Here is a 57671-nt window from a genome sequence, read left to right as displayed (position 1 = left end):
TCTGGAAGAAGCCATCCTGCTGAGCGACCGCATCTATCTGATGCCGGCAGCCGGCAGCGGCCAGGCTTTGCTGGAGCTGCGCGTGGAGCTTCCGCGGCCGAGAGCGAACAGCATGAAATACGAGCCTGAATTCATTCGATTCAGGCAGGAATTGGAGCGGCTGCTGGATGCGCAACAAACGCACGACGTTCATTAACCTGCTGATCGGGCAGTACGGTCTGTTCCTGCTGCTGCTGATCGCCCTGCTCAGCGCCTGGGAATGCAGCGTCCGGCTCGGCTGGATACCGTTCTTCATCCTGCCCGCCCCGACGTCCATCGTCCATGCGCTCGGCGAAGACGCGGATCTGCTCTTCGGACGGCATCTCGCCGCCACGGCACTGGAATCCGCGCTCGGATTCCTGCTCTCCGTCTGCGTCGGTTCTCTGCTCGCCGTCGGCATGCACATGTACCGCACGCTGAACAAGGCCTTATATCCGTTCGTTATCGTCAGCCAGACCATACCGCTCATCGCGCTGTCGCCGGTCTTCATCATGTGGTTCGGATACACGATCTGGAGCAAGATCGCCGTCGTCTTCCTGACCGCGTTCTTCCCGATCGTCGTCAGCACGTACGACGGGCTTGGCAAAGGCGATGCCGGCTACAAGGAGCTGCTGCTCACGATGGGCGCAAGAAGATGGGCGATTTTCCGCAAGATCCACGTCCCGCTCGCGCTGCCTTCGTTCTTCTCCGGCCTTAAGCTGTCCGTCGTCTACAGCGTCGTCGGCGCGACGATCGGCGAATGGCTCGGCGGCAGCGAAGGACTCGGCTATTTCAGCCGGCGCATGTCCAGCAGCCTGAAGACGGACGCGATGTTCGCGTCGGTGTTTCTGCTATCGGCGCTCGGCATTGTTTTCTTCCTGCTTATTGCTTTCGTCGAACACCTTATGCTTCGTAAGAGAAGGATGGATCATACATGACAAAACCAATCGTAACGGCGCTTCTTGCCGCATCGCTGTTCTTGCTGAGCGGCTGCGGATCATCGAATTCTTCGGATGCGACGAATACATCGGACGCCGGAAACGGCAATGCCGGCAAACCGCTTCAGAAAATCTCGCTCATGCTGGACTGGTATCCCAACGCCGTGCATTCTTTTCTCTACGCCGCGCAGGATGAGGGCTATTTCGCCAAAGCGGGCCTGGATGTCGACATCCAAATGCCTGCCGACACGAACGATGCGCTCAAGCTCGTCGCCGCCGGCAAAATCGACCTGGCGCTCACCTACCAGCCGCAGGTGCTGATGGCACGCGGAGAGAACATTCCCGTGAAATCCATTGCCGCGATCGTGCGCCATCCGCTCAACCATCTGATGGTAGCGGCTGACAGCGGCATTCAATCGCCGAAGGACTTGGCCGGCAAGACGGTCGGATTCTCCTCCATCCCGTTGTACGAGGCGATGGCCCGCACCATGATCAAGCAGGACGGCGGCGACCCCGACAAGGCGAAAATGGTCGACGTCGGCTACGACTTGATCCCTTCCATCGCGACGGGCAAAGTGGACGCCATCATCGGCGGCTTCATTAACCATGAACAGCTGCTGCTGGCCAAGGAGGGCCATCCTGTTACTTCGCTTGATCCCGCCGCATACGGCGTGCCGGATTATTACGAGCTTGTGCTGGCCGCGAGCGATGACGGCCTGAAGGACAAGAAGGATCTGCTGACCAAATTCGTAACTGCCGCCGCCGAAGGACAGCAGTACGTCGCGGATCATCCGGACGAAGCGCTCGCGACGCTGATGAAGCACGAGGACAAGAACTCCCCGCTCGATGCCGACATCGAGAAACAGAGCTTGCAAATTCTGCTGCCTCTCATGACGGATCAAGGCCAGCCTTTCGGCTCGCAGGATCCCGCTTCCTGGGACAGCGTGCAGACGTGGCTCAAGGATAATAGCCTGCTTACGACAGGCGTAACCGCTAGCGATGCCTATGTGAATCTAACAAAGTAAGTGAATCTAACCATCTAAATCACTAAGGGGGAATTATCAATGTCTTATCTCGATCTGGTCCGCTCCCGCAATCCGCTCGTTCACAATATTACCAACTGGGTGGTAACAGGTTTTACCGCCAACGGCTTGCTTGCCATGGGCGCCTCGCCGATCATGGCCTATGCGCATGAGGAAGTCGCTGATGTCGCTAAGATTTCCAGCGCCGTGCTGCTGAACATGGGGACGCTGGACGCGTCCGTCGTGCAGTCCATCCTGCTGGCCGGCAAGTCGGCTAACGCTCATGGCGTTCCTGTCGTCTTCGATCCCGTGGGCGCAGGCGCGACGCCTTACCGGACGGAAGCCGCACGGCAAATCGTGCGCGAAGTGAAGCTGACCGCGCTGCGCGGCAACGTGGCCGAAGTGGCCAACGTCGTCGGCGAGAGCTGGTCGATCAAAGGCGTCGACGCCGGCGCCGGCGAAGGCGACGTTACCGCGCTGGCCGTTCGAGCGGCGCGGAAGCTCGGCTGCCTGGTCGTCATCACGGGCAAGGACGATGTCGTTACCGACGGCGAGACAACGTTCGTCGTCAGCAACGGGCATCCCATTCTAACGCAAGTGACGGGCACGGGTTGCCTGCTTGGCTCCGTGATCGGCGCCTTCCTGGCCGCGGCCGGGGAGCCCTCGGCACAGCTTGAAGCAGCTGCCGAAGCGCTCGCCTTCTACGGCGTCGCGGCGGAGCTCGCCTATGCGGCGACGGAAGGCCGGGGGCCCGGCAGCTTCCAGATCGAATTCCTGAACCAGCTCGCGCTGGTGACATCCGATATACTGAAAGAGAAAGCCGCTATCGCCAAGCTGGCCTAGTGCTGCGCCGCAGCGGCGGCAAAGGAGGAATAACACATCATGACTACCATCTATAGAGCACTCACGATCGCAGGCTCCGACAGCGGCGGCGGCGCAGGCATTCAAGCCGACTTGAAGACGTTCCAGGAGCTCGGCGTTTACGGCATGTCAGCCCTGACCGCCGTTACTGCGCAGAATACGCTCGGCGTCCACGGCGTATACCCGCTTGAGCCCGCTGCTGTCGCCGCGCAGCTGGACGCGATCGGGACGGATCTGCAGCCGGACGCGGTGAAGACCGGCATGCTGTTCAGCTCCGAGATTATCCGCACCGTAGCGGAGAAAGTCGAGCACTACGGATGGCGGCAGCTCGTCATCGATCCCGTTATGGTCGCCAAAGGCGGCTCGCAGCTGCTGCTGCGGGAGGCGGTCGAGGCGCTCATTAAGCATCTGCTTCCGCTCGCGCTCGTCACGACGCCGAACATTCCCGAGGCCGAAATGCTGACGGGCATGTCGATTACGAGCATGCAGGAACGGGAAACAGCCGCGAAGGCGCTCGTAGAAATGGGCTCGCGCTACGCGCTGATTAAAGGCGGCCACGGCGCTCCGGACGAGCCGATGGTCGATTTGCTTTACGACGGCCAATCGTTCTCGTATCTCGAGAGTAAGCGGATCGACACGCGGCATACGCATGGAACGGGCTGCACGTATTCTGCCGCGATCACCGCGGAGCTTGCGCAGGGCCGAACCGTTGCCGAGGCGATGCGCACGGCCAAAGACTTCATTCAAGCCGCGATCGAAGACGGGCTTGGGATCGGGGCCGGACACGGGCCGACGAACCATTTTGCCTATCAGCGCAGACGGAGGGGTGAATCGCATGTCCGATAGACATGGGGACGGCGTCCGCCGCGTATCCGATAGACAAGAAGACGGGGTCCGCCGCGCCATGGGCGTGTACTTGATCATGGGGAGCACGAACGTTCCCGCCGGCATCGATCCTGAGGATCTGCTGAGGGAAGCGATCGAAGGCGGCATTACGTGCTTCCAGTTCCGCGAGAAAGGTTCCGGTTCGCTGGCCGGCGAAGCGAAGCTGGAACTGGCGAAACGGCTGCAGGCCGTCTGCCGGGAACACGGCATCCCGTTCATCGTCAATGACGACATCAGCCTGGCGGTCGTGCTCAAAGCGGACGGCGTCCACGTCGGCCAGGACGACGAGCCTGCAGCCGAGATCCGCGCACGGATCGGAGCCGAAGCGATCATCGGCGTATCCGCGCATACCGTGGCGGAAGCGCGGAAGGCACTGGCCGACGGCGCCGATTACTTGGGCATCGGCCCCATCTACCCCACCGGCTCCAAACCCGACGCCAAAGTGCCGCAGGGCACGCGGCTGCTGGAAGAGCTGCGCGATGCCGGCATCACGGTACCGCTCGTCGGCATCGGCGGCATTACGCCGGACAACGCATCGGCGGTGATTGCAGCCGGAGCGGACGGCGTATCCGTCATCTCGGCCATTACGCTCGCGCCTTCCGTGCGGGATGCCGCTCGGCAGCTGGCCGATGCGGCTGGCATCGTGAAGTAAGCGCATTTGCGCGGTCTGGCGGTGCACGGCTTGGCGCTGCGCTGCAAGGTGCAGGGCTTTCAAATGAGGAGCAGAACATGGGGCGTATCCTACGGATCCCACCCATGTTCTGCTCCTCATTCACTTCTTCGAGCATCCCATTGAATCCCCGCTCATCACCTGCATCCCTATCCTGAATCCCGTTCAAATCGCGGCTTTTGCCAATAGCAAAATTAAGTCCGTGCAACTGCTGCCACTGCAGGAATTCCAGCTCATTCTGGCCCATTTCGTACAAAAACCCGTCGACAGCTACTCGCACGTCATTTTCTACGATTTCTAGTACAAAACACGGCGACACCTGACCGCGGCAGATAAGCCGCAGCAATCCACCGGGAACGGCGTCCTCCGCCGAACGACCGATTACCGTTTTCCGGTATAATTGCCATTTCAATAGCGCACAGTAATTGCTGGACAATCTTGAGAAAGGTGGCAGCAATCCTTATGGAAAACGACATAAAAGACGATATGACGCTAACGAACCGCCAGGGTCATCCGATTTCGGACAATCAAAATATCCGCACGATCGGCAGCCGCGGCCCTTCGACGCTGGAAAATTACCATTTTATCGAGAAGATCTCCCACTTTGACCGGGAACGCATCCCGGAACGCGTCGTGCATGCACGCGGCGCCGGCGCTCACGGGTATTTCGAGGCCTATGGCAAAGTCGGCGATGAGGCAGTATCGAAGTATACGCGGGCGAAGCTTTTTCAAGAAGAAGGCAAGCAGACGCCCGTATTCGTCCGCTTCTCGACCGTCGTGCACGGCGGCCATTCGCCGGAGACGCTCCGCGATCCGCGCGGCTTCGCCGTGAAGTTCTACACCGAGGACGGCAACTGGGACCTCGTCGGCAACAACCTGAAGATTTTCTTCATTCGCGATCCGCTTAAATTCCCCGACATGGTGCATTCGTTCAAGCCTGATCCCGTCACGAATCTGTCCGATCCGGAGCGGATGTTCGACTTCCTCTCCGGCACCCCGGAAGCGACGCATATGGTCACGTTCCTGTTCTCGCCTTGGGGGATTCCGGCCAACTACCGGCAAATGCAAGGCTCCGGCGTCAATACATACAAATGGGTGAACAAAGACGGCGAAGCAATGCTGGTCAAGTACCACTGGGAGCCGCTGAAGCACGGCATCAAGAACTTGCGGCAGAACGAAGCCGATGCCATTCAAGGGATGAACACGAGCCATGCGACGCAGGATTTGTATGAGGCGATCGAACGCGGCGACTATCCGGAGTGGGAGCTGAGCGTTCAGCTGATGACCGACGACGAGCATACCGAGCTGGATTACGATCCGCTCGACCCGACGAAGCTGTGGGATCAAGCGCAGTTCCCCTTCCTCCCCGTCGGCAAAATGGTGCTCGACCGCAATCCGGAGAACTATTTCGCCGAAGTGGAGCAAGCGGCGTTCGGAACCGGCGTGCTCGTGGACGGACTCGACTTCTCCGACGACAAGCTGCTGCAGGGCCGGACGTTCTCCTACTCCGATACGCAGCGATACCGGGTCGGCACGAACTACTTGCAATTGCCGATCAACGCGCCGAATGCGCCGGTGGCCACGAACCAGCGCGACGGGCAGATGACCCTCATGGTCGATAGCGCGCACGGGCAAAGTCCGCATGTCAACTACGAGCCTTCCACGCTTGGCGGGCTGAAAGAAGCGCCGCCGGAAGGCAAAGAGCATCAGCCGGCCTACGACGCGAAGCTCGTTCGCCAGAAGCTGGAACGGCCGAACGACTTCAAGCAGGCCGGCGAAACGTTCCGGCAGTTCGAGGATTGGGAGCGCGACGAGCTGATCCACAATTTGGTCGATGCCCTGAAAGTGTGCGCGCCGCAAATTCAGGAGACGATGGTCGGCTATTTCACGCAAGCCGACGCGGACTATGGCAAGCGGGTAGCCGACGGTCTGGCGAAAGCCAGCGTGGATACGTCCCACATCGCATCGGTATCGCTGCGCGAAGGCGCGGAGATGGCCGAGCACTCCGGACAGAAGACCGACGGTTACTAAGTACTAGACCTGGGCCGTACAACTGTGTTGATAATAAAACATTGGACTGGACCCAAAAAAAGAACCAGCAGCAGCCATGGACGGGAAAATACATTGTCCCATTCTTCACTCTGGCCAAAGTAAGCAGGCTGCCGATCAGTCTCTCGGCAGTCTGTTATCGTTGAACTATCGTCTCAAAACCATTCTTTACTGATCGTTCCCAATATGATAATATGAATTTGCGGACAAGAGCTAAGGTAGCACAAGGATGTGAGCATGATCATGGCGAGAAGCAAAGAGTTTGAACTCAACGTGGTATTAGACAAGGCAATGGACATATTCTGGCGGCAAGGCTACGAAAAAACCTCCATACAGGAGCTTGTCGACGGCATGGGTATTCACAGAAGAAGCTTGTATGATACGTTCGGAGACAAGCATCAGTTATTTATGGATGTCTTGAACCGATATAATTCGATTTCGAATTCAAATATTACTAATCGCATTTATCGATCAAATTCTGCCAAAGAGGCCATCAGGCAGTTGTTTGAAATGCTAATCGGTTTTGAAGAGAATCAACCCAAGGGCTGTTTAATAGTAAACACGGCCGTTGAGCTGTCGCTGCTCGATCCGGAAGTGGCAGTTAAAATTCAGGAACAATTCTATGCTTCAGAGCAATTGTTTTATGACTTGCTGGCGGGCGGTCAGCACAAGGGAGAAATTCCCGAACATTATGATGCCATGGACCTTTCCCTCTATCTGCATAATGCTTGGGTCGGACTGCGTGTAATGGTTAAAACGACAGAAGACAAAGAGAAACTGAACAGCATTATAAATACTACTTTAGCATTCCTGGGATAATTTTTTTTTGACATAATTAGAACGATCGTTCTCGAAACAATTCAAAGCAGTATCCATTAAAGGATGTGATGCCAATCCTAATCATCATCAAGGCTAGGTCAAAGGAATGGAAAAATCAATTTTAAAGGAGAATTTAAAAATGATTACAACCGCGTACAATATGAATGGCAAGGTTGCTTTTATAACCGGAGGAAATCGTGGGATTGGATTGGAAACGGCACGGCAATTAGGTGAGCTTGGCGCCACAGTCGTTATTGGGTCACGCGATCTGGAGAAAGGTAAGGTTGCCGCGGATACGCTCCGTTCAGAGGGAATCCAAGCGGAATGTATCAAATTGGACGTGAAGCTGGCCGAGGACCTTCAAGCTGCTTACACTTTCTTTGAACAGCGGTACGGCAAGCTTGATATGTTGATTAATAATGCTGGGATACAGATAGAGATTGAAGATCTTGCGCCCATTAATGAAACAAGTACCGTTTCGCCGGCCGTTATGCGCGAAACCTTCGATGCCAATTTCTTCAGCATGGTTGAATTAACTCAACTACTGCTGCCGTTGATTCGCAAATCGTCTGCAGGAAGAATTGTAAATGTATCCAGTGCGCTTGGTTCGAATACCCTTCATGCCAATCCCGATGCTCAAATTTACGATGTCAAGCTTCTTGCTTACGATTCCTCGAAGGCGGCAATGAACACCTTTACGACTCATCTTGCACATGAGCTTAAGGATACACCAATTAAAGTGAATTCTGCTTATCCGGGCTGGGTGAAGACTCCAATGGGCGGTAAATACGCTGATATGGATCTTGAAGATGGCGGTAAGACAAGTGTGATGCTTGCCACGTTGCCTTCGGACGGACCGACGGGCAAGTTTTATCATATGGACACAGAGCTCCCTTGGTAAGAGAGAAAACAAATAAACGTGTTAATGCGGCGAGCGCTTTTCCCAATAACGGGAGCGCGCTCGCCTGATGTTATTGGATGTCTAATCCTTTCTTTTCACAGAACAACAACCGCAGCCACGACAACAAAGCCTGCAAACACCCGGCAAGAACGGGATCAATCCCGTCCTCCGGAGCGCATGCAGGCTTTTTCGTGTTTTTCCGCGTGTTCTTTTGCCGCTTATTTTGCCAAGTAATCCTCAGTTCAACACGCCGCTCATCTTCACTTGTTCAATCATATGTCCGATATTGCCTTCGCCCGCGAATAAGGCCATGTCGAAGAAGTCCTGATTCAAATCGGACCAGTACAGCTCGTTCTCGTCTCCTGCAACCTCAACATCGCCATTCAATTTTCCCGCATACACCTCGACGTAACAGTCCTGATAATAGTATTTGAAATCCATCAGGTGGCGCAGCGTTATTTGGTCCCGCGAAATGTTCGTTTCCTCATATAGCTCCCGGTAAGCGGCGTCCATCCCCGACTCGCCCGGCTCGATTTTGCCGCCGACCAAGTTCCGCAGCCCTTTGTAGGGCTCCTTCAATCGCATGCACATTAATAGCCGATCCATATCCGAATTGTAAATCATGAGTACGTTGTATCCTTGCATACTCCCGCAACCGCCTCTCTAATTGAACGTACAATGGATAGAACAGAAAGGATGAACGCATATTCCTACCCGATCGGCTGTATCCCGACTATTGAAAACGCCCAGCTTTATTTTCTTCTCCATCGTGCTCCTCGTGTCCATCTTGACCGGCGTCCTATCGAAGCCCTACTTCACGGACCGCGTATTCTACCTACACGAGGACGTATACAAATTCGCCGGCGCACAAGAGCAAGACCAGCTCATTACCTACCATAGCAGCATGGCCGAACCGATCCAAGTCCGAATCGACGACGAGCTGCACCGGACGGTCGTCATCGGCAAGCAATCCTATTCCATTGCGGACAAAACCGCTAATTTCTCGACCAGCTACCGCGTGACCTACCCGAACGGACATACCTACAAGGTCGAGGACAACGCCGGCTTGTTGCTGAGCTATGACGACAAAGGCAATTTCCTCATCTACAACGAAGTATACATCGGCGGCGAACGGGTCCCGCAGCCGGGCGAAGAGGACTTCCCGCCGTCGGCGCTCGTAACCGCGGCTTACCCGGATTACCATATTAAACGCGGCATGCCCGGATTCCTGTTTCTTGCGCTCGGCATGCTGATCTACGGCTGGTGCGGGTTTCAATACCGCAAATTCCAAGACTGGACGTTCCGTCTCTCGCCCCAGCGGCTCAACTATGTCGATCCCGAACCGAGCGACTTTTATTATTTCATGTGCAAGGTCGGCGGTCTTGCCGTGATGGCCGGCGCCGTCTTCATCGCCTTCAAAGCGTTCTAACCGCACGCGGGCGTACTCGAGCCCTGCTGCATGCGTCAACCGGCATGCAGCATGCGACAGCTAGAGCTAGCAGCTAGCGGCCACCAGCAACCAACCGCCCGGCAATCCGGGCGGTTTTTCGTTTGCAACGCAGCGCTCACGGCACGGCCGTTCCCGGACTCTGCGCTATGCAAGCGTCCATTTCTTCCGGAAAGCTAACGGCGTGACCCCCTCCCGCGCTTTGAACAGGTTAATGAAATGGCTGACGTTGTCGACGCCGACCTCCTCTGCGATCGCAGCCACGGGCAGTGCCGAATATTTCAAGAGCTCCTTCGCCCTCACGATCCGAAGGTAGATCAAGTACTCGTTCGGCGACATGCCGATATGCCTCTTGAACTCCCGGATGAGATGGTATTTGCTGACCGCGAACGACTTGGCCAGCTCGTCCAGACGGATCGTCTCCGTGCAGCGGCGTTCCAGCTCCCGAATCATATCCGCCAAGTAAGCGGGCGGAGCCGCCTTGGCATCGGACGCTTGGACATGTGCCGACATCACGAGCTCCGTGGCCAAGTCGGTGAGCAGCTGGGCGCCAAGCAGCTCGGTGTGGACGGTCTTCTGCTCCTGGAGTTGAACGAGCTGCCGCAGATAGCCGAGTACGGGCGAATCTGTCTGCAGCTGCAGCAGCGGGTCGCCTTTCTTCGAATAGGCGTCGTAATAGTGCCGGCTGGCCCCGCCGTAGAAATGAACCCAAGCGAACTCCCACGGCTCGCTTCCCGTCGCCCGATAATGCTGATGCGCCATGCAGTCGATGAAGAACAGCGACTGCGCGCCGAGCGCGTGCGCATGACCGCCGTATTCGAGCCTTCCCTCGCCGGAAACGGTGAAGACGATCAGATAAGAGGGCAAACGATGCCGCTCCGTAAAATAAGGCGGGTTCGTCCAGAAGTAACCGGCTTCCTGAACGTACATCAGCGACGATTTGGCTTCCATGCTGGGCGAGGAGATAAGACGAACGGAATTGTTGCTCCAGCTATGCGAGGCCTTCTCCATATAACGTTCCGGCATGCATGCACGTCCCTTCTTCCCTTTTCCCCATTATCGGCTACGTCAGGAACGAATAGCAAGATACTGTTATTTTGAAGCAATATTTCGCGATGTAGTACTGAACGGAAGCGGTTACAATTGGGGTATGAATCTAGTATTTTCACATCGGAGGTGCTTGTTATGACGCTGCTTACCCCCATTAAGCCCAGCAAAAAAGCAAGAATCGGCCTATACTCCATCGGCCTTGAAGCCTACTGGCCCCAATTCCCCGGACTCCGGGAGCGGCTCATCGAATATGGCAGCCACTTAGAACGGCAAATGTCGCAGCATGGCGAAGTCTTTAATTTCGGGCTCGTCGATTCCGAAGGCAAGGGGCGGGAAGCCGGCGAGTGGTTCAACGAGAAGAACGTGGATCTGGTCTTCTGCCATTCGGCGACCTATTCCACCAGCTCCACCGTGCTGCCCGTTCACCAGATTTGCTCCAAGCCCGTCATCGTGCTTAATCTGCAGCCGACCGCCAGGATCAACTACCAGGATTCGACGACCGGGGAATGGCTTGCGCACTGCGGCGCATGTCCGGTGCCGGAAATCGCCAACGCCTTCAATCGGGCCGGCATACGCTTTCGCGTCATCAACGGCCTGCTCGGACTCGACTATACGCCGCCGCATTCCTTGACGGACGAAGTGACGAACAACCGGGTCGAGGCCGTTCGGGCGATGCGCGAGGTACGGGAATGGATTCAGGCGGCGGGCGTCGTTCGCTCGCTGCGTTACGCGCGGTTCGGGTTCCTTGGCAATACGTACAGCGGGATGCTCGATATGTACAGCGATTTTACGATGATGCAAGCCCAGCTCGGCCTGCACGTGGAAATGCTCGAGATGTGCGATCTGGACCGATTCCTGAAGGAAGTAACGCCGGAGGAGGTCAAAGCGAAGCTGGACGAGGTCTATGAAATGTTCGAGATCAGCGGCGACTCCCCTTCCGACCCGATCGCGAGGAAGCCCACGCAGGAGCAGCTGGAATGGTCCGCGGCGGTCGCGGTCGCGCAGGAAAAGCTCGTTCGCGCGTATGACCTGGATGCGCTGACGTACTACTACCACGGACAGGACGGCAATCCGTACGAGCAGCTGCAATCCGGCTTCATCGTCGGCCATTCCCTGCTGACCGCGCGCGGTATCCCTTGCTCGGGCGAGGGGGATTTGAAGACCGCCGTCGGGATGAAAATCTGCGATATTCTCGGCGCGGGCGGCAGTTACTCGGAGATCGTCGTCGTCGATTACATCGATGAAACGATTTTGCTCGGCCATGACGGGCCGTTCCACATCGCGATTGCCGAAGGAAAGCCGATTCTGCGCGGCATGGGACTGTATCACGGGAAAAAGGGAACCGGCGTTTCGGTAGAAGCGAAGGTGCGGCGCGGCGCAGTCACGACCGTTAATATCACGCAAACCGGCGATGGCCGATTAGGCATGATTATTAGCGAAGGGGAAGCGACGGACGGGCCGATCATGCAAATCGGGAACACCCAGACGCATGTGAAGTTTTCTGTTCACCCCGATGAATACATGGAGAAGTGGTTCGCGCAAGCACCGACGCATCACTGCGCCATCGCGGTCGGCAATCAGGCGTCCCAGCTGAAGAAAGTGGCGGAGCTGCTTCAAATGCGAAGTGTAATTCTATAAAAGGGAGTGTAGACGATGCAGCGTATTTCCTTTGTTCTGCAAATTGACGAGCGTAACCGTGAAGCGTACATCCAGCGGCATAAGCAGGTTGATCCGGAGCTGCTTCAAGCGTTTCAGGAGGTTGGCATTCGCACGTACAGCATCTTCCTGGACGGCGGGAAGCTATTCGCCTACATGGAAGTCGAGAACTACGAGCAGGCGATGGCGAAGCTGAGCGTCCACCCGGCCAATATCCGCTGGCAGCAATTCATGTCGGATTTGCTGTTGAAGCATACCGATGGGGAGATCGTACGGGATATTCCGGAAGTGTTTTATTTCGGGGCGAAGGAAGAATAGCGTCTCTCTCTTGAAAAGCTGCCGGCTTCGGCAGCTTTTTGTCATTCTCGGCGGCGCTACTGGCCCGCTCGATCCAACGGGCGCCGGCGGCACCTTATTTGACCAGCTGCTTCACCAGCTCGCGGTTGCGCTCCTTGAACTTATCGTTATGCGACGACACCATCGCGAACTTCTCGGCATCCGGCTGGATGAATTGCTTCGCCCTGTTCACGGCATTCGCCGCATCCTGGAACGCGCCGGCTATGAGATGCAGCTTGCCGTCATGCATGAGGATGTCGCCCGCCGCGTACAGCCCCGGCACGGAAGATTCGCTGCCTACGCTCCCGGACACATAGAAGTCTTCCAGCATCTCGATGTTCAGATCGCTCGATTGCAGCAGCGTCGAATCGCGGTCGTAGCCGTGATTAATGACGATTTCTTCCGCTTCCACGGTCGTCACTTCGCCCGTTTGGTGGTTCGTCAACTCCACGCGCTCGATCGTCTCGTGATTGCCGCTTGCGATCAGCTTCGTGATCGAGGAATGGAAGACGACCTGCGCAGAGCTGTTCAAGAGCTGCTGCACCTGTGCTTCATGTCCGTTCAGCCCGCCCTTGCGGTAAACGACGATGACCTGCTTGGCGACCGGCTCCAGCTCGTTCGCCCAATCGACGGCGGAGTTGCCGCCCCCGGACACGAGAACCGTCTTATCCTTGAAGGTGCGCAGCGATTTGACCGTATAATGCAAATTGCCGACCTCGAACCGCTCCGCGCCCTCGATATCGAGCTTCGTCGGATTGAGGATGCCGCTGCCGACCGCGACGATGACGGTCTTCGAGTAATGAATCGCGCCGGAAGTCGTCCGCAATTCGAAAATCCCTTCCGCGTTGCGGGCGATCGCTTCCACCTTCTCGTTCAACACGACTTCAGGACCGAAGGTCAGCCCCTGTTCCACCAGCTGTTCGATCAGCTTGGCTCCCGGGATGGGCGTGAGCCCGCCGATATCCCAAATCATTTTCTCCGGATAAACATGCACCTTGCCGCCGAGCTGCGGCTGGAACTCGATAATCTTCGTTCTCATTTCTCTCAATCCGCTATAAAAAGCCGAGTATAGGCCCGCCGGCCCGCCCCCGATAATGGTGACATCGAATAGATCCGATCCGTTCATGATGGCCGATCCCTCCCGCAGGTAATGATAATCATTCTCAATAAGTTCAAATATACATGACCTCGGATCTTTTTACAAGTTGATATTGACAATCATTATCAATGAATATATCTTTGTTAACGACAACACTGAGAATCATTATCAATCTATTTATCATCATAATCCATTTTAAAGGAGCTCTCCTATTATGAGAAAAGCATTATTTCCGGCTCTCGTAGCCCTCATCCTCATCCTAAGCGCATGCGGCAATTCCGCCAACACTGCCAACAACGCCGGCAACGCCGCCGCAGGCAGCAACGATTCTGCCGCTAACAGCACTGCGAACAACGCTCCAACCGGCACCAACACTTCCCCTGCTGACAATACTGCTGCCGACGATGCGTCCGGTTCCGGCACCATTACATACCAAGCCGAGAGCGGTCCCGTCGAAGTGCCTGCCAACTCGCAGCGCGTCGTCGTTCTGGCTTCCTTCACCGGCGATCTCATCCAACTCGGCGTCAACGTCGTCGGCGCGGATGCCTGGTCCATGAAGAACCCGCGTTTCGCCGATAAGCTGAAAGATGCCAAAGAAGTGACCGACGAGGATCTGGAGAAGATCATCGAGCTCGATCCCGATCTGATCATCGGCCTGGACGGCGTCAAAAACCTTGATAAGCTCAAGGAAATCGCGCCGACCATCCTCTACACCTACGGCAAAGTCGACTACCTGACGCAGTTTCTCGAAATCGGCAAAGCCCTTAACAAAGAGAAAGAAGCGCAAACCTGGATCGACGGTTTCAAGACGCGCGCGGCGGATGCCGGCAAGGAAATCAAAGCGAAGATCGGCGAGAACGCGACCGTATCCGTTATCGAGAACTTTAACAAGCAGCTGTACGTATACGGCGACAACTGGGGCCGCGGCACCGAAATCCTGTATCAGGCCATGGGCTTGAAGATGCCTCAGAAGGTCATAGACACTGCGCTCAAAGACGGCTACTTCGCGCTTTCCACGGAAGTCATGCCGCAGTTCGCGGGCGACTATCTCATTATGAGCAAATTCAGCGATACCGACAATTCGTTCCAAAACACCGATACGTATAAGAATATTCCTGCCGTGAAGAACGGCCATGTCTTTGAAGTGAACGCCAACGAGTTCTATTTCAACGACCCGAACACGCTGGACTTCCAGCTTGATTTCTTCAAGAAAAGCTTCCTGGGGAAATAAGGCGATGGCTGATGCAACCGCTCGCTCCATCCCATTCGCCTACAAACTGATAGCGGGAATCGTATTCTTCATCGCAATGTTCTTCGCCGCCATGGTATTCGGCGCCGCCCACACGACGGTGAAGGACGTGTGGCTCGCGCTTACGACCCACCGGACGGGCGAGAACCTCTCCATCCTCCGCGATATCAGGCTGCCGCGCGAAGTCGCGGCGATCTTCGTCGGAGCGGCGCTTGCCGTATCCGGATCCGTGATGCAGGGCATGACGCGCAATCCGCTTGCCGATCCCGGACTGCTGGGCCTTACAGCCGGTGCTAACGCAGCACTGGCATTTACCATCGCGCTCGTGCCGTCGGCGGGCTACTTCTGGATTACGGTCGCCTGCTTCGTCGGAGCCGCCGTCGGTTCCCTGCTCGTGCTCGGCGTCGGCGCCGCGAAGAAGGGCGGCTTCTCGCCCCTGCGCATCGTACTGGCCGGTTCGGCTATTTCGGCGTTTCTGTACGCTGCCGCCGACGGTATCGGCCTCGGGTTCAAAGTAGCCAAAGACGTCTCCATGTGGACGGCCGGCGGCCTGATCGGCGCATCATGGGACCAATTGCAGGTCATCATCCCGTTCATCTCGGTCGGTATCCTCGTGGCGCTCGCCATGTCGCGGCAATTGACGATTCTGAGCCTGAGCGAAGACATTGCCGTCGGACTCGGCCAGAAGACCGCCGCCATCAAAGCGGTGCTGTTCCTCGTCACCGTCATGCTTGCCGGCGCCTCCGTGGCGCTGGTCGGCAACTTGACGTTTCTCGGGCTCATGATTCCGCATATCGTGCGTTCCATCGTCGGTACGGACTACCGCTTCGTGGTGCCGATGTCGGCGGTATCGGGCGCTGCCTTCATGCTCATGGCCGACACGCTCGCCCGGACGCTCAATGCGCCGTACGAAACGCCGGTCGCCGCGATCGTCGCCGTGATCGGACTGCCCTTCTTCCTCTTCATCATGCGGAAGGGAGGCCATGCGTTCAAATGATTCGTTCCGAAGTTATCCGCAAACAGCGGCTTATTATCTTGCTTCTGATGGCGCTTATCACGCTGACTCTATTCGCCAGCATGGGGCTGGGCTACTCCAAGCTTTCCTACGACCGGCTGCTGCCGACGTTATTCGGGCACGGTACGTTCAAGGAGCATTTCGTCCTGTTCGACGTCCGCCTCCCGCGCATCTTCATCACGCTCTTGGCGGGCATGGCGCTGGCGCTGTCCGGCTCCATTCTGCAGAGCGTGACGCGCAACGACTTGGCCGATCCCGGCATCATCGGCATCAATTCCGGCGCCGGCGTCGGCGTCGCGCTGTTCTTCCTGTTCATGCCGATCGATTCGGAGTCGTTCGCTTACTTGCTGCCGATGATCGCTTTTGGCGGAGCGCTGGTAACGGCGGTGCTCATCTATCTGTTCTCGTTCAAAAGGCATGTCGGCCTGCAGCCCGTACGGCTCGTCCTGACCGGCGTCGGCTTCTCCATGGCGCTCTCGAGCGTCATGATCATGCTGATCTCGTCCGCCGACCGGGAGAAAGTCGATTTCATCTCCAAATGGCTGGCCGGCAACGTCTGGGGAACGGACTGGCCGTTCGTCTGGGCGCTCGTTCCTTGGGTGTTCATTCTCGGTCCGTTCGTGATGTACAAGGCGAATAAGCTGAACCTGCTGGCGCTGGACGATTCCATCGCCGTCGGCGTCGGCGTCTCCCTGTCGAAGGAGCGTCTCGCGCTGCTTCTCGCCGCAGTCGCGCTGGCGGCATCCGCCGTATCGGTGACGGGCGGCATCGCCTTCATCGGGCTCATGGCGCCGCATATCGCGAAGGCGCTGATCGGGCCGCGCAATCAGCTGTTCGTCCCTATTGCCGTCCTGATCGGCGGCTGGCTGCTCGTGCTTGCCGACACGATCGGACGCAACGTCGGCACGGCCTCCGGCATTCCCGCGGGTATCGTGGTCGCGCTGATCGGCGCGCCGTATTTCGTTTACCTGCTGCTGAAGAAGATATAGGCGCTTCGCGCAGGCGAGCTTGCTTCCTTGCACACAAGCCCATAAACCTATAAAGCCATAAACGCACAAACAAGCGCTTCGTCCCAAGGGGATCGAAGCGCTTGTTTGTTTACTATGAGATGTTTAGCTCCGCACTGTCTCGCCCGATCGACACAAATGTCATACCCATCGCTTCCTTCGAGGGTTACAATAGCAACTAACAGCAGGAAGCCGGCATAACAGAAACCAACGATCTTTTTAAGGAGCTGAGCACATGGAACTGAAGAATAAAGCGGCGATCGTAACCGGCGGCGGAACGGGGATCGGCAGAGCGGTCAGCCTGCTGCTAGCCGGCAAAGGAGCGCGCGTCTGCGTCAACTACTCCCGCTCGCGGGAGGACGCGGAAGACACCGTGCGGCTGATCCTTGAACAAGGCGGAGATGCCATCGCCGTTCAAGCCGACGTCGCCCGGGACGACGAGGTTCGCGCCATGGTCGAGCGGACGGCCGCGGCTTTCGGCGGCGTGCAGCTGCTCGTGAACAACGCCAGCATCACGCACCATATCGCGATGAACGATCTCGATTCGGTCACGGACGACGTATGGGATTCCTTGTTCGACGTGAACGTGAAAGGCATGTTCCGCTGCGCCCGGGCAGCCGCGCCTTGGATGAAGCAGGCCGGTCAAGGCGCCATCGTGAACGTCGGCAGCATTTCGGGCCAGACCGGGCTTGGCTCTTCGCTGCCGTATGCCGTCTCGAAGGCAGCCGTCCACGGGCTGACGAAATCGCTCGCCCGCGCTCTATCGCCGGATATCCGGGTAAATTCCGTCGTGCCGGGCGCCGTTGCGACCAGATGGTGGACCGGACGGGAAGAGCAGATGAAACGGCTCGCGCCTAACCTGCTGCTGCAGCGCATTTCCACGCCGGAAGACGTCGCGCAGCTGATCTGCGCCGCGCTGGAACAGGAAGCGATGACAGGCCAATTGATCACGGTCGACAGCGGGCAGACGCTGTAGATCTCCATCAACGCAGAAGAGGAGGGCACCTATACAGGTACCCTCCTCTTCGTGCATTTATCGCCGAAGCAGCTCCTAACAATAGCACCAACGACCCGTTAGGCGCGCACCTTCTCGTCTTTCGGCAGAAATACGGCCAGAATGCCAAGGAGCGGTAAGTAGGCGCACAGCTTCATCATGTATTCGATGCTCGTCGCGTCGGCGATCCAGCCGAGAACGGCCGAACCGAGTCCGCCGACGCCGAACGCCAGGCCGAAGAACAAGCCCGAGACAAGCCCTACTTTACCGGGCATCAGTTCCTGCGCGAACACGACGATGATGGAGAACGCCGACGACAGCACGAAGCCTGCGCAGATGCACATGACGCTCGTCCAGAACAAGTTGCCGTAAGGCAGCAGAATCGAGAACGGCGCCGTCCCCAATATCGAGAACCAGATGATGTTTCTGCGCCCGTAACGGTCCGCCAGCGGTCCGCCGAAGAACGTTCCCGCCGCCGATGCGGCTAGGAACGAGAATAAGAATAACTGTGCATGCTGTACCGAAACACCATAGTAATCGATCAAATAAAAGCTATAATAGCTGGACAAGCTCGACATGTACACATGCTTCGTAAAGACGAGGAAAACAAGGATGGAAATCGCCCAGATCACTTGATTGCGCGTCAAGCCGAAACCTGAAGCGCGGTCCTTCTTCTCGCCGGAAGACGTCTTGGACTTCGGCTTCGCCGGGCGGGACTGCAGCGCGTTCTGGCTATACCAGCGCGCGACGTAGCTTTGAATAATGATCGCGGCAACCGCGGCGATCAGGAACCAGAGGACGCTGATCTGCCCGAGCGGCACGAAGATCGCGGCGCTCATGATCGGTCCGAGCGCGCCTCCGATATTGCCCCCGACCTGGAAAATCGACTGCGCCAATCCCCTCTTCCCGCCTGCGGCCATATAAGCGACGCGCGAGGACTCGGGATGGAAGATCGCCGACCCGATGCCCATCATCATCACGGCAATGACGATGTAAGCATACTCGGGAGCCAGCGCAAGCGCGGCAACCCCGACCAGCGTAAAACATACCCCCACAGGAAGTATATAAGGACGGGGACGGCGATCGGCGTACATGCCGACCATCGGCTGAATCACCGCCGCCGTAATGTTCATCGCGAAGGCGATAAACCCGATTTGCTTGTAGCTGAGATGCATCGAATCACGCAAGACCGGAAACAGCGCCGAAACGGTGGATTGCATCGAGTCGTTCAATAAATGCACGATGCTGATCGCGAATAAAATCGGGAAAACGGTCGCACTGACAGGTACCGCTTTCGTTAATGCTTTTGCCAAGTTGACATCCCCTTCTAAGAATCAAAAATTTCCTTATCATGCCCACCATTCTATTACACCCCTTCGCGCCGCACAATAATAACTTTTCTCCATCCGTATCCTTATTTGGATATCAAACGGCAAAAATCCCCTTCGGGCAAACCGCCGGCGCTTTGTCCGGTGCCTGTTTGCCCAAAGGGGATGCGATCCTGCGCCCGATCAGAAGCGCTGGGGAAACTGTTTCACGATGCCCGAGGATAACGCGTCGGCCAGCATGATAATGTGATTGATGCCTTTGTCGAACGCCGCTACGTCGCCGGCCCAGTCTTGTTTCAGCCGGGTCGCTGCTGCCTCGGCAACGAGCTGCAGATGGACGTACAGCAGATCTTTCAGCTCTTTCTCCGTCCAGTTCGGGTTCGCCTTGCTGAGAAACTTCGCCATCTCGTCCGCATTCCGGTACCACAGCTTGTTCTGTTTCTCCGCTTCGGCCGTATTGCCGGCCTTGAGCGCCTCCACGATCTTGCCTGCGAGCAGAATATGCTCTCGCAGCAGTTCGGCCAGCTTATTGCCGGCCGCCTCGCCGTAATACGGCTTGATCGCATTGCCGATATCCTGCTGATTTTGCAGCAGGCGCGCCAGGATGACTTGCTGGTCGGCCGTACCCGCGACGGCGCTGACGATATAGTTACGGGTCCAGGTTACGTGCTCGGTCCACAGCTTGCGCATGTCCTCTTGCAGCTTGACCGCGGCCGGGCTCAAACAGACTTTATGCGCGGCGGAATGGTCTGCCCTCGTCGCCGCCCGGGCTTGGGCGCCGTTCCCCGCGGCCCACGCCGTGAGCGGCGCCGCGCTTAGCGCGAGCGATAAACCGAGCAGACTTGCTTGCAGCAATCGGTTCTTCATCGGAAATGCAAAACTCCTTTATCGATGGGTTGGGCGGAAGATGATCCGTCGTTAGTGTAAACCATTCCTCCCCAACCCATTCCTTGGGAGCTTATCCCCTGAAGGAACGCAACACTACGCTTGAAGCTTCTGCAGCAGCGCCTCCAGGCTCACATCCGCAAGCGATTGCAGCTGCATATCCACCTCGCCGAACGTCAGGTAACGGGTGACATCGTTGGGAACCGTGACGCAGCGCATGCCGGCCGCCTTGGCCGCCTTCGCCCCGTTCGGCGAATCCTCGAACGCGACCGCTTCGTGCGGCTCGATGCCGAATTCGCGGATGACCTGCACATACAGCTCGGGATCCGGCTTCACCAGCCGCACGTCCTCGCGCGTCCGAACGCATTCGAAATACGGCAGCACGTTCAGCTTGGCGTTATGCCCGGTTATCCATGCCCTGCTCGCGCTCGAAGCCAATCCGATGCGCAGCCCGAGCTTTTGAGCCGACTTCAAGTAATCCTCCACGCCCGGCCGGATCGTTTCCTGCTCCAGCAGCCGCTCCAATTTGGTTTGGTATCTGCCGCGAAGCACCTCCCGGTCGACCGGCTTGCCCAGACAAGCCTCCAGATGGTCGTACGGGTTAAAGCCGCTGTTATTGGTGCCCACGCATTGCCCCCAGAGACTCAGTTCCAGTTCCTGCCCATGCTCAGCGAAAATTTCACAATGCGCCTTATATTCCGGCACCTCGGTATCGTAGATCATGCCGTCGAAATCGAATACGATCGCTTTTATCACCAGAAACGTCCTCCTCGGGGATGATGTCGTTCATTCCCTAGTAGTTCTCCGGGCAGCTACGTATTTCCTTTCCGGACCAAGAACGACCGGCCTGACCCTGGCCCATTATTGACCGCTGCCGCTCTGCGCCGTAACGATGATACCGTCAGCGTTATCGCCGGAAACCGTGTACGCGCCCTCGATGGGCACGCTGATCGCCGTCTCCCCGGAAGCCGCCGCCGGATAATACGTCACCGTATAGTTCACGCCGTCGAAGGCTTCCGTCATCGTCTTCTGCTCCTTAAGCGCGGACAGATATTCCTCCAGCGTCCAGTTATGCTCGTGCATCAACGCGCTATGCGGCAGCCCGACGTAGCGAAAATGCCACGGTTCGTACTGAATGCCGGTAATGTCCGTCTTATTCTTCGGATAGCGCAGAATGAAGCCGTATTTCCATGCATTCTTGCTCAGCCATTTGCCCTCGGGCGCCTTGCCCATCTCCTCCTCGGTCGAGCCGATATCCATGGAGAGTCCCAGGTTGTGCTCGCTGTACCCCGGCGGCAGCGCATAGTCCGAACCTTTCTCCTCGTAGAGCTCCTTCTGCGCCTCTTCGTCCCGGTATCCGCTGTTGATGACAAAATGACGGATGCCGTCCGCCCCGGCCGCGTCCACCAGCACCTGCCACTTCTCGGCAACGCGCTTGGAGAGCGCAATTGTCGTATCCATCAAACCGTAACCGCGCTTCAGCTCCGGATGTTCGAACACGTTGACGATATCCGTCAGCCTGCCGGCCTCGTGCACGGGATGCTCCTGATCCACAAGCAGCAAATTTCCTCGGTACAGCTGGTTATGCCCCGCTTGCACCGAATGCAGCTTCGTCTCCGGCATCGGTTCGACTTTCTCGCGGCCCCTATCCGCATGTTGCACGACCTGTATAACGATCAACACCAGCAAGACAAGACCTGCCAAATGTATTTTCTTCATGTACGCCTGCCCCTTCCGCCACTAAACTCTCGTCAGTGTAAGGCAATCATCTAAAGAAGAAACGGCGGAAGGATAAACTTTTTCTTAAATTCCGGCTGGCGCTAGTCGCCCTCTTCGCTTATACGGTCAGTTATAGTTCTTCGCGATCGTTTCCAAATACTCCTCGATCGGAACCGAATTTCGCAGCGCCAGCAAGTTCTTGCCCGCTTCGCCGACGATGGTGCGGAATTGATAGCTTTCCCCGGTCGCTTGCGCCGCGATGGCATCCACGATGATTTGCGGATCGTCCAGCTGGCTTTCGTCCCGGCTCGTCATCATGGCGGTGATTTTGTTCATGTAATCATCGTAATCCGTGATAGCTTCGTCCTTATTCCACTTGATGCTGTTCACGAAATTGTTGCCGGAGGAACCGCCCTGTTCGATGAGCCGCAGCTCGATATTGAGCGGTTTGAGCTCGTAATAGAGGCCCTCGATCAAGCCTTCCAGCGCGAACTTGGACATATTGTACAGCGAGCCGAGCGGAAGCGCCGTGGTCAAGCCCATGAAGGAGCTGATATTGATGAACATGCCGCCGCCCACGGCTCTGAAGTGGGGCAGAAACTTGCGAATGACGTTGATCGGACCGCGGGTGTTGACCGCGAACTGCCAATCGATCGTCTCCTCCGTCGCCAATTCCAGCGCCCCGTAGGACCCCATGCCCGCATTGTTGACGACGACGTCGATCTTGCCGAATGCCGCGATCGCATCGCTCACGGCAGTCTCCACTTCCGCCACATTCGTCACGTCCAGCTTGAACAGCTTGATGTTCTCGTACGCGTTAAGCTCCCGTTCCTTCTCCGGCGTACGCATCGTCGCGGCAACGTTCCAGCCGAGCTTCGCAAAATGAATCGCCGTCAATTTTCCCAATCCCGAACTCGTTCCCGTAATGAAAATCGTCTTCTTCTCCATGTGAATCCCTCCAGGGTATAGTAAAGTCAGTTTCGTAAAATCAGTACCTGAAATCAGTTTCGTAAAGTCCTTCGCCCGCCACTCTAGACCGAACGTTCATTCTAAAGTGCGCATACGACTACGACATGCATACGACCACGTCCATCCAGCATCGACCGCGGCACCCGCCGCTTTTCCCAGGTATATCTCTTCTAACGCGATGCGAGAGCATCACCAGCAACCGTACCAACCGAACGTTCGATCTAATGACCGCAAAAGAAGCAGGCAGAACCTATTCGTTCCAACCCTTTTCCTTGCTTACCGCGTTCCAACAGGCGAGAATCGTCTGCTCCGCCACGTTATCCGTCAGTTCCATATGCTGCTGCAAATGGCCCTTCAACAGATAAACGATGGACCCGTAATGCATTTGCACCATCATGCGAGGCTCCATATCGATGAATAACCCCTGATGGACTGCCTCCTCATACAAGCTCGCGAGCGGTCCGCACCAGCCGCCCTTGTACGCCTCCAGCTTGGATGCCTCGTGAATATAAGGAGAGAACGAATACTGCTCAATGAACCGAAAGCCGTTGGGATACTTCTTGCCGAGCTCGATGACGTTCTTCCACGCCCGCCGAAACCGCGCCTGGACCGTGTCCCCGTCATGCAAATCCCGGGTTACGAACTCCCCGTTGAACAAGACGATCGCTTTGTACAATTCGTTGATAATGTCTTCCTTGCTGCTGAAATAATGATAAATGTTGCCCGTCGATACGCCGGAATTCTTCGCGATCAGCGACATGGACGTCGCCTGCAGCTCTTTATCGATGATCAAATGCAAGGTCGTTTCAAGTACCGCTTGCTGCACTTTGTTATATCGCTCAAACATGTTCGAATCTCCGCCTCCTTTGCGCAGAGTTTAGATCGAATGATCGTTCTAATCTTAAATCAAACCGTTTCTCCCGTCAACCTCCCTTAATCCGGGCAGCGCGGACGGGATCCGGACGGTGTTATTTCGTGTTACTCGGCATGCCCGCGTTCTCGCCTTTCGCGAGCGAAGCCGGATTGGACTCCCCCTGGCGCGTCGGCAGCCGGACCTCGAAACAAGTACGCACGACGCTGCTGTCGACCTTAATCGTACCGCCATGCTGCTCCACGATATTGCGGACGATGAACAGTCCGATGCCGGTGCCGCCGTTATTGTTCGTCCGCGCCTGATCGCCGGTAAAGAACATGTCGAAGAGATACGGCAGCTGCTCGGGCGGAATGGAATCGCCGTAATTCACGACCTGCACGACCGCCTCGTCTCCCTCCAAGACGCAGTGAATGTCGATAAACTGCCCGTCGGCGCCGTAGCGGACGGCATTGGTCAGCAAATTCCCGAACACGCGGGCCAGCAGCTCTCCGTCGCCCTGCATCCGCACCTGCGTCCCGGCATGCAGCCGGACCGTCAGTTCCCTGCTCTCGAAGAGCGGGAACAATTCCTCGTTCAGCTGCACGAGCAGCTCGCTTAAATCCAAGTCCGCCACATGAAGCGGCGTCATGCCGTGGTTCATGCGGGTCACCTCGAACAGTTCCTCGATCAGCTTCTCCAGCCGCCGGGATTTGGCATAGGCGATTCCCGTATAATGGCGGGCTTGCTCCTTGGACAAGCCTTCGTCCCGCAATATAAAATCCAAATACCCGAGCACCGACGTGAGCGGGGTACGCAGATCATGCGCCAAGTTGAGCACGAGCTGATCCTTGCTGTTCTCCGCGAAATCGCCCCGTTCCACCGCCTTCTGCAGCTGTTCGCCCGCCAGGTTAATGTCGTCGGCGATGCGGCCGAACTCATCCTGCGAATGGATGATGACGCGCCCGCTGAAATCGCCCTTCGCCAGCCGGTTGATTCCCGTTGAAATGTGCGTGAAATACGCCGCGTACGGTTTCGTGAACAGGTAGAACAACAGGATCGTGAACGGAGTCATGAGGATCAAGGCGAATTTGAAATCGCCGAAGCTCGCAATGAACTGCCGCAGCCTGAACAACGGATCGTCCGCGAACCGAATGTGGGATAAATAATAGGATTCCAAGGACCGATAGGCCACGAACAGGATGATGCCGGACAGCAGCATGCTGAGACCGAGCAGCAGCAGCATCTTGGAACGGAAACTGATCGACGGCCTATCCATTGAACGTGTACCCGACGCCCCATACGGTCTTGATCCATTTGTTCTTGTCGTCCCCTAATTTCTTGCGCAGCGTCCGGATATGAACCATCACGGTATTGCCGCTTTCGAAATACGCTTCGCCCCAGACGCGCTCGAACAGCAGCTCGCCGCTGAACACTTTCTTCGGGTGGCTCGCGAGCAGGTACAGAATATCGAATTCCTTCGGCGTCAATTCCACGGGGCTGCCGTACTTCATGACGGTGTGCCGGTCGGGATCCACGACGAGCCCGGCGATCTCCAGCACGGGCGAGCTGCCGCCCGCCTGCTGGTTGAACTGCAGCGCGCGCCGCAGCTGGGCATTGACGCGGGCAACCAGCTCCATCGGGTTAAACGGCTTCGTCATGTAATCGTCGGCGCCGATGACGAGACCGGTGATTTTGTCGAGGTCGCTCGTCTTGGCGCTGAGGAAAATAATCGGCATCGCGGAATGCTCCCGAATCTGCCGGGTCACTTCGTAGCCGTCGAACCCCGGCATCATAATATCGAGAATCGCAAGATCGACCGTCTGCGACTGGACGGCTTGGACGGCTTCGGGACCTGTTACCGCCTTGATGCAGCGGTAGCCTTCCTTGGCCAGATGCAGCTCGACCAGATCGGCGATCTCCGCCTCGTCGTCCGCGATCAGTATCGTCATTGACTTCATGCTTTCGCTCCTAAGCTGGCAAGCGGCGTTGCCGGTTTTTTCTTATTTTATCCTATTCGGGCATGCTTACTGAAATCGTCCCCGTCCTCATCGCCGGCATGCGGCAGCGAAGCCGATTCGAAAGAAGCCCAGCCTGCTCCACGCGAGCGGCCGGGCCTCTTCGATTGCCAAGTTACCGGTCCATTCCGGCAAGCTCGCGAATTTCCTTGCTGCTTAGAATCGACGAGGGGTACGAGCCCCTGGCAGCGTGAATCATCGCAAGACCGAGCTCGCGGAGCGTGACGACGCTGCCCGGCATAAGCATTCTCAGAATCGGGTACAGCCACATCAGCGCACGGTAATACTTATGCGTGTTCTGCAGCCCTTTCGTCGGATGAATGTATCCGGGACGGAACATGTACGCCCGCTTGAAGGGCAGGCGCAGCAGCTCGTTCTCGGTCTTTCCTTTCACCCGCGCCCACATGCTGCGCCCCTTCTCCGTGCTGTCCGTGCCTGTACCCGTTACGTAGCAGAACACCATGTCCGGGTTCCGGCGGGCGAGCAGCTCCGCGACATGCAGCGTCAAGTCGTGCGTCACGCGCGCGTAATCCGCTTCGCTCATCCCGACCGAGGTTACGCCGAGGCAGAAGTAGCAGGCATTATAACCCGTCAGCTCCGCTTCGATCGGCGACATATCATAGAAATCCCCGTGCACGATCTCCCGCAGCTTGGGATGCTTGATGCCGCACGGCTTCCGATGGATGACAAGCACCTGTTCCACGCCGGGGTGCTGCAGGCATTCATGCAGCACGCCTTCCCCGACCATGCCGGTCGCCCCCGTAATGATGGCGCGGATAGTCATAATCGCCCGCCCCCCTTCTCCTCGCTTGGCCGGCTATCTGGTCAGGTACGTGCGCAAGCCGTCCACGGCTACCTGATGATCTTCTTCGCCGGCCAGGCCCGATACCGTTACGGTGCCGACTTTGCCTTGGCCGCGCACGATAATCGGGAACGAGCCGCCTTCGCCTTGGAATTCATCAAGCGACAGGCCGGAGCCCTCCTTGAACGTCGTGCCTTGCGCCTTATACATTTCGCCGACATAGAGCGAGCTGTGGCCATAGTGGTGGACGACGTTTTTCTTCGCGTTGACCCAATAAATATTATCTTTGGACGTGCCCGTCATATAGTGCGTGAACAGCGGATATTCCCCGTTCTCGATATGTACCGCAATGCCTTTGCCAAGCACGTCTTTCGCATGCTTGACGATGATGCAGCCCAGCTCGTAGGCGTCTTCGTTCGTAAACGACTCAAATTGCAGCTCTTCTTCTTGTTCCAACAACGCTTCCAGGAATTCGCTCATCGATTGGGCGCCTTCTTTCTATGCTTAGTCCTCTATATAGTACGACAAAACGGGTCCAAATAATATCGCCGCTCGCATTCATCATCGCATCTCTGCCTGACGGGCTGCTAATCCACTTTCGCGCCATGCGAGCGAAGGAACAGAATGGCTTGGGCCGCATCCATCCGCACGCCCTTCACGTCGACGGACGGCCAATTGACCCCGTCCATGACGGCACCGCGCAGGTCCGCTCCCTTCAGCTTCGTCTGCGACAGATTGACCCGCGTCAAGTCGCTGTTCCGCAGATCCGCTTTCTCCAAGTTCGCGCCGGACAGATCGGCCTCCAGCAGGCAAATGCCCCTCAGATCCTGCTTGGACAACCGGGCATGCCTCAGGTTCGTATACGACCAATCGCCTCCGGCGGCGGTGAATCCGTCGAGCTGCGCCTTGGAGAAGTCCGAGCCCATCATTTTGCAGCTGGTAAAGACAGAAACGAAGAGATTCGCTTCGACAAAAATACAGTTCAGAAAAGCCGATTCCGAGTGCGTCGAAGCGTTCATCGACGCTCCGGTAAAATTACAGTCGACGAAGCGGCAGCCGGTCGTCGAGATCTCTTCCATCGAAGCGCCGACGAACGTGCAGCGCTCGAACGTGCAGCGAACGAGTTCCCCGTCCCGCAAATCCCGGCCGCCGAAGTTGACGCCTTCGTAGCGTTGATCGATATATTGGTACATGTTGATCATCATCCTCCTTGCCCCGTGCGCGCATCCTGCCGCGCGACAGCTACCCGATTATCGTAGCATAGATGGGCAGGCTAGCCCATCCGCAATCGGTCACGGTCCGGTTCCCTTCGATGCCACATACCAGCCGAAGCCAAGCTTAAGCTTCTTCACATAGATGAACGATGCCTCTGCGTTCGACGCGTAGTAGAGGTCGCCGTATTGCGGATCGTTCTTAATGGACCCTTCCGTGACACGGGCGGATACCGCTTTGACGGGATGGAAGGAGAGCAGCAAATCCTTCCTGACGGCCAGCTCCGGCGTAGGCGCCGGAATGGCGAGCAGCAGCACGAAGCCGATGACAACGACGATCGGAATGATCACTTTATAACGTTGAGACCCTTTCTCCACTGGCTCTCTCTCCCCTTCCTTGCCCTGCCTCCCGTCGCGGATACGATGAGACGCGGCCTTTCTGCTAGCTGGCTGCTAGCTGGCCTGCTTGCTTGCGGCCGCAGGCGGCTGCACCGGGTCCGTGAACCCGGTCCAGATTTCCACGGACCGGTCTTTCTCGAAGTAATTGACCTCATATCCGAAAGCCTCGGCTATGAATCGCAGCGGAATGGTCGTGGTGTACAGCTCCAGCTTTGGCGGACTGTCCAGCGGAATGGCTTTCCCGTTTACGTAAGCAGTGCCGTTGCCGACCGTCATCCGCATGTTCAGTCCGTCCTTCGTAATCGTAACCGTCTGCGTCGCTTTATCCCACGCCACTTTGGCTCCGAACCGCTCCGACAGAAACCGGATCGGCACATATACCCGGCCATTCGGATCGATGCGAACCAGATTGTAGCTGCCGATAAGCGGCATGTCGTCGATATACATCTCGGCCGGAAACGAACTCGTCGTGAAAGTCCAGTCCCGCACCGCGGTCTCGCTGCCGGCCTGGAAGGAGACATGAACCGCGTACTCCGCGCCAGTCCGCAGCAGACGGTCCGCTTTCAATTCATAAGCCCCGGATCCGGTCGCCGTCACTTGCAGCGGAACGACGATCGTCCGGCTGCCCGCCTTCCGCTGCAGCGTCGCCGTCATCCCGGATACGTCGGACCGGCTGCTGTGCACCGTAATCGTCATGCCTTCGCCCTCCAGCGGATGTTGGGGGTCCATGAAGCCATCCGTTTCGATCATCGCCCCTTCCATGCCGTCATAGGGATACAGCGCCACTTGCAAGGGAGCATTCGCATCCGCTTTGCTCTTGATCGCGCCGACAACCACAGTCGCTTTGCCGATTCTGGCGATACCGACGGCCGCCGTTCCCGGATTCGTAAGAATAACGCGCCGCTCATGTACCAGCGACAGATCGCGCATATGCTGACCCAGATCGAATACATCGTAGGGCCTGTCATCCATATAGACCGTTTCTTGAATGTCCATGCCCGCTTCCTTGTAACCCGCGGAGGCCGCGCGGTCTGCCGGCGTCTCCTTGGTAAAGTGCGTCATGCCCGCGGTTTCCGCCGAACGTCCGGGTGACTTCAGCGTGTAATGCGCATCCGCATAACGGGCATGATCGATGGCCGCTTTCGTCAGCGAAGGATCCAGGACAAGCCCGGGGAGCCCCATATCCTCACGCATTTGATTCAGAAAATTCATGCCCCGCAGCTGTTCTGCAGCGCTTATCCCATCATAGGTTTGCTCCGCCTCCGCTTGTCCAGCGGGAATGACCTGCCACAGAATCATCGCCGCTAATGCGATGGAAAGCACTGCTCTGTATACCAACCCCACACGCTCCCTTTTTTCAGCCATTCCCTGCAATTGGGAAATCCGCCCTCAATAAATAGATAGACGGGCGTGCGGGGAAAAGGTTGCTGGTCAATCGACCGGCATCTCAGGATCTTTGCACTTGGGGACGAGCCGATCGACTCTCGCGAAACCGGGTCAGCCTTGCTCGCACAAGCTCGGCCTAAGCCTTCTGTTCCTTCGGCTTTAATACCGCCCATTCGACAATCATCAGGTTCGCAATCAGGCCGGCCCATATATTCACGTTCAGCACATCCTCCACCATACCCTCTCTGCCTTCGGGAAGCGAGAAGCCGTGCAGCAAAGCATAGGTCAACAGCAGGATCGGCACGAGCAAACGCCCGCTCACGGCGACCAGGGTGATGCCGAAGCTCCGGATCATCCATCTGCGGTGGGCGCCGAAGTCTCGTCTTACGGCTGCGCGATATCCCTTATAGGTCGTGAACAACCAGATCAGCGCCAATGCCGCGAAGCCCGTCGCCTTCGCGAAATCGTCCATGTATCCTACGAGCGGCAGCGCAAGCAGCGCGCTGATCAGAACGCTGCCGACGTAGATCCTCCCGAGCAAGCGGTGCAGCTGCGGCCGCTCCGTTCGAATGCGCGGGATAAACTGCGTGAAGCCCGTTAGCAGCGCCGCGGCCGCCAGCAAAATATGCGTGACGAGCAGCGGATACTGCACGCTACCCGGCGCGATGTTCACGCGGCTGTTCGCCGCATCGAACGTCAAATACGGAGCGGCAAAAGGAATCATAACGCCCAAAGAAACAATTACGAGCAGCCACCAGCTTCTAGTCATCTTCAACGTCCCGAACACGCTCCTCGTCCGGCGGCCATCCATCGGGACGGCCGCCTGTCATCCTGTCTATCATCCTCCCATCGTAGCACAGAAACCGCACGTTGGCCGTCGGTCTCGGGGCGGAAGAGCAGTACGCAAAAAAAGCCTTGAGCGTCCGCCGCTCAAGGCTTTTTCCTATTCATGCATGGAGAACATATAAGTTTGAATTAGTGCGCGCTCTCGACATTATCGACGTGTTTCAGATGCTTCGTGTTTACGAGCAGATAGAGCGAGGCAATGACGACGAACGCGCCGCCGACGATAAACGGCATATGCGGATTGAACCATTCCGCCAGCTTGCCGGCCAGGTATGGAGCGATCGCGCCGCCGATGAAGCGCAGGAAGCTGTAAGCCGCCGAGGCGGTAGGACGTTCAACCGGCGCCGCGTTCATGACCGCCGTCGTAATCAGCGTATTGTTGTTGCCAAGGAACGCGCCGGCCACGATAACCATGACGATGACGACCGTTTTGTCCGTTGTCCAGATCGCCATGACGAACAGCGTCGCGGCAAACAAGAGCAATTGCACGACCATGGAAGGCAGCGTGCCGAACCGTCTCTGCAGCATAGGTGCCGTGAAGACGGACGTGAAGGCCAGCATCAGCCCCCAGCCAAGGAAGACGAGACCAAGTTGATGCTCATCCAGACCCAGGTGGCCAAGAACGAGCGCCGCGTATACAAGCAAGGTGAAGAAACCGAAATTATAAAGGGCTGCCGCAATCCCGAACGTGCGGAGCGCACGGAATTTCAAGGCGCGGAAAGGATCGGCGAGCGATGCTTTCTTCTTGCTTGCCGTAGATGCTTGAGTAACGGGCACCGATTTGGAGCGTTTCGGCATTAGGAGCGTGACCAGCAGGAACGCAAGAACCATGAGGCAGGCGACGCCGAAGAACGGGCCCCGCCAGGAGATAGAGCCCAGCTCTCCGCCAAGCAGCGGACCGACGGAAATGCCCAACCCTACCGCGACTTCGAACAAAATGATCGACTTGCCGACGCCTGTCTTGGACATCGATACGATCGCGGCGAGCGCCGTCGCCACGAACATCGCATTGCCGAGTCCCCAGCCGCCGCGAAGCCAGACCAGCGCCCAAATGCTGTTGGACATGCCGCCGAGCGCGGCGAAGACCGCGATGACGATAATCCCCATGAGCAGCGTTCCTTTCATGCCGATCCGGGATGAAAGGACGCCTGTAATCAGCATCGCGATTGCCATGACGGCATTGTAGCTCGTGAACAATAAGGTAACGTCGCTGCTGGAAGCGTGAAGCTTCGCGGCGATAGCCGGGAGAATCGGATCGACGAGACCGAGACCCATGAAGGCGATGATACTGGCGAATACGACCGCCCAGACGCCGATAGGCTGACTGAACATACTGACTTTCTTCGTTTGCGACTTCGTGGCAGTCTTGCTATGACTGGTCGCTGAGGTTTGCATGTGGATTAAGACTCCCTTTCTTGCGTAAGTCTGGCGATGCCGTCCGTTACGCGTTTCTGACTGCGTTCGAGTTCTTGGCGAAACTCGGCCATCTTGTCGAGCTTCTGATCCACCATGGCGAGCTGCTGCGCGACCGTGGTTTCAATCTCGCGAAGCTGCGCCAATTTCGCCTCCAGCTCCTCGGTTTTCCAATATTTCTGCTTCTGCTCGTCCAAGATCTCGCGAACCGCCACGAAGTCCAGAATTTCCTGAAGCGAGAAACCAAGCACATCGCGGGCGTTGACGACCTGCTTCAACCGTTCAATGTGTCCGCGGGTATAAATCCGTATGCCGCCCTCGCTGCGTTCCGGAGGCGGGATCAGGCCGATTTCCTCATAGTAGCGAATGGTCCGTTTCGTCATCCCGCATTCCTTGGCGACGTCGTCGATTTTAAAAGTATCCATCGTAATGCCCCCTTCTTCTGTACAGCGGCGTTCTATATATTAAGCATATTCCGAATTAACGTTAACGTCAACGTTAACTTTTGGTTAGCCATTTGCGCACATGATCTGACGTTACTTTACCCTGTGGAAGCATTCATCATACGCTTGAAGAACCGCCTATCGAAAAAGGAGACCATCACCCGTGGGCAATGATCTCCTCTTAAATACGAACTTACGAACTCTCCGGGTTAATTTCGAACTTATGAACTCTCCGGAACTTGCTGGTGCAGCTCGCCTTCGATATGGAACTGGGTTTCATACAGCTCTTTGTACAGCGGATTCCGTTCCACCAGCTCCGCATGGGTACCGATGGCTCCGATGCGCCCTTTCTCCATGACGACGATCTTATCCGCTTTCAGAATCGTGGAAAGCCGGTGCGCGATCACGAGCGCCGTTCGGCCTTCGAGCAGGACGGCCAGCGCATCCTGGATCTTGCGTTCGATTACCGTATCGAGCGCGCTCGTCGCCTCGTCGAGCAGGACGATCTTCGGTCCTTGGAGCAAGACGCGCGCGATGGCGAGGCGCTGGCGTTCGCCGCCCGATAACCGGTATCCCCGCTCGCCGACGACCGTCTCGTAGCCTTCGGGCAGCGCCATGATCGTATCGTGGATTTGCGCCGCTCGGCACGCGGCCTCCATCTCCGCCGCTGTTGCCGTATCCTTGGCCAGGCGCAAATTACTCGCAACCGTATCATGGAAGAAGAACGGATCCTGCGGAACGAGTCCCATCTGGGCGCGGAGCGCATGCAGCGTCAGCGTTTGCGTATCCATTCCGTCCAGATAAACCCGTCCGTTCGCCGGATCGGAGAAGCGCGGAATCAGATTGAGCAGCGTCGTCTTGCCTGCGCCGCTCGGGCCGACGAGCGCCACCGTCTCGCCGGGCTCGATCGCCAGGTCTATATCCTGCAGCGCCCATCGGACCTCGGTCGGCGCGGACTGAATCGGTGGCTTAGCTCTTCTCGTCTCCGCTCCCGCGCTGGAAGCAGGACGTTCCTTGCCCGCATTCCCTTGCGCTTGCGCTTCCTGATGATGTTCCGGCTTATCCGGCAGATAAGAGAATGAAATCCCGTCCAGTCGGATTCGGCCCGCGACGCTGTTGTCCGGAATCGTCAGCGGTCCGTCCTGCACCTCGGGCACCACATCCATGATGCCGTAGATGCGCCGGAACAGCGCCACGGAAGACAGGATGCTGACATGCAGCTGCGCGAGCTGACTCAGCGGTCCGTAGAGCCTGGAGAGCAATGCCGTGAAAGCCACGATCACGCCGAGCCCGATCTCGTTCTGCACGACCAGCCAGCCGCCGTACATCCAGAGCAGCGCCGGACCGATCGACGAGAACATATTGAGCCACATGAACAGCCACCGGCCGATCAGCGCCTGTCGCACCTGCAGATCGCGCAGCGTACGGTTAGATTCGGCAAATTCCTGCTCCTCGGCTCCCTGCCGATTGAAGATGCGAATGAGCAAGGCGCCGCTGACGCCCAACGATTCGCTGAGCTGCACGGTCATTTTGGACAAATAATTCTGGATATGTCCCTGCAGCTTCTGCCGCGACTTGCCGACGCGCTGGGTCGGAATGACGAAGCCGGGCACGACGATGACGGCCAGGATCGCAAGCCGCCAGTTCATGCTGAACATCAGGAACAGCGTCGCCGCAATGTTCAGCAGATTGCTGACGAAGCCGACGAGCGTCGTCGTCACCACGCTCTGAATGGCGGTGACATCGTTGGTTACGCGCGACACGAGATCGCCCGCCTGCCGGGAAGCGAAGAACCCGACCGTCTGGCGTTGAAGATGCCGGAACAGCGCGATCCTGTAGTCCGCCATTACGTTCTGGGCGATCAGATTGCTGAGCCATGTCTGCAGCACCCCGAGCAGGCCCGTCGCGATAGAAATCAGAATGAGCGCCAGCGTGTATTCCACAATGATGGACATGCTGTGCTTCTGGATTCCGTCGTCAATGATTCGCTGCGTCAGCCAGGCCGGAACAACGCCGCCGAACGAGGCGGCCAGAATGACGATCGTTACGATGATGGTATACGGCCAATACGGAACGAAGGCGCGCAGCGCACGCCGAAAGATCGCCCAGTCGAAATGCTCGTTCTGGGCAAGCTCCCGCATGCGCCAGCGGTTGCCGCCGCCGCCCGGGCCCCCGCCGCTTCCCGCGCCCAAGCCTAATCCGCGAAAATCCTGCATATCGATCTCTCCGTTCTAGACATGCTCATGATCTTCTTCATCCTTCTGCGCTACGATGACTTTGACGCCCAGCGTCTGAATCCGCTCAATCGCCTCCGGGTCGGCATCCCAATCCGTAATGAGCATATCCAGATCCCCGATCTGCCCGGCTCGGGCAAATCCGTCATTGCCGAGCGAACGATGCGTGGTAATGCCGATTCGCCGGCGCGACGCCGACGCAACCGCACGCAGGAAAGCCGCCACCTCGGGGGTAGAGGCGAAGATGCCTTGCTCCGAGACGCCGCCGCCCGTCATGAAGCTGATATCGAACTTAAACTGCCGAATGAATTCATTCGCGATGACATCGGTAATGTTGCCGGAAGGCTTCACCCTGCCCCCGATCAAATACGTCTCGATCGCTTCCCGCTCGCGCAGCGTGTCCGCAACCCGAATGCTGTTCGTGACGATCGTAAGCGGCATGCCCTCGGGCAAATACTTCAGCAGTACGTACGAAATCGCTCCGCTGCCGATAAACACGGTGTCGTTTGCCCGTAAATAGGAAACGGCCAGCTTCGCGATCGCGTTTCCCTGCGGGGAGCCCTCTCCGTACCGCATTTCCGGCGGCCGCGGAACCTGCCTGACTTTCCGCGAAGAGATAGCCCCGCCATGCGTTTTCTTGAGCAGGCCCTGTTTCTCCATGATCGACAAGTCGCGGCGAATGGAATCGATGGATATTTGAAACTTCTCGGCTAAATCCTTGGCGAGCACCCGCTTCTCCTGCTCCAGCTGAGCCAGGATCTGCTCCCTCCGCTCTTCGGCGAATATTCCTGACGTATCCTGCGTCATTCAGCTTTCCTCCCGAATCATCCGTTTTGATTGACTGTGATTCGATTATATTCCGCTTTGTTCCTTTTTTCAACACCGTTATCTTCAGCTATGTTCGTTATTGTTCAACAATGCAGCATGGAAAATGAATAAAAAATACCCCGCCGGCAATCCGGCGAGGTATTTCATTTCCGTCCCAACCCTGTCTCCAGCGGAACGAAACTGCCATTAGCTTTGTCCGATGCTACCCGCGTCTGTCCAACGGCTGGCTCCAAGCGCCGATTCCGCCCTGCAGATGGCTTAACCGGGTGAACCCGTTCTTCTGCAGCATCCGCGCCGCCTGCTTGCTCCGCATGCCGCTTCTGCAATAGAGCAGAAGGTCGCGATCCTTCGGCAATTCGTTCAAGCGCCGGCCGAGCTGGGACAGCGGAATATTCCGCGCGCCCGCAATGAACCCGCTCTTGAATTCGGCCGGTTCGCGGACATCGACAAGCAGGCTGCTTCCCGTTTGTTCGGCGGCCGTGCGGAATTCCGGCTCCTTCAACGTCCGCAGCCCTTTCGCCGGTCCGAACCTCGAATAGATGAACCATGCAATCGCGAGGATGAACAGCACGTCAATTATCGTTTTCATACTCCTGTTGCCTCCTGCTTCGTTGTCGTTATTCTATGCCAAGCTGCCCGTCCAGGCGTTCAGCCCGCCCGTCATATTCACGACCCGAAAACCCTTCTCGCTCAGCAGCTCGCACGCAAGCCCGCTGCGTCCGCCGCTTCGGCACATGACGATGGTCTCGCGCCCGGGCGCAAGCTCATGCTGCCGCTCGGCCAGCTGGCTGAGCGGGAAGTTCACGGTTCCCGCGACATGGCCGGCCGCCCATTCATCCGGCTCGCGGACGTCCAGCATATATAACTGCTCTCCCTGCAGCAAGCGCGCTTCCACTTCCTGCGGCGTTATTTCCTGTGGGATTTTAAAAGCCATTCCAATTCACGCTCCATTCCTTCTAATTGCAGTTCTAATTGCAGTTCTAATTGCAGTTCTAATGCAGTCCGTTACCGGCTCTTTACAAGCAGCTCCACGGCTTCCCTGACCAGCTTGTCCACATCGTTGCCCGCGGCTTGCTCTTCCAATAGACACTGCTTCAAGTTCTCGGCTACGATCTGGGCGATCGCCTTATCCGAGGCGTTCCGCACGGCGGACAACTGGCTGACGACGTCCTTGCACGACTTGCCCTCATCCATCAGACGCAGCACGCCCCGCACTTGGCCCTCGATTCTTCTGAGCCGTGTTTTCATTTCATCCGTGTACGTATAGCCCATCGCTTGCACCAGCCCTTCGCCATATATCTATAACATTCATCTATGCATATACCCCTATAGGTATTATAGAGAGCAAAAAAAACACTGTCAAATGGCGATCGCAGGCAAAACAGCCCCCAATTTCCGAATCGATCGATCGGGAGCCGTTTCTCCTGTTCATCTATCCACTCGGATTCCCCGGACCAGCGCCGAGCTAGCTCGTGACCATCTCATCCGCTTCCTCGAGCGTTTCCAGTTCATTAAGAACATTGTCCTCGAGCATGACCGACTTATCGCCGTATTCTTTAATGATGTGTTTCTCTCCCCAGTTACATAGGAGATCCAGCACCGATTTCAAGCTCCAGCCATAGGTGCTCAGCTCGTATTCGACCTTGGGCGGCACCTGATTGTACACGTTACGATTGATGATGCCGTCGCTTTCGAGCTCCCGCAGCTGCTGGATCAGCATCTTCTGCGTAATGCCGGGCATAAGCCGTTTTAGATCGCTTGTCCGTTTCTTCCCGTGCGTCAGATGGCACAAAATCACGCATTTCCACTTCCCGCCGATGACTTCAAGCGTCGCCTCGACCGAGATATTGTACTTCTTCTTGACCGCTCCTTCTTTCGCCACAGCCGTTTCCTCCTTTAGCAGCGCAAAAGTTACTTTTTGGTGACTATATCACAAATAAGTACGTACTACTCACGCCAAACCTTAACCCGTATAATAACACTCATTGGCCGGACACCGCAATAACGAGCAATATCGAGGAGGGAATTTCATGACAGCTGGCAATCGAAGCAGCACATTTGCATTACTAGCGTTGGCGATCAGCGCCTTTGCGATCGGAACGACGGAATTCATCAGCGTCGGGCTGCTGCCGCTAATCGCAGAGGATTTTCATAGATCTATTACGACAGCGGGCTTGACGGTGACCCTCTATGCGCTCGGCGTCACCGTCGGCGCTCCGGTGCTCACTTCGCTGACCTCGCAGGTTTCGCGCAAAACGCTCCTGCTTGCGATCATGATCGTGTTCATCGCGGGAAACTTGCTGGCCGCCTTGGCCGGCAGCATCGCCGTCCTATTGACCGCGCGCGTCATCTCGGCGTTCGCGCACGGCATCTTCATGTCCATCGGCTCTACGCTGGCGGCCGAGCTCGTACCGGAGAACCGCCGGGCAAGCGCCATCTCCATCATGTTCTCCGGATTGACCGTCGCGACGGTGACCGGCGTGCCGATCGGTACTTTCATCGGCCAGCAGCTCGGCTGGCGGGCGGCCTTCTTCGCCATCGTCGCGATCGGGGTCATCGCTTTCCTGGCCAACTGGCTGCTGGTGCCGTCCAATCTGCGCCAAGGGAACCGCATTCGGCTGAGCGACCAAGTGAAGCTCGTCAAGAACGGCAGATTGCTGCTCGTCTTCCTGATGACGGCTTTCGGGTACGGCGGGACGTTCGTCGTCTTCACTTACCTTTCGCCGCTGCTGCATGAAGTGACCGGTTTCCGGGAAAGCACGGTAGCCGTCATCCTGCTTATGTATGGGATTGCTATCGCTGTAGGCAACCTAATCGGAGGCAAAGCCGCCAACCGCAATCCGGCCTCGGCGCTGCTCTATATGTTTGCCCTGCAGGCCGTCGTTCTAATCGCGCTGGCATTTACCGCGCCATACGGGGTCGCCGGGCTGATTACGATCTTCTTCATGGGCTTGTTCGCCTTCATGAACGTGCCCGGCCTGCAGGTTTACGTCGTCATCTTGGCCGAACGGTTCGTTCCGCAGGCGAAGGACGTTGCATCCGCCCTCAATATCGCCGCGTTCAACGCGGGCATCGCGATTGGGGCTTATATGGGAGGCATCGTCGCCAATTCCTTGGGACTCGTCGATACGGCATGGGTCGGCGCGATCATGGTCGCCGTAGCGGTGGCGCTCACGGCATGGGCGAAGCGCTTGGAACGCCGCGACCAGTCGGCCGCTGCCGGTCCTCGGCATGCGCAAGCAAGCTAAGTAAGCCGACTTGCCGCTCGCTGTACCGCTGCCCGGCGGGCACAAGCTTTGCTGGGCGAACGATTTATTTGAATACCCGATAGCAACCGAGAGAGGAAGATTCATATGTTGAGAAATCTACAAGACACAGTAAAGCTTCATAACGGCGTTCAAATGCCAGGGTTCGGTCTAGGCGTCTTCAAAGTCGAAGAAGGGGAGGAACTGGTGCAAGCGGTGAAATCCGCGATCGCCTTCGGTTATCGCAGCATCGATACGGCCGCTATTTACGGCAACGAGCAAGGCGTCGGCCAGGCGATCCGCGAGGCGCTTGAAGAGAACAACCTCCGCAGAGAAGAGCTGTTCGTGACCTCCAAAGTTTGGAATGCCGACCAAGGCTATGATTCGACGCTGGCCGCCTACGAGACAAGCTTGAGCAAGCTCGGTTTGGACAGTCTTGACCTGTACTTGATCCACTGGCCTGTGGAAGGCAAGTTCAAAGAAACCTGGCGCGCGCTGGAGACGTTGTACAAAGCCGGCCGCGTGAAGGCAATCGGCGTCAGCAACTTCCATGTGCATCACTTGGAAGAACTGCTGAAAGACGCGGAAATCAAGCCGATGGTCAACCAGGTGGAATTCCATCCTCGTCTGTCCCAGCAAGCGCTGCGCGATTATACGAAAGCACAAGGCATTCAGCTCGAAGCCTGGTCCCCGCTCATGCAGGGCGGCCTGCTGGACAACGAAACGCTGGTCGAGCTCGCGGCCAAACACGGCAAGTCCGTCACGCAAATCATTCTCCGCTGGGATCTCCAGCACGGCGTCGTGACCATCCCGAAATCGACGAAGGCACATCGCATTGCCGAGAACGCGTCCATCTACGATTTCGAGCTGTCCGGCGAAGACATGGCCCGCATCGATGCGCTGAACGAAGACCGTCGCGTCGGTCCGGACCCGGATAACTTTGATTTCTAATTGCAATTTCTAATTGCAATTTCGAATTGCAATTTCGAATTGCAATTTCGAATTGCAATGCGTCATTGCAAGATGCAAGAAGGCCATCCCGCCGAATGGGATGGTCTTCTTTTTTCCTTACGCGCTTCATCCGAACCCGAGCGTATCTGACCGGGGAATCGTAGGGTAAGGACAACCTTCAGAAATGACGATAGATTACGGAAGAAATCCAAAAGAAAACCGCTATCCACACTACAATAATTATACTTCCGGCAAGCCAATTTTTCGGCTTTCCATTCTGTAATCGGTTCTCGGCCTTTACCGTACAATCTCGAATCACCGTATCTGGTATCATTTTCAGTGCGAGAGCAACGCCAAGCGGAATCAGTATCACATCGTCCAGATATCCTACTATCGGGATAAAGTCTGGAATCAGGTCGATTGGGCTAAAGGCATATGCTACAACACATATGGCGAAGGCTTTTACAAACCAAGGCGTACGATCATCCTTATATGCAAAATAAAGTACAAAGACCTTTCTTTTTAGTTGTTTGGCCCACGTTTTTATTTTTTCGATCATTTGGATGAGTGCTCCTTTTTTCTTTGCATTTCACGTTATGATACCACGTTTCACGATCCCGTTACTTGGATAGGAAAAGAGCAGGCTGCTGCGGAACTTCGCCAACGGGAATCCTGTAAACGATCAAGGTTTCACAATGCAGACTCCCGAGCTCACATAGCAAAAAGACTGCTGGGCGCCGCCAGCAGTCTTTCTTTAATAATGGTATAGAGGGAGCTTAATGCCTTCTCGCAGTCTAACCTTGCCGACGCTCTACTTCTCGAACCCTTGATGAATCGCGTTCAGCAGGCGATGCGTCTCGTCGCAGCTGTACTCCCAGAACATGATGCCCGCAAGTCCCTCGTCCATGACATACTCGCATTTGCATTGAATCGATTGCTCGTCCTCGTACGAAATGAAGGTCGACCCGTCGAACAAATACGGCGCGCGGGCCTCGCTGTCCCAATGGCGGACGTACCCTTGCTTATTGATATACTCCGCGTCCAATTCGGTGAAGGAAGGACCGTAGCCACCCGTGGTGCCGGCCATCTGATGCAAGCCGTTATTGCGGTTCGGCACGTTGTTCCACTTGCGGGAATAGAAGGCCGCTCCGATGACGATTTTCTCCTTCGGCACGCCGGCACGAACGAAAATTTGCACGGATGCGTCCGTGCTGATGCGGAACAGGTCTCCCGTCGGCGTGTAGAGATTGGAGTGATGGCCGGTCAGCACTTGGAAACCGCCGCGCATATCGTACGTCATCAGCTGCACGTAGTCCAGATACTGCTGCGCTTGATCCATCTCCGTGCCGTCCACGTAGTACTGGTCCGCACCGGCTGCGATCGTGAGCATGTAGTAGCGGCCGTCCTCGGAACCTTGAACGTTCAGCGCTTCGCGAATGGCGCGAAGCAGCAGCGTGAAATTCTGTTTATCCGCCGGACTCGAAGCGATCTCCGCCTCGCCGTAGCACGGATACTCCCAATCCAAGTCGATCCCGTCGAAAGGAAGCGTCCGAACGACACGAACCGCCGAGGCAGCCATCTTCTCCCTGCCCGCTTCGGTCGAAGCCGCTTCGGAGAAGCCGCCCGCGCTCCAGCCGCCGACGGACAAGATCACCTTCAGCTCCGGGTGCTCGCGCTTGATCGTATAGATTGCGTCGATGTTCTTCACATGCTCCGTGACGATTTCGTCCTGGCGAACATGGCCGAATGCCACGTTGATGTGCGTCAGTTTCAGCAGATCCTCCCGCGTCATCTCGGAAAGCGCCGAATCGCTCACATAACCTACTTTAAAATATTGCTTGTCCATTTCTCATCCACTCCGCTCTCTATCTATTGATGTATAAGGCCGGTCATGACTTGCAGCGCTTCTTTTCCGGTGCCGATTTTGTATCCGGAGGCGGTGTAACGGATTCGATTCTCGTCGTCCACGACGAACAGATGCGGGAATCCGGCTTCGTTCGCCGACGATCGGACGATCAGGTCCGGCAAGGCCTCGCGGCTCGCATCGCGCACGAATACCGTGCGCGACGGCAGCTTCGGATAGTCGGCCGGGTCGAACGAAGCGGTCATCTCCGTATCGCCGATGAGCAGCACGATCGGCGTCCCCAGCTGGTTAAGCGGCTCGGCCAGCTCGCTCAGCTCGCGGAACAGATGCTTGGTCGGCTCCCGCTCCGGCTCGATCCAAGCGGTTATCGCGATTCCGGCGCCAAGGAGCTGCCGAAGCTCGGCCGGCGCACCATCCAGCAGCGTAATCGCCCTGCTGCGATCGAATGTGCCGAGTACCGGGATATCCGTCGTCGTCTCCCGGAACGTCAGGGCGACTTCCGTCGTTTCTCCGGCCCGCACGATGAAATACGCCAAACGCACGCGCACCGTGCCGTCCTTCAGTCGAATGCCTGTCGTCAACCGGTACTGACCCGGTTCCGCTTCGAACGGTTCGTCATAGACGTCCTTCTTCCCGTCCGGGTACACCAGCGTCTTGTAGGCGCCGTTCTCCAGCCGGGCAAAGGTGAAGTTCTCCGCATAAGAGGCGACCGGCGCATCCTGCGATGCCGCCGTGTCCTTGATCAGCTGCAGCCGACCCAGCGTTCTAGGCGCATGTTCGCCGGAGGATTTCCCCGTATCCGTACCCATGCTCGTATTCGTACCCTTCTCCGTATTCGTACCCATGCTCGTATTCGTACCCTTCTCCGTATTCGTATCCGTAACCGCCGCGTCCTGCCAGCCGCCTTGCTGCAAATACTGCGCCCGCTGTTCGCTCGGATGCAGGCGCGCCGGAATACCCAAGCTGCGGCAGATGGCGACGAACAGAATATCGAGCGACAGCGGATCTCCCAGCTTCAGCTTGTACGTTCCGGCCGGATTTCCCCGTCCCATCAGGTTCGGCAGGTCCGTCCAAACGCCGAATCCCTGCTGCAGGCTGCGGACCAGCGCCGAAGGATCGGCACGGAACGCGGCGACCTCCTCTGCCGTGAACGCGCCCTGCAGCAGCTGCCGGTAAGGAACCAGCATTTCGTTCAGCACCCGCGGACAGAGCACATAGCGGACAAATTCGTCTTCGTCCAGCGTGCCGCGGTTCGCAAGCGCCCCGGTCAAATGATCCTCGAGCGCAGGGCGGAACGTGTCGATCAGATCTTTGTCGTTCAGCGTTTCGAGCAAGCGCAAGGGCCATTCGCCGAACGCCCCCGACTGTTCCCGCAGGAAGGCCGCGATTTCCCGGCTGTTGCCCCGCGCCTTCTGAATGACGCTCCATACCCGGTCCGCAGGCAATCCTGCCTCTTCGGCAAGCGCTCTGGCGTCCGCCTCCCCGAGGAAATTCTCCTCGTACGAGGTGCGGCACTTCGTTCCTTCTTCCAGACGGCCGTTATGCCGCTGGATCTTCGCTTCCGGCAGTGCTTCCACCGGTTCTCCCTCGCGTTCCGGCGGCGGCACCATATCGAAATCGACGCTGCCTGCCGGCTGCTCCGAAGCATTCAGGACGAGCTCTACCGCGCCGCAATCCGGAACCGAGATTTTCGCCTCCGCCCAATAGCCGTCCTTCACCGCGCGGATGACCAGGTCGCCAAGACCGGTCTTAAAAGCAGCCTGGCCTTCATCGTTCGCGAGCACGGCGGCAATCGGGAACAACTCAGCCATGTTGTACAGCTCGAAGCGGACCTCCGCCCCCGCGGCAGGCGCGCCTTGCATGTCCTTCACCGTCACCTGAATCGTGCGGGTCGGCGCATAGTTATCGAGCAGGTTGATCTCCGTGAACCATTCGTGGGCAAGCGTAATGTCCTCGGGCCCCGGATAATCCGCGAAAATCCGCGTATTGACGAGCATGGCCCGGCGGGCGGGCGGCGTAAACCAGCCCTGGTCGAGCCGGGCTTCCGGCTCGCAGGCCCCGATGTAATGCCATTGTCCGTCTGCCCAGGCTTCTACCCACGCATGGTTGTCATCGCAATGAGCCCAGCGCGGCGTATACACCTGGCGGGCGGGAATGCCGATGCTGCGAAGCGCGGCCACGGCCAGCGTCGACTCCTCGCCGCAGCGTCCGCGCGCGTTGCGAATCATGGAGAGCGGCGACAGCGTCCGCAGATCGCTGCCGATGTAGGTCGCTTTCTCCTGACACCAGTAGTTCGTCTCCAAGATGGCCTCCGCCATCGATAAGGAAGCCGTCCGCTCCGCCAATTCACGGTATAGGATGCCGCGCGAATCTTCGATATTCTCCGTGTTGACCCGGTAAGGCAGCACATAATGCAGGAAAAGATGATCCGGCACGCGCGACCCCCACGGCACCTGTCTGCGGATGTCCAATGACTGGCGAACATGATTTAAGAATAAGGAACCGTCGTAATCCGCCATATCGTTGACCGGCATGAACGCGAACATGTACTTGAGCGCCCACGTTTCCTCATCCGTCAGCTCTTCTTGGAAAATGCCGAACAGCTCCTGCTGCCTAGCCTCGGCAAGCTGCTGCTTCACGCGGAATTTGCGTTCGATTTGGTCCATTGTCTCTTGATCCAGCGAGAAGATCGACGTTGACAGTGTCATCCCGTTTATTCCCTCCATAGCTTCCCGTCTTCGCGGATGCAAATGACTGCTTGTCCATCCGCGGACGGCGCTTTAATTTGAAACAAGCCGCTGGTCGTCTCGATGACGGGCTCGATGATCCACGAATCCTCGCCCATCAGCAGCTTCGCGTCGTTCGTGAATTTGCCATGCGCTTCGAAATAATTGCGTTCGCGGTAATAGAGGCGGCGCAGGTCCCATTTGATCCGCTCGTCCGCCGGCAGCTCGAACGCCGACGGCGCCCCGCTCCCATCCGCGAATACGACATAACCCCACAGCTCCGGATAGTGCATGTTGACGATGCCCATCGGCGACCATACCCAATTATCTTCGGGAAACGGCTTGCCCGTCTCCGGATTGATCACTTTGCGGTACTGTCCCTCGTGCACCTCGGCCTGCCACTCGACGCGCGAGAAATTGACGCGCCAGAACTCGCCTGCTGCCGGCGGCCGTCCCTCCGCCGCGCATTCCCGCAAGCTCGCCCACGGCATGGCCGCTTCGAGACTCCACTTGCGGTTGGCCGCGGCAGGGTTGTTCAGCTCGCCGTCGATATGCACGGCGGTCTTCAAGCCTGCGATATCCCAGCCGTTCACCGGCGGTCCGCCGTCCCGGTAAGGCTTGACCAGCAGCAGGTCCCATACCGTATTCAGCGCGTTGATCTCGAACTCGTAGTAGTTATGGCTATCGCCGTCGGGATCGATGAAGATCTCGAAGTCGTTGTCGTAGAAGATGACCGAATCGCGCTCCGTCAACGTTGCCCAGATCTGATCCTCGATCAGCTCCGCCGCGAAATAGAAATACTCGTCGTCCCACAGCATTTTCACCCGCGTCTGCTTGGCCGGCTTCGGACGAAGATCGCCCTCGATATCGACGAACTCCCCCGTCCATTCCGCGGCCGCCCAGAACGGCTTATCGACACGGCCGTCCAGCACGAGCGGTCCCTGCGCGCGCTGGCACAGATAGCGTTCGGGCGCGTAGACGATGTTTGGTTCCGGCACTCCGCCTCTGTTCATATACTTATCCTCCGTTTCGGTTTGCCTTCCTTCGCTATGTGCAAAGAAATAAAATATTGATATGATTGGTAAGACTATCAACGACAGGACGCACAGGAGGCAGCATGATTGACGAAGAACTACTTTAAATCAAAGCTATTCTTGAAATACATCTGGTCCTATATGTTTATCTTGCTAATCCCCTTAATACTGATGACGATCTTCATCTACAACAACGCCGTCAGCAACCTGCGGTCCGAAATCGAGCAATCCCGGCTGAATCAGCTGACGCAGGCCAAGGTCATCGTCGACGGCCGGATCAAGGAACTGAACGAGATCGCGTCCCGCATCTCCTACGATAACCGGCTTACGCCTTACCGCGTTCATGATCCGATCTACAGCGGCGAAGCGATTCAAGGCTTGGATCAGTACAAGTCGACCAGTTCGATGATCGGCGAGATTTTTCTCTATTTTCATAAGGACGAGAAAATCTATTCCAGTAAAGGCCTCTACAATCTAGACGTCTTCGCCAATGTATTCAACTTCGGAAACTGGCCGACGGACAAGCTGTTCCAGGATCTGAATACGGTCAAATTTCCGACGATGCGGCCTGCCGATACGTTGACGAAATCTTCGAATTTCGCCGAGAGCATGCTGGCCTACCTGATTCCGATCACGCCGAACAATCCGACGCCGCATGGCACGGTCATGTATCTGATTCGGGAAGCCGAGCTTACCAGCCTGATCGATTCCATACTCGGAAACTATCAAGGCCTTACTTATATTCTCGATAACGAAGGCCATGTCCTTGTCGATAACCGCCATGGAGAAGCAATGTCCAGCACGGCGGCGAAATCGCTGATCCGTCTTGAGCCCGGCATCCACGAACAGACCATCAACGGCAAGGCGCATTCCGTCGTCTCCGTCAAATCGGACAATAACGGCTGGACGTACGTGACGGCGATGCCGAGCGCGCAATTCTTCAGCAGCGTGCTGCATGTGCGCAGCTTCATCATCCTGCTGTTCAGCATCATCGTTCTTGTCGGAGCGGCCATCGCGCTCGTGCTCGCCAGAATGCAGTACCAGCCTATCTCGATGCTGGTGGACTTCGCCGCTTCCAAGTCGGGCGAGCAACGCCTGCAGGACGCGGCCGCGGGGCGCGGCAACGAGCTTGACCGGATACGTTCCGCGCTGCAAGAATACAGCTCGCGCATCGATCTGCAGGAGCCCTTCGCCCGCAATCATTTCTTGTCGATGCTGCTGAAGTACGGCAATGTCCAAAGCCTGCCGCCCGAGCTGCAGCAAGCGTTCGATCTGCGCTTCGACCGTTCGAACCATTTCGTCGCTGTCATCGGATCGAGCAGCGGCAGCGGTGCATCGAACGACGGGCACGAGTGGCGGGATTTGGTCAAGCTGCTGAATCAGATCGAGTTTCCTGAACTGCAAGCGATCGGATACGGCGTCGAGCTTCCGCAGCTGGATCAGCTGGGACTTATCGTCAGCTTCAATCCGGAAGATGGCCAAGCAGAAACGTTCAACCGCGTCCACGATATCATCGAAGCCATTCGAAGCCGGTTACAGGACGTCATGGACGATATCCCGATGATCGGCGTCGGCACTTGCTACGAGAGCCCGGACCAGCTGAACCAGTCCTTCATCGAGGCCTGTTCGGCCTACGAGCTCCGCTCATCGGCCGAACCCGGTGCCGTCACTTATTTCGAGAAGCTCTCCGATGCGCCGAATCAAGAGGATTGGATTCCGAACAACACCTTGATGAAGCTCTCCCAGAGCTTGAAGCAGGGCAACTACGACATCGCCGTTCAAATTATCAGTTCGGCGTTTCTGAACCTGCATGCGACGCACGTTTCCGCGCTGCTCACGCGCTGCATTTGCTTCGATCTATTGAATACGATGCTGAAAACCGCATCCGAGCTCGGCATCCACAGCGTCGTTCAGGATATAACCCCCGCCGCGATCTACGGGAATTCCCTGGACGAGCTGGAACGCACCTTCCTGACGCTGGCCTCCCGCATCTGCAATCAAGTGGAGCAGAACAACCGGAAGGAAGAACAGTCCTTGATGGATCGCATCGCGGCCTACATCGACGAGCGGTACACGGATCACTCGCTGAGCCTCGAGTCCGTCGCCTTCGCATTCAGCGTCTCGCCATCGCATGTCAGCCGTTCCTTCAAAGAGAAGATCGGACAGAATTTCATTCAGTACATCTGGCAGAAGCGGCTCGAGACGGTCATCCTGCAGCTGCGGACGACAAGCGACCCGCTGAAGGACATCATTCTTCGCGTCGGCTACCAAGATACGCCTAACTTCACTCGCAAGTTCAAAAAAGAAACCGGCTATACGCCGGGACAGTATCGCAAGCTATTCTCGGAGAACGAACAAGCAAGGCAATTGTCCGAAATCGAGGAAGAATAGAGCAATAGCCAACCCCCGGTCAAGCGGCCGGGAACGGTTGGCTATTTGCTTTTTCATCATGTAATGGGATTATTTGCTTGCGTTCCAAGTGTCGTACGCGCTTTGGTAAAGCTCGACGATTTTGTCGCTGCCCATTTTTTTGAGTTGCGCTACGTATTTATCCCAGTTCGCAAGCGGCTCTTGTCCCGTTACGAATTTGGCTTCCATCTGAGTAACGTACGTGCTCAGGTCGGACAGCAGCGTCGTTGCTTCCGTCTGTTGGTCGTTCGTCAGGTACACATTCGGGAACGGCGCTTTCGCGATCGGAAGGAGCTTCTCGGCGTTTTCTTTGTCCAGCCATGCGTCGAAGTCGCTCTTCAGGCCCTTGGTCAGCTCGGCCGAAGCCATGCCCGGGGACGGAATGCCATAGTTCGGCGTCAGCTTGCCGCGTGCTTCTTCGCGGTCGCCTTCAACCGGCAGCCATTCTTTCTCATGCGTTTCTTTATTCGTGTATTTCCACAGCGTGTTCTCCGGACCTTGCGAGAACAGCGTTGCGCCTTCGTAGCCGTATTGGTAATCGATCCAGCGCATCGACGCTTCCGGATTCGGATTCGAGCTGGAGATGGCGAAAGCGCCATTCGAGGAAAGACCCGGATGCTTGCCGTATACCGGGGAGCCAGGAATTTCGCTGCTTACCGGCGTCATCAGCGGGTTGTCGCCGCTTGGCTCGCCGCCCAGCATGAAGTACGGGAACCAGTTGTTGAACAATGCGACTTGGTTGTTCTTGCCTTTGGCCGTCTTCTGATCGTCCGTTTGCGAGAACGTCTCGTGGTCCAGCAGATCCTCTTTCCACAGTTTGTTCAAGAACGTCAGATAGCCTTTATAGCCCTCTTCTTGCGGCGTGTAGTGAACTTTGCCATCCTTGTCGGCATAGTACACCTCGTTGTAGATGCCCCAGAAGCCGAGGAAGTACATGCGCAGATCGTCCAGCTTGACGGAAGTCAGCGGAATTTCGTCTGCTTTGCCATTGCCGTTCGGATCTTCGGTTTTGACGCGTTTCAGGTACGCGTACAGCTCATCGGTCGTCTTCGGCTCCGTCGCGTTCAGCGCCTTCAGGAATTTGCCGTTGTACCACATCGGACCGCGGTACCATACGGCGGACAGATCGATGTTCGGCAGGGCATACATATGGCCGTCCGGCGTCGTGAACGACTTGCGGATGTCCGGATGCTCATCGAAGATTTTCTTGATGTTCGGCGCGTAGCCCTCATCGATGTACTTCTCCAGCGGCACGAGCACGCCTTGCGTTCCGTAGGTTACTTGCTCGGCAGGCGTCAGTTCCGCCGCGTAGAAGATATCCGGCAGATCGCCGCTCGCGAACACGAGGTTCTTCTTCGTCACGAAGCTGTCCACCGGCGCATTCTGGTATTCCATATGGATGCCGGACAATTTCTCCATCTCTTGCATGACCGGCATCTTGCTCCAGTCCGCAACGCCGACGTCCTGCGACATCAGCTTGAGCGTCAGCGGCTTGTCCACGATCGGGAAGCCTTCTTTCTTTACGCCCCCATCGCTGGCATTCGCGTTCGAGCCGGCGTTTGCCGCGCCGTTGCTACCGTCTTCCGCATTGGAACCGCAGGCTTGAAGCAGCACTGCGGATGCCGTGAGACTGAGGAGAATCAATGATGCCTTGCGAATCTTTTTCATGACAACAACTCCCTATTTTTACTTGGTGCACGATTATGGCAAGAACGAATCAGCCTTTGACTGAACCGATCATAACACCCTGAACGAAATAGCGCTGCAAGAACGGATAAATCGCAATTACGGGAACCGTCGCCACGATGATAACGGCATATTTGACGAGCGCGGCGATTTCCGCCTTGTTGTTCATCGCGGAAGCCGTGGAGGAATCGATCGCTCCGCCGCCCTGAGCGGCCATATCCTGCAGCACGAGAATTTGACGCAGTACCAGCTGCAGCGGGTATTTCGCCGCATCGTTCAAATAAATCATCGCCGAGAAGTAGTTGTTCCAGTTGCCGACCCCGTAGAACAAAGCCATGACCGCGATAATCGGCATCGACAGCGGCAGGATGATCTTCATGAACAACCGCAGGTTCGTGCAGCCGTCGATCTGAGCGGCCTCCTGCAATTCCTTCGGAAGCGTGCTCTGGAAGAAGGTGCGGGCGACGATAATGTTCCAGATGGATGCCGCCGACGGCAGGAAGATCGCCCACATCGTGTTGATCAGGTGAAGCTTCTTCACCAGCAGGTAGGTGGGTACAAGTCCGCCGCCGAAGAACATCGTGACCATGAACAACCCCATGAAGAGGTTGCGGCCGACGAAATCTTTGCGGCTCAGCGCATAGGCTGCGGGCAGTGTCACCGCCAAGTTAATCGCCGTTCCGAGAACGGTGTAGATAATCGTGTTCTTATAGCCGATCCAAATGTTCGCATTCTCGAAGACCCTTTTGTAGCCGTCGAACGTAATGCCCCTCGGCCACAGCCACATCTCGCCGGACCCGACCATCTTAGGATCGCTGATCGATGCGCTGAGCATATAGACGAGCGGATAAAATACGACGATAAACGCCAGAAATACGTAGATATAATTGCAAATCAAGAATACTTTGTCCCGTCCGCTTTCTTTAACGCCTGCTAGCATGCAGAATCCTCCCCCTCACTACCACAAACTGTTATCGCTCGCGCGGCGAACGATCTGATTGACGACGATGAGCAGCACCGCATTGACCACGGAGTTGAACAAACCGATTGCCGTCGAGAAACTGTACTGGGCGCTCACGAGTCCCGACCGGTAAACGAATGTCGAGATGACGTCCGAGGAAGTCATATTGAGCGGGTTTTGAAGCAGCAGGATCTTCTCGAAGCCAACGCCAAGCAGGTTGCCGATGCTCAGGATGAGCAGGATCATCATTGTAGGGACAATCGTCGGAATGTTGATATGACGGACGCGCTGGAACCTCGAAGCGCCGTCGATAATAGCGGCTTCATGAAGCCCGGGATCTACGGCCGACAATGCCGCCAAATAGATAATCGTGCCCCATCCGGCGCTCTGCCACACGTCCGAGAATACGTACATGGTCTTAAACCAGCGCGGATCGGTAAGGAAATCGGGCGATTGGAAGCCAAGTCCTTCGATGATATGCGTAAGTATCCCGGTCGACGGGGACACGAAGGTTATGATCATGCCCGCCATAACGACCATCGAGATGAAGTGCGGCGCGTACGTAACCGTTTGCGCCATTTTCTTGAAGAAGCCGTTCCGAACCTCATTGAAGGCGAGCGCCAGAATGATTGGGATCGGAAAACCGACAGCTAAGGAATATAAGCTAATGCTGAGCGTGTTCCATAAGAGGTCCCAGAAGTAATAGGAATGAAAGAAGCGCACGAAGTGGTCAAAGCCTACCCACGGGCTTCCCGTAATCCCTTTCGTCGGGATGAAGTTTTTAAATGCGATTTGAATGCCGTACATCGGACCGTAACAAAAGACAAGGAAGTAAATCAGCGCCGGAGCGATAAAAAGGTACAGCTCCCAGTTCTGGATAATTCCTTTCCATGTACGTCTCGTACGCTTCGACGTCCGTTTCGTTGTCAACGCCGAGCCGCCGGCAATCGCCGTTCTTGTATCCTGCATAGGATCTCTCCTTTCATAACTCTTCCTGATTTGGTTATCATTTACCAGCCGCCGCCGTTGCGATACACCGGCCGTGCTAACGCTTACATCCATTACGATAGCGGAAGTGTTAAAGCTGCGTAAATATGTCGTTTTGCGCTTGCCCTGAAAGCGCATAACAACAGGCCCGGCGAGCAATTGACAAGCGGCCCTGACAAGCGGACAATGTGTCGTTCTTGACCGGAATCAGCCGATTTAAGCCATGAGATCAATAATGACCAAGCGGGTTACAATCCTTGTCGCGCTTGGCTTGTCCGATGTCGGCTCCCCTATCCGGGACCGTTACGCCGTGCCGCTTCCATGCAGGCCAAAAAGACCCGCAAAGGGCATCGCTGCACCTCTGCGAGTCTAAATGATTCACTGTGAAAACCGGTTGATCAAGCGGGGTAGCCGATTAATTGATGGCCACTCCCGCGCTCGCATAACCCGCGACAGTGTTGATCAAGGTAACGCCTGCGGCCGTGGCGGAGAATACCATCAGCAGACGCGTCTCCGCCGTTACCGGAATCGCTAATCCGGTAACGATCCCGTTGGAGATGTCGCCAATGGCGATGACTCCGGTAAGCGCCGGCGCCAAGGTGACCTCGGTACCCGCTACCGGAGAGAAGATGTTATTCGGCGTCGTCGAGCTGTATAACTGTGCCGTGATCGTTACAGTCGACCCGATAAGCGAGAGCGCCAGCGTCGTGCTGAAATACGCAGCCACGGATGTAATCGTCCCGTCTCTCGGCACGGAGAAGGCAAAGTTCAACAAGGTGCCTGCGGCCCCGGTCAAATCGATAGTCGTGCCTGCAAGAGCTACCCCTGCAATCGAGTTGCCGAATCCTACAAGGCTTGTCGTACCGACCAGTCCGCCAAGAATCGTCGTTAATACGGCCGGTATGCCCGACGCGAACGGAATGATGGCACCCGATCCCGGTATACCCGTCGCCCCGGTTTCTCCTGTCGTTCCTGTTATCCCCGTCGCGCCCGTTGCGCCTGTTGCACCAGTTGCGCCGGTCGCACCGGTCGTGCCTGTTGCGCCTGTGCCTGTCGCGCCCGTCGTCCCCGTCGTCCCCGTCGCGCCAGCTAATCCTGCCGTGCCCGTGAAGCCCGTTGCACCCGTTGCGCCTGTTGCACCTGTTGCGCCGACCGCTCCTGCCGTCCCGGCTGTTCCCGTACTTCCGGTTGCTCCGGTTGCTCCCGTCGCACCTGCCGCTCCCGCAGTTCCCGCCGCTCCCGTAGAACCCGTTGCGCCCGTTGCTCCTATCAGACCTGCCGCTCCCGCAGCTCCGGTTGCGCCGGTCGCCCCTCTTAACCCGTTTGCCCCCGGATCACCTGCCGGTCCTGTCGCCCCGCGCGGTCCCGGTGGCCCAGGGGGTCCCGGAGGTCCTGGAGGTCCTGGAAATTTCCCCATCTGCACTCCTCCTCATTTAGCCTCATGTTAGCATACAAACATTTCCATAATCTCAGAACACCTTATCGGTCCGCTGTCAAAAATAGGCGTCTCATCCGGAACATCTGCTGATTTTGTGTCCTAGCAGGCCAGTTGTCCCATGCCGATTTGCAGCAATCGCATTAGATGGTAGAGGATTGTCTGCCAGGGAGTGACACGAATGGAGAACCTCACACTAATTGCGATCATGGTTTCGACAAGAAGCAGCAGAGAACGAACTTTACGCCTGTACCAACGCTACTGCGCTCCGAATATTCGGCTGTACGCCTTCTGTCCGGACGATATGATATGGAGCGAACGGCGGATCATCGGATTAAGCCGTTATAAAGACGGCTGGAAGCAGCGTGCCTTCCCTTTCCCGCGCGTCGTCTACAATCGCTGCTTCAATAAGAAAACGGCCACCGTCCAGCGCTTGGAGGAAGCCATCGGGAAGAATAAATGCTTCAATGTCATCAATTTCTTCAATAAATGGTACCTGTACAACTTCCTGAAGCCGTCCGTCGTCGCCCCTTATGTGCCGGATACTTTCTTGTACAACAGAGAGGCACTGCCCGCGCTGCTGAAACGGTATCGCCTGATGTTCATCAAGCCGCTGCACGGCTCCATGGGCAAATTCGTCTATCGCATCGAATGGAAGGAGAATGGCGAGATTCATGTGGCGATGCACAGTCTTTCGGCGACTTATATCTGCGCGGGCACCGAGGAATTGCAAACGCTGCTGGATAAGCATCTGGGCGAGCAGCGGTTCCTGATCCAGCAAGGCATTCGCAGCCATCTGCTGAGCCAGCGGCATTTCGACATCCGGGTGCTCATGCAGAAGAACGGCAAGGGCGAATGGGCGATCACCAACATCGTCACCCGTTTCGCGCACCGTCGCTTCTTCAACACCGCCGTCTGCGAAGCCGTTGCGGATGCGGCCGAGATCCTGCCCGTCATCTTCGAGCCGGGCGAGATCGGGGAGAGCGCGCGGACACTGGAAGCCGCAAGCCGCGGCGCCGCGCAGGCAGCCGAAACGCAGCTGGGCCTGCTCGGCGAGCTCAGCGTCGATTTCATTGTCGATACCCGCAAGAAGCTCTGGATCATCGAGCTGAACGGCAAGCCCCATAAGAGCGTCTATAGCGATCTGAAGGGCATCGCTTTCGAGCAGCGCATCTATCGGCGGCCGATGGAGTATGCCGCCTATCTCTCCAGCCTGGAGGACGGCGTTCCGCAGCACAAATAATCCCCGCCTCTCCATAGGGAGAGACGGGGATCCACGCCGCCGGTAGAGACGGCCGAGCATATTAACGATCAACGAATGAGGCCAGCCAAACAGCCCGAAACGCTCAAATTGAATCAAAGCGGCGGTTCAACGCGGCTCATAACAAGGCTTGTTGTTTTCCCCGTTCATTAGACGGCCTGAAGAATACCGCGTTCCTGGAACACTTTCCGTACCACGTCCAACGCGCCGCATGCCTTCGGAAATCCGGCATATCCGCCGCAGTGCAGCACGATCTCAAGCACTTCCTGCGGTTGCATGCCGACATTGAGCGCGGCATGGACATGGAACGGCAGCTGCTCCATCGCACCTTGCGTAATCAGCGAAGTAATCGTTATGATCTCGCGCTCCTTCAAGGTGAGCGTATCTCGCGAGTACAGATCGCCGAAGCCGAAGGAGATTAACGTGTGCCCGAAATCGGGGAAAAACTCGCCGATTTGCTGGATCATTTGCACGCCATGATCGCCGACCATGGTCTGCAGCGTCTTAATGCCTGCTTCATAACGCTCTTGATTGGTTTGATTCGGTTCCATGCCGTTACCTCCTTATCCCCGCTTCATGGTCGGGGGTATTTCTTGCGGATCCATGATGATATCGATGACGCAGGTTCGATTCGATTGCAGCGCGTCCGCGAGCGCCGACCGCAATTCATCCGTCGTCTCGCAGCGATACCCCTTGGCGCCGAGCGCTTCCCCGAACTTGGCCGCATCCAGCGGCACCTTGTACGTTGTCCCGACCGCTTTGCCCAAATGCCGCGCCATCCCTTTGTCGACCATATCGATGCTCGAGTTGTTCGCGACCAGGAAGAGAACGGGCGCATCGTAATTCGCCGCCGTCGACACTTCCGTGCCGTTCATGAACATGCAGCCGTCGCCGGTCAGACAGGCAACGGTTCGTTCGGGCGCTCCGAACTTCGCGCCGACCGCGTAGCCGATCGCCCTTCCCATGGTGGCGTAGACTTCTTCGAAATAAAACGTACCCGGCACCTGGATATCGAAATGCTTGATCGCGTAGAACGAGTGACTGCCGGCGTCGCCGTAAACGAGCGTATCCGCAGGCAGTTGTTCGCGCAGCACCTCCATCACTTGCTTGCCGCGGAGATAAGGACCGGGCTCTTGCTCATAATCCGCCTCTTCGGCTGCGGGCAGCTCCCGCGGCGGGACGTGAATGTCGGCAAATTTCAGCATCGCCTGCAAATTCGCGCGAATGTTCCCAAGCACCGGCGTCGTCGGCACGGGCAATGCCCGTCCGATAAACCGCGAATCGTGATCGAAGTGGATGACATGCTTCGGATACATCGATGGGGAAAGCCCCGGAATCTCCAAGTCGCTTAGCTGGCTCCCGACGACGATCATCAGATCGACGCCTTTGTTCAGATACGCCTCCGTGCGGGCATTTCCGCCCAATCCATACGGGCCGAGATGCAGCGGGTGATCCGTACGGAACACCCCTTTGCCTCCAGGCGTCGTCGCCACGGGCAGCGACCACTTCTTGGCGAAAGCCTCGACTTCGCGGTAGGCATGCTGCGCATGCAGCGCTCCTCCGAGAAACAGCAGCGGGCGCTTCGCATCGGCGAGCAGCGATGCCGCCATATCCAGGTTCGATGCGATGGTCGACGGATAGGCATCAGGAAGCGGCAGATCGAAATCCGCGATTTGTTCCGACAGGACATCATGAGGTATGCACAGATGGACAGGCCCACGGACGCCGGTAAACGCGCGGTCCATCGCATGCTCCAGGTATACTCTGAGCAGGTCGCCGCGATCCACGCGGGCGCTGAATTTCGTCACGGGCTCGAACATTTTGACAAGGTCCGTCCCGAACATCGTGCTGTCCTGGCCAAGCACTTTACCGATTTCTCCGATCGGAGGGGAGCCGGTAATGAATAACACGGGCAAATTCGTGAAGAGCGCCTGTCCTGCCGCGGTCAGCATATTGATGCCGCCCGGACCGGCCGTGCCGACGGCGACGCCGAGGCCTTCCCGCACAAGGGAATAGCCCGCTGCCTCCAGGCCGGCTCCTTCCTCGTGTTTGCTGAGCACGAAAGTAATCCCCGCATGATCCATTTCAAGTATAAGAGGCGTGATGGGCTTTCCTGGAATTCCGAACGCGTGGGTTACTCCCCACTGGGACAAATGCTTAACAAGAACATTGCTTACTGTCGGCATTGCGCGTAATCCCCCTAATCGATATCAGTACAGCTTTTTCATTTTGACTACCAGCTCTGGAAAGGACTGCCCGAATTCCTCCGCGGGAATAGGCCGGCTGAAGTAATAACCCTGCACTTCATCGCATTTCTGTACCTGCAAGAAGCGCAGCTGTTCTTTCTCCTCCACGCCTTCCGCGACGACTTCCAAATTCATGCTATGGGCCATTGCGATAATAACGCTGACGATGCTCGTCCCATTCTCTTCTTTGCTGATGTCTCTCACGAAGCTCTGGTCGATCTTCAACCGGTTAATGGAGAAATTCTTCAGGTAGCTCAAGGAGCTGTAGCCGGTTCCGAAATCGTCGATACTGATTTGAATGCCCAAGGAGTGCAGATTGCGCAGCATCGGAATGGCATGCTCGACGTTCATCGTCATCGTCTCGGTAATCTCGAGGTCCAAATACTTCGGGTCCAGGCCGGATTCGTCCAGCGCGGACTTGACTACGTCGACGAGTCCTTCGTCCAGAAATTCCATGGAGGACAGATTGACGGAAACGCGAAACGGAGGCAGCCCCTCATCCTGCCATTGCTTGTTCTGCCGGCAGGCGGTGCGAAGCACCCAGGTGTCGATCTGATGAATGAGCCCCGTCTCTTCGGCGATCGGAATAAAATCGTTCGGCGGTATTAAGCCTTTGATGGGATGCATCCAGCGGACGAGCGCCTCTACGCCTTTCAGCTCCCCGGTGCTGATGTCGACCTGGGGCTGATAGTGCAGCCGGAATTCATTGTTCTCGATGGCCTTCCGGAGCGAGCTCTCGAGTACGATCCGCTCGCGGGTCGTAATGTTCATGTCGGGCGAATATAACGCATAGGTGTTCAAGCCGCGGCTCTTCGCGCTGTACATTGCCGTGTCCGCCGTAATCATCAGCTCTTCCAAATTATGGCCGTCCTTCGGGTAGATGGAGATGCCCGCGCTTGCCGTCAGATGGAAGTCATAGCCGTTCAGGTTAAGCGGCTCGCTGAACACGTTGAGAATATCCTTGACCCGCTTCACGGCTGCTTCCTCGCAATTGGCTTGGGAGAAGGCGAACATGAATTCATCCCCGCCCATCCTTGCGATCAATTCGTCCGGCGCCAGAATTTCTTGCAGCCGCGAGGCAACCATCACGAGCAGCGTGTCGCCGCTGGAGTGACCAAGCGTATCGTTGATGATTTTGAACCGGTCCAGGTCCAGGCATACGACGGCGACCTGCCTGTTGCATTCCTGCATCTGGTGGATGAGCGAGGTCACCTTCTCCTTAAAGAATCGGCGGTTAGGCAGCTTCGTTAAGTCGTCGTGATTGGCTAGATAGTTGTACCTTTCCTCCGCCTTGACGCGGTCGGTGATACTTCGGAATTGGCCGAAGGCCCCCAGCAGCTTCTTCTTCTCGTCATAGAGGGGGAAGGCGTCGAACAAGCAGACCAGCCGGTCTTCGGTCTCGTTGTGCTCGAAGCTCATCTGAATATCTTCGAAGGTTGTTCCGTTCTGGATGACCTCGTAAATATATTCGCCCATGCTCGGGAGGAAGCGGACCTCCGTGCCCAGCATCTCTTCCTTG

56 protein-coding genes (2 of these 56 cut by a window edge) are annotated in these 57671 nt (G+C 56.9%); 20 read left to right on the top strand and 36 right to left on the bottom strand.

Going from position 1 to position 57671, the window contains the following annotated elements; translation table 11 throughout:
• From GZH47_RS17270 to GZH47_RS17230, 9 genes are all read left to right on the top strand, one after another.
• Positions 1 to 196: the 3' portion of an ABC transporter ATP-binding protein gene (locus GZH47_RS17270; protein ID WP_162641971.1), read on the top strand. Its footprint begins 608 nt before the window's first position; the window shows 196 of its 804 coding nt (coding positions 609-804); the start codon falls outside the window, past its left edge; its stop codon occupies positions 194 to 196.
• Positions 168 to 956 carry an ABC transporter permease gene (locus GZH47_RS17265; protein ID WP_162641969.1) on the top strand — a complete coding sequence of 263 codons (789 nt, stop codon included), beginning with the start codon at positions 168 to 170 and terminating at the stop codon, positions 954 to 956. Before GZH47_RS17270 ends, GZH47_RS17265 begins: the two co-directional genes overlap by 29 nt.
• Positions 953 to 1981 (top strand): ABC transporter substrate-binding protein, encoded by a 1029-nt coding sequence (locus tag GZH47_RS17260; protein ID WP_162641967.1) that lies wholly within the window; start codon positions 953 to 955, stop codon positions 1979 to 1981. The genes GZH47_RS17265 and GZH47_RS17260 overlap by 4 nt, the downstream gene beginning before the upstream one ends.
• Before the next feature lie 39 nt (positions 1982 to 2020).
• On the top strand, positions 2021 to 2821 hold the full coding sequence (gene thiM, locus GZH47_RS17255) for a hydroxyethylthiazole kinase (RefSeq protein WP_318653372.1): 801 nt from the start codon (positions 2021 to 2023) through the stop codon (positions 2819 to 2821).
• Positions 2822 to 2860: 39 nt separating this feature from the next.
• The gene (thiD, locus tag GZH47_RS17250; RefSeq protein WP_162641964.1) at positions 2861 to 3685 is read left to right on the top strand and encodes a bifunctional hydroxymethylpyrimidine kinase/phosphomethylpyrimidine kinase; all 825 of its coding nucleotides are present in this window, start codon (positions 2861 to 2863) and stop codon (positions 3683 to 3685) included.
• A gap of 58 nt (positions 3686 to 3743) precedes the next feature.
• Positions 3744 to 4376 (top strand): thiamine phosphate synthase, encoded by a 633-nt coding sequence (gene thiE, locus GZH47_RS17245; protein ID WP_404823811.1) that lies wholly within the window; start codon positions 3744 to 3746, stop codon positions 4374 to 4376.
• 480 nt (positions 4377 to 4856) lie between these two features.
• A complete protein-coding gene (locus GZH47_RS17240) occupies positions 4857 to 6425 on the top strand; it encodes a catalase (RefSeq protein ID WP_162641959.1) in 1569 nt (522 codons plus the stop codon).
• 261 nt (positions 6426 to 6686) lie between these two features.
• Positions 6687 to 7262 carry a TetR/AcrR family transcriptional regulator gene (locus tag GZH47_RS17235; protein ID WP_162641956.1) on the top strand — a complete coding sequence of 192 codons (576 nt, stop codon included), beginning with the start codon at positions 6687 to 6689 and terminating at the stop codon, positions 7260 to 7262.
• Between the two features lie 139 nt (positions 7263 to 7401).
• The gene (locus GZH47_RS17230) at positions 7402 to 8163 is read left to right on the top strand and encodes an SDR family oxidoreductase (protein ID WP_225446109.1); all 762 of its coding nucleotides are present in this window, start codon (positions 7402 to 7404) and stop codon (positions 8161 to 8163) included.
• A 237-nt stretch (positions 8164 to 8400) separates the two neighbouring features.
• On the opposite strand, the gene GZH47_RS17225 is transcribed toward GZH47_RS17230, so the two are convergent.
• Complete coding sequence (locus GZH47_RS17225) at positions 8401 to 8808, bottom strand: NUDIX hydrolase (protein ID WP_162641954.1); 408 nt, start codon at positions 8806 to 8808, stop codon at positions 8401 to 8403.
• 91 nt (positions 8809 to 8899) lie between these two features.
• On the opposite strand from GZH47_RS17225, the gene GZH47_RS17220 reads away from it, so the two are divergent.
• A complete protein-coding gene (locus GZH47_RS17220) occupies positions 8900 to 9592 on the top strand; it encodes a DUF6199 family natural product biosynthesis protein (protein ID WP_162641951.1) in 693 nt (230 codons plus the stop codon).
• 165 nt (positions 9593 to 9757) lie between these two features.
• Here GZH47_RS17220 and GZH47_RS17215 read toward each other — a convergent pair whose 3' ends face one another.
• Entirely contained in the window at positions 9758 to 10636 is an 879-nt protein-coding gene (locus GZH47_RS17215; protein ID WP_162641949.1) for a helix-turn-helix domain-containing protein, read from the bottom strand.
• A gap of 159 nt (positions 10637 to 10795) precedes the next feature.
• Between GZH47_RS17215 and GZH47_RS17210 the strand changes: the two genes are divergently transcribed.
• Positions 10796 to 12298, top strand: coding sequence for an L-fucose/L-arabinose isomerase family protein (locus tag GZH47_RS17210; RefSeq protein WP_162641947.1), 1503 nt, complete (start codon positions 10796 to 10798; stop codon positions 12296 to 12298).
• A 15-nt stretch (positions 12299 to 12313) separates the two neighbouring features.
• Positions 12314 to 12634 carry an L-rhamnose mutarotase gene (locus GZH47_RS17205; RefSeq protein ID WP_162641942.1) on the top strand — a complete coding sequence of 107 codons (321 nt, stop codon included), beginning with the start codon at positions 12314 to 12316 and terminating at the stop codon, positions 12632 to 12634.
• Positions 12635 to 12728: 94 nt separating this feature from the next.
• Here GZH47_RS17205 and GZH47_RS17200 read toward each other — a convergent pair whose 3' ends face one another.
• Complete coding sequence (locus GZH47_RS17200; protein ID WP_162641939.1) at positions 12729 to 13778, bottom strand: NAD(P)/FAD-dependent oxidoreductase; 1050 nt, start codon at positions 13776 to 13778, stop codon at positions 12729 to 12731.
• Positions 13779 to 13965: 187 nt separating this feature from the next.
• Here GZH47_RS17200 and GZH47_RS17195 point away from each other — a divergent pair, with 187 nt between their 5' ends.
• The 4 genes from GZH47_RS17195 to GZH47_RS17180 all read left to right on the top strand — a co-directional run bounded on the left by GZH47_RS17195 (position 13966) and on the right by GZH47_RS17180 (position 17998).
• Positions 13966 to 14982: an iron-hydroxamate ABC transporter substrate-binding protein gene (locus GZH47_RS17195; RefSeq protein ID WP_162641937.1), complete on the top strand. Its 1017-nt coding sequence runs from the start codon at positions 13966 to 13968 to the stop codon at positions 14980 to 14982.
• 4 nt (positions 14983 to 14986) lie between these two features.
• Positions 14987 to 15997: a FecCD family ABC transporter permease gene (locus GZH47_RS17190; RefSeq protein ID WP_162641934.1), complete on the top strand. Its 1011-nt coding sequence runs from the start codon at positions 14987 to 14989 to the stop codon at positions 15995 to 15997.
• Positions 15994 to 17004 (top strand): FecCD family ABC transporter permease, encoded by a 1011-nt coding sequence (locus GZH47_RS17185; RefSeq protein ID WP_162641931.1) that lies wholly within the window; start codon positions 15994 to 15996, stop codon positions 17002 to 17004. Before GZH47_RS17190 ends, GZH47_RS17185 begins: the two co-directional genes overlap by 4 nt.
• Positions 17005 to 17257: 253 nt before the next feature.
• Positions 17258 to 17998, top strand: coding sequence for an SDR family NAD(P)-dependent oxidoreductase (locus GZH47_RS17180; protein WP_162641928.1), 741 nt, complete (start codon positions 17258 to 17260; stop codon positions 17996 to 17998).
• Positions 17999 to 18096: 98 nt separating this feature from the next.
• On the opposite strand, the gene GZH47_RS17175 is transcribed toward GZH47_RS17180, so the two are convergent.
• The 22 genes from GZH47_RS17175 to GZH47_RS17070 form a co-directional block, all read right to left on the bottom strand.
• Positions 18097 to 19329, bottom strand: a complete 1233-nt coding sequence (locus GZH47_RS17175) for an MFS transporter (RefSeq protein WP_162641925.1) — start codon at positions 19327 to 19329, stop codon at positions 18097 to 18099.
• Between the two features lie 198 nt (positions 19330 to 19527).
• Positions 19528 to 20211 carry a glycosyltransferase gene (locus GZH47_RS17170; RefSeq protein ID WP_162641922.1) on the bottom strand — a complete coding sequence of 228 codons (684 nt, stop codon included), beginning with the start codon at positions 20209 to 20211 and terminating at the stop codon, positions 19528 to 19530.
• A gap of 114 nt (positions 20212 to 20325) precedes the next feature.
• On the bottom strand, positions 20326 to 20985 hold the full coding sequence (locus GZH47_RS17165) for an HAD-IA family hydrolase (protein ID WP_162641920.1): 660 nt from the start codon (positions 20983 to 20985) through the stop codon (positions 20326 to 20328).
• Between the two features lie 105 nt (positions 20986 to 21090).
• Positions 21091 to 21948 (bottom strand): M15 family metallopeptidase, encoded by an 858-nt coding sequence (locus tag GZH47_RS17160; RefSeq protein ID WP_162641917.1) that lies wholly within the window; start codon positions 21946 to 21948, stop codon positions 21091 to 21093.
• Positions 21949 to 22074: 126 nt separating this feature from the next.
• Positions 22075 to 22896 (bottom strand): SDR family oxidoreductase, encoded by an 822-nt coding sequence (locus GZH47_RS17155; RefSeq protein WP_162641913.1) that lies wholly within the window; start codon positions 22894 to 22896, stop codon positions 22075 to 22077.
• Positions 22897 to 23167: 271 nt separating this feature from the next.
• Positions 23168 to 23764: a TetR/AcrR family transcriptional regulator gene (locus tag GZH47_RS17150; protein ID WP_162641910.1), complete on the bottom strand. Its 597-nt coding sequence runs from the start codon at positions 23762 to 23764 to the stop codon at positions 23168 to 23170.
• A 121-nt stretch (positions 23765 to 23885) separates the two neighbouring features.
• Positions 23886 to 25046, bottom strand: coding sequence for a sensor histidine kinase (locus tag GZH47_RS17145; RefSeq protein ID WP_225446108.1), 1161 nt, complete (start codon positions 25044 to 25046; stop codon positions 23886 to 23888).
• A complete protein-coding gene (locus GZH47_RS17140) occupies positions 25039 to 25728 on the bottom strand; it encodes a response regulator transcription factor (protein ID WP_162641907.1) in 690 nt (229 codons plus the stop codon). Before GZH47_RS17140 ends, GZH47_RS17145 begins: the two co-directional genes overlap by 8 nt.
• 172 nt (positions 25729 to 25900) lie before the next feature.
• On the bottom strand, positions 25901 to 26569 hold the full coding sequence (locus GZH47_RS17135) for an NAD-dependent epimerase/dehydratase family protein (protein ID WP_162641903.1): 669 nt from the start codon (positions 26567 to 26569) through the stop codon (positions 25901 to 25903).
• A 33-nt stretch (positions 26570 to 26602) separates the two neighbouring features.
• Positions 26603 to 27067 (bottom strand): heme-degrading domain-containing protein, encoded by a 465-nt coding sequence (locus GZH47_RS17130; protein WP_162641901.1) that lies wholly within the window; start codon positions 27065 to 27067, stop codon positions 26603 to 26605.
• 107 nt (positions 27068 to 27174) lie between these two features.
• Positions 27175 to 27780: a pentapeptide repeat-containing protein gene (locus tag GZH47_RS17125; protein ID WP_162645294.1), complete on the bottom strand. Its 606-nt coding sequence runs from the start codon at positions 27778 to 27780 to the stop codon at positions 27175 to 27177.
• Between the two features lie 99 nt (positions 27781 to 27879).
• Positions 27880 to 28176: a hypothetical protein gene (locus GZH47_RS17120; protein WP_162641898.1), complete on the bottom strand. Its 297-nt coding sequence runs from the start codon at positions 28174 to 28176 to the stop codon at positions 27880 to 27882.
• A 75-nt stretch (positions 28177 to 28251) separates the two neighbouring features.
• Positions 28252 to 29535: a stalk domain-containing protein gene (locus tag GZH47_RS17115; protein ID WP_162641896.1), complete on the bottom strand. Its 1284-nt coding sequence runs from the start codon at positions 29533 to 29535 to the stop codon at positions 28252 to 28254.
• A gap of 184 nt (positions 29536 to 29719) precedes the next feature.
• Positions 29720 to 30352: a DUF2306 domain-containing protein gene (locus GZH47_RS17110; RefSeq protein WP_225446548.1), complete on the bottom strand. Its 633-nt coding sequence runs from the start codon at positions 30350 to 30352 to the stop codon at positions 29720 to 29722.
• 206 nt (positions 30353 to 30558) lie between these two features.
• Positions 30559 to 31824, bottom strand: a complete 1266-nt coding sequence (locus tag GZH47_RS17105) for an MFS transporter (RefSeq protein WP_162641890.1) — start codon at positions 31822 to 31824, stop codon at positions 30559 to 30561.
• Between the two features lie 5 nt (positions 31825 to 31829).
• The gene (locus GZH47_RS17100; protein WP_162641888.1) at positions 31830 to 32267 is read right to left on the bottom strand and encodes a MerR family transcriptional regulator; all 438 of its coding nucleotides are present in this window, start codon (positions 32265 to 32267) and stop codon (positions 31830 to 31832) included.
• Positions 32268 to 32506: 239 nt separating this feature from the next.
• Positions 32507 to 34501 (bottom strand): ABC transporter ATP-binding protein, encoded by a 1995-nt coding sequence (locus GZH47_RS17095; RefSeq protein WP_162641885.1) that lies wholly within the window; start codon positions 34499 to 34501, stop codon positions 32507 to 32509.
• A 15-nt stretch (positions 34502 to 34516) separates the two neighbouring features.
• Positions 34517 to 35305 carry a DeoR/GlpR family DNA-binding transcription regulator gene (locus GZH47_RS17090; RefSeq protein WP_192043647.1) on the bottom strand — a complete coding sequence of 263 codons (789 nt, stop codon included), beginning with the start codon at positions 35303 to 35305 and terminating at the stop codon, positions 34517 to 34519.
• Positions 35306 to 35549: 244 nt separating this feature from the next.
• Positions 35550 to 35936 (bottom strand): rhodanese-like domain-containing protein, encoded by a 387-nt coding sequence (locus tag GZH47_RS17085; protein ID WP_162641879.1) that lies wholly within the window; start codon positions 35934 to 35936, stop codon positions 35550 to 35552.
• Positions 35937 to 35969: 33 nt separating this feature from the next.
• Positions 35970 to 36281, bottom strand: a complete 312-nt coding sequence (locus GZH47_RS17080; protein ID WP_162641875.1) for a rhodanese-like domain-containing protein — start codon at positions 36279 to 36281, stop codon at positions 35970 to 35972.
• 71 nt (positions 36282 to 36352) lie between these two features.
• Entirely contained in the window at positions 36353 to 36619 is a 267-nt protein-coding gene (locus tag GZH47_RS17075; protein WP_162641872.1) for a metal-sensitive transcriptional regulator, read from the bottom strand.
• A 193-nt stretch (positions 36620 to 36812) separates the two neighbouring features.
• A complete protein-coding gene (locus GZH47_RS17070) occupies positions 36813 to 37229 on the bottom strand; it encodes a winged helix-turn-helix transcriptional regulator (protein ID WP_162641867.1) in 417 nt (138 codons plus the stop codon).
• 148 nt (positions 37230 to 37377) lie between these two features.
• On the opposite strand from GZH47_RS17070, the gene GZH47_RS17065 reads away from it, so the two are divergent.
• A complete protein-coding gene (locus tag GZH47_RS17065; RefSeq protein WP_162641864.1) occupies positions 37378 to 38595 on the top strand; it encodes an MFS transporter in 1218 nt (405 codons plus the stop codon).
• Between the two features lie 105 nt (positions 38596 to 38700).
• On the top strand, positions 38701 to 39543 hold the full coding sequence (locus GZH47_RS17060) for an aldo/keto reductase (RefSeq protein WP_162641861.1): 843 nt from the start codon (positions 38701 to 38703) through the stop codon (positions 39541 to 39543).
• Positions 39544 to 39721: 178 nt separating this feature from the next.
• On the opposite strand, the gene GZH47_RS17055 is transcribed toward GZH47_RS17060, so the two are convergent.
• The 4 genes from GZH47_RS17055 to GZH47_RS17040 form a co-directional block, all read right to left on the bottom strand.
• On the bottom strand, positions 39722 to 40102 hold the full coding sequence (locus GZH47_RS17055; protein ID WP_162641856.1) for a YkvA family protein: 381 nt from the start codon (positions 40100 to 40102) through the stop codon (positions 39722 to 39724).
• A gap of 252 nt (positions 40103 to 40354) precedes the next feature.
• Positions 40355 to 41389 (bottom strand): glycoside hydrolase family 18 protein, encoded by a 1035-nt coding sequence (locus GZH47_RS17050; RefSeq protein WP_162641853.1) that lies wholly within the window; start codon positions 41387 to 41389, stop codon positions 40355 to 40357.
• Between the two features lie 23 nt (positions 41390 to 41412).
• The gene (locus tag GZH47_RS17045; protein ID WP_162641850.1) at positions 41413 to 44115 is read right to left on the bottom strand and encodes a transglutaminase domain-containing protein; all 2703 of its coding nucleotides are present in this window, start codon (positions 44113 to 44115) and stop codon (positions 41413 to 41415) included.
• Positions 44116 to 44120: 5 nt separating this feature from the next.
• Positions 44121 to 45146, bottom strand: coding sequence for a carbohydrate-binding family 9-like protein (locus tag GZH47_RS17040; protein ID WP_162641847.1), 1026 nt, complete (start codon positions 45144 to 45146; stop codon positions 44121 to 44123).
• 108 nt (positions 45147 to 45254) lie between these two features.
• Here GZH47_RS17040 and GZH47_RS17035 point away from each other — a divergent pair, with 108 nt between their 5' ends.
• The gene (locus tag GZH47_RS17035) at positions 45255 to 47558 is read left to right on the top strand and encodes a helix-turn-helix domain-containing protein (protein ID WP_162641844.1); all 2304 of its coding nucleotides are present in this window, start codon (positions 45255 to 45257) and stop codon (positions 47556 to 47558) included.
• 69 nt (positions 47559 to 47627) lie between these two features.
• On the opposite strand, the gene GZH47_RS17030 is transcribed toward GZH47_RS17035, so the two are convergent.
• From GZH47_RS17030 to GZH47_RS17015, 4 genes are all read right to left on the bottom strand, one after another.
• The gene (locus tag GZH47_RS17030) at positions 47628 to 49244 is read right to left on the bottom strand and encodes a type 2 periplasmic-binding domain-containing protein (RefSeq protein WP_162641840.1); all 1617 of its coding nucleotides are present in this window, start codon (positions 49242 to 49244) and stop codon (positions 47628 to 47630) included.
• Between the two features lie 49 nt (positions 49245 to 49293).
• On the bottom strand, positions 49294 to 50202 hold the full coding sequence (locus GZH47_RS17025; protein WP_162641836.1) for a carbohydrate ABC transporter permease: 909 nt from the start codon (positions 50200 to 50202) through the stop codon (positions 49294 to 49296).
• An 18-nt stretch (positions 50203 to 50220) separates the two neighbouring features.
• Positions 50221 to 51192 (bottom strand): ABC transporter permease, encoded by a 972-nt coding sequence (locus tag GZH47_RS17020; RefSeq protein WP_162641833.1) that lies wholly within the window; start codon positions 51190 to 51192, stop codon positions 50221 to 50223.
• A 433-nt stretch (positions 51193 to 51625) separates the two neighbouring features.
• Positions 51626 to 52627, bottom strand: a complete 1002-nt coding sequence (locus GZH47_RS17015) for an exosporium glycoprotein BclB-related protein (protein ID WP_162641830.1) — start codon at positions 52625 to 52627, stop codon at positions 51626 to 51628.
• 199 nt (positions 52628 to 52826) lie between these two features.
• Between GZH47_RS17015 and GZH47_RS17010 the strand changes: the two genes are divergently transcribed.
• Complete coding sequence (locus GZH47_RS17010; protein WP_162641827.1) at positions 52827 to 53888, top strand: YheC/YheD family endospore coat-associated protein; 1062 nt, start codon at positions 52827 to 52829, stop codon at positions 53886 to 53888.
• Positions 53889 to 54055: 167 nt separating this feature from the next.
• Here GZH47_RS17010 and GZH47_RS17005 read toward each other — a convergent pair whose 3' ends face one another.
• The 3 genes in view from GZH47_RS17005 to GZH47_RS16995 are tightly spaced (at most 24 nt apart) and all read right to left on the bottom strand, a layout consistent with a single transcriptional unit that may run on beyond the window.
• Positions 54056 to 54457: a carboxymuconolactone decarboxylase family protein gene (locus tag GZH47_RS17005; RefSeq protein ID WP_162641825.1), complete on the bottom strand. Its 402-nt coding sequence runs from the start codon at positions 54455 to 54457 to the stop codon at positions 54056 to 54058.
• 12 nt (positions 54458 to 54469) lie between these two features.
• Positions 54470 to 56092: a thiamine pyrophosphate-binding protein gene (locus tag GZH47_RS17000; protein ID WP_162641822.1), complete on the bottom strand. Its 1623-nt coding sequence runs from the start codon at positions 56090 to 56092 to the stop codon at positions 54470 to 54472.
• 24 nt (positions 56093 to 56116) lie between these two features.
• On the bottom strand, positions 56117 to 57671 hold the 3' portion of the coding sequence (locus GZH47_RS16995) for an EAL domain-containing protein (protein ID WP_225446106.1). 638 nt of this gene lie beyond the right edge of the window; only the last 1555 of its 2193 coding nucleotides appear in the window; its start codon lies off the right edge, out of view — the gene reads right to left on this strand; it ends in the stop codon at positions 56117 to 56119.

Origin of the sequence: Paenibacillus rhizovicinus (assembly GCF_010365285.1) — a bacterium.
Classification (GTDB): domain Bacteria; phylum Bacillota; class Bacilli; order Paenibacillales; family Paenibacillaceae; genus Paenibacillus_Z; species Paenibacillus_Z rhizovicinus.
The sequence above is the reverse complement of the archived record's forward strand: the minus strand, read 5'-3'. Positions and strand labels throughout refer to the sequence as shown.

Bases quoted from the DNA above. Each gene is read 5' to 3' on its own strand.
- GZH47_RS17265 (WP_162641969.1), top strand. From the start codon at position 168: ATGCGCAACAAACGCACGACGTTCATTAACCTGCTGATCGGGCAGTAC.
- GZH47_RS17260 (WP_162641967.1), top strand. From the start codon at position 953: ATGACAAAACCAATCGTAACGGCGCTTCTTGCCGCATCGCTGTTCTTG.
- thiM (WP_318653372.1), top strand. From the start codon at position 2,021: ATGTCTTATCTCGATCTGGTCCGCTCCCGCAATCCGCTCGTTCACAAT.
- thiD (WP_162641964.1), top strand. From the start codon at position 2,861: ATGACTACCATCTATAGAGCACTCACGATCGCAGGCTCCGACAGCGGC.
- thiE (WP_404823811.1), top strand. From the start codon at position 3,744: ATGGGCGTGTACTTGATCATGGGGAGCACGAACGTTCCCGCCGGCATC.
- GZH47_RS17240 (WP_162641959.1), top strand. From the start codon at position 4,857: ATGGAAAACGACATAAAAGACGATATGACGCTAACGAACCGCCAGGGT.
- GZH47_RS17235 (WP_162641956.1), top strand. From the start codon at position 6,687: ATGGCGAGAAGCAAAGAGTTTGAACTCAACGTGGTATTAGACAAGGCA.
- GZH47_RS17230 (WP_225446109.1), top strand. From the start codon at position 7,402: ATGATTACAACCGCGTACAATATGAATGGCAAGGTTGCTTTTATAACC.
- GZH47_RS17225 (WP_162641954.1), bottom strand. From the start codon at position 8,808: ATGCAAGGATACAACGTACTCATGATTTACAATTCGGATATGGATCGG.
- GZH47_RS17215 (WP_162641949.1), bottom strand. From the start codon at position 10,636: ATGCCGGAACGTTATATGGAGAAGGCCTCGCATAGCTGGAGCAACAAT.
- GZH47_RS17210 (WP_162641947.1), top strand. From the start codon at position 10,796: ATGACGCTGCTTACCCCCATTAAGCCCAGCAAAAAAGCAAGAATCGGC.
- GZH47_RS17205 (WP_162641942.1), top strand. From the start codon at position 12,314: ATGCAGCGTATTTCCTTTGTTCTGCAAATTGACGAGCGTAACCGTGAA.
- GZH47_RS17200 (WP_162641939.1), bottom strand. From the start codon at position 13,778: ATGAACGGATCGGATCTATTCGATGTCACCATTATCGGGGGCGGGCCG.
- GZH47_RS17195 (WP_162641937.1), top strand. From the start codon at position 13,966: ATGAGAAAAGCATTATTTCCGGCTCTCGTAGCCCTCATCCTCATCCTA.
- GZH47_RS17190 (WP_162641934.1), top strand. From the start codon at position 14,987: ATGGCTGATGCAACCGCTCGCTCCATCCCATTCGCCTACAAACTGATA.
- GZH47_RS17185 (WP_162641931.1), top strand. From the start codon at position 15,994: ATGATTCGTTCCGAAGTTATCCGCAAACAGCGGCTTATTATCTTGCTT.
- GZH47_RS17180 (WP_162641928.1), top strand. From the start codon at position 17,258: ATGGAACTGAAGAATAAAGCGGCGATCGTAACCGGCGGCGGAACGGGG.
- GZH47_RS17170 (WP_162641922.1), bottom strand. From the start codon at position 20,211: ATGAAGAACCGATTGCTGCAAGCAAGTCTGCTCGGTTTATCGCTCGCG.
- GZH47_RS17160 (WP_162641917.1), bottom strand. From the start codon at position 21,948: ATGAAGAAAATACATTTGGCAGGTCTTGTCTTGCTGGTGTTGATCGTT.
- GZH47_RS17155 (WP_162641913.1), bottom strand. From the start codon at position 22,896: ATGGAGAAGAAGACGATTTTCATTACGGGAACGAGTTCGGGATTGGGA.
- GZH47_RS17150 (WP_162641910.1), bottom strand. From the start codon at position 23,764: ATGTTTGAGCGATATAACAAAGTGCAGCAAGCGGTACTTGAAACGACC.
- GZH47_RS17145 (WP_225446108.1), bottom strand. From the start codon at position 25,046: ATGGATAGGCCGTCGATCAGTTTCCGTTCCAAGATGCTGCTGCTGCTC.
- GZH47_RS17140 (WP_162641907.1), bottom strand. From the start codon at position 25,728: ATGAAGTCAATGACGATACTGATCGCGGACGACGAGGCGGAGATCGCC.
- GZH47_RS17135 (WP_162641903.1), bottom strand. From the start codon at position 26,569: ATGACTATCCGCGCCATCATTACGGGGGCGACCGGCATGGTCGGGGAA.
- GZH47_RS17130 (WP_162641901.1), bottom strand. From the start codon at position 27,067: ATGAGCGAATTCCTGGAAGCGTTGTTGGAACAAGAAGAAGAGCTGCAA.
- GZH47_RS17125 (WP_162645294.1), bottom strand. From the start codon at position 27,780: ATGTACCAATATATCGATCAACGCTACGAAGGCGTCAACTTCGGCGGC.
- GZH47_RS17110 (WP_225446548.1), bottom strand. From the start codon at position 30,352: ATGACTAGAAGCTGGTGGCTGCTCGTAATTGTTTCTTTGGGCGTTATG.
- GZH47_RS17105 (WP_162641890.1), bottom strand. From the start codon at position 31,824: ATGCAAACCTCAGCGACCAGTCATAGCAAGACTGCCACGAAGTCGCAA.
- GZH47_RS17100 (WP_162641888.1), bottom strand. From the start codon at position 32,267: ATGGATACTTTTAAAATCGACGACGTCGCCAAGGAATGCGGGATGACG.
- GZH47_RS17095 (WP_162641885.1), bottom strand. From the start codon at position 34,501: ATGCAGGATTTTCGCGGATTAGGCTTGGGCGCGGGAAGCGGCGGGGGC.
- GZH47_RS17085 (WP_162641879.1), bottom strand. From the start codon at position 35,936: ATGAAAACGATAATTGACGTGCTGTTCATCCTCGCGATTGCATGGTTC.
- GZH47_RS17080 (WP_162641875.1), bottom strand. From the start codon at position 36,281: ATGGCTTTTAAAATCCCACAGGAAATAACGCCGCAGGAAGTGGAAGCG.
- GZH47_RS17075 (WP_162641872.1), bottom strand. From the start codon at position 36,619: ATGGGCTATACGTACACGGATGAAATGAAAACACGGCTCAGAAGAATC.
- GZH47_RS17065 (WP_162641864.1), top strand. From the start codon at position 37,378: ATGACAGCTGGCAATCGAAGCAGCACATTTGCATTACTAGCGTTGGCG.
- GZH47_RS17060 (WP_162641861.1), top strand. From the start codon at position 38,701: ATGTTGAGAAATCTACAAGACACAGTAAAGCTTCATAACGGCGTTCAA.
- GZH47_RS17055 (WP_162641856.1), bottom strand. From the start codon at position 40,102: ATGATCGAAAAAATAAAAACGTGGGCCAAACAACTAAAAAGAAAGGTC.
- GZH47_RS17050 (WP_162641853.1), bottom strand. From the start codon at position 41,389: ATGGACAAGCAATATTTTAAAGTAGGTTATGTGAGCGATTCGGCGCTT.
- GZH47_RS17045 (WP_162641850.1), bottom strand. From the start codon at position 44,115: ATGACACTGTCAACGTCGATCTTCTCGCTGGATCAAGAGACAATGGAC.
- GZH47_RS17040 (WP_162641847.1), bottom strand. From the start codon at position 45,146: ATGAACAGAGGCGGAGTGCCGGAACCAAACATCGTCTACGCGCCCGAA.
- GZH47_RS17030 (WP_162641840.1), bottom strand. From the start codon at position 49,244: ATGAAAAAGATTCGCAAGGCATCATTGATTCTCCTCAGTCTCACGGCA.
- GZH47_RS17025 (WP_162641836.1), bottom strand. From the start codon at position 50,202: ATGCTAGCAGGCGTTAAAGAAAGCGGACGGGACAAAGTATTCTTGATT.
- GZH47_RS17020 (WP_162641833.1), bottom strand. From the start codon at position 51,192: ATGCAGGATACAAGAACGGCGATTGCCGGCGGCTCGGCGTTGACAACG.
- GZH47_RS17015 (WP_162641830.1), bottom strand. From the start codon at position 52,627: ATGGGGAAATTTCCAGGACCTCCAGGACCTCCGGGACCCCCTGGGCCA.
- GZH47_RS17010 (WP_162641827.1), top strand. From the start codon at position 52,827: ATGGAGAACCTCACACTAATTGCGATCATGGTTTCGACAAGAAGCAGC.
- GZH47_RS17005 (WP_162641825.1), bottom strand. From the start codon at position 54,457: ATGGAACCGAATCAAACCAATCAAGAGCGTTATGAAGCAGGCATTAAG.
- GZH47_RS17000 (WP_162641822.1), bottom strand. From the start codon at position 56,092: ATGCCGACAGTAAGCAATGTTCTTGTTAAGCATTTGTCCCAGTGGGGA.